The 57,671-nt window shown below is 55.2% G+C and carries 44 protein-coding genes and 1 riboswitch (2 of these 45 running past the window's edge); of the genes, 37 read left to right on the forward strand and 7 right to left on the reverse strand.

All coding sequences use genetic code 11. The features are described from left to right. The 7 genes from H7F31_RS13555 to H7F31_RS13585 form a co-directional block, all read left to right on the forward strand. A protein-coding gene (locus tag H7F31_RS13555; RefSeq protein WP_187104607.1) for a glycoside hydrolase family 127 protein crosses the window boundary here: on the forward strand, positions 1-664 show its 3' end. It extends 1,325 nt beyond the left edge of the window; 664 of the gene's 1,989 nt are visible here — the last part of the coding sequence; the start codon falls outside the window, past its left edge; it ends in the stop codon at positions 662-664. A 238-nt stretch (positions 665-902) separates the two neighbouring features. Continuing rightward, complete coding sequence (gene kduI / locus H7F31_RS13560; protein ID WP_087566854.1) at positions 903-1,733, forward strand: 5-dehydro-4-deoxy-D-glucuronate isomerase; 831 nt, start codon at positions 903-905, stop codon at positions 1,731-1,733. 88 nt (positions 1,734-1,821) lie between these two features. Further along, positions 1,822-2,616, forward strand: a complete 795-nt coding sequence (locus H7F31_RS13565) for a DeoR/GlpR family DNA-binding transcription regulator (protein ID WP_187104608.1) — start codon at positions 1,822-1,824, stop codon at positions 2,614-2,616. Between the two features lie 4 nt (positions 2,617-2,620). After that, complete coding sequence (gene kduD / locus H7F31_RS13570) at positions 2,621-3,376, forward strand: 2-dehydro-3-deoxy-D-gluconate 5-dehydrogenase KduD (protein WP_187104609.1); 756 nt, start codon at positions 2,621-2,623, stop codon at positions 3,374-3,376. A 468-nt stretch (positions 3,377-3,844) separates the two neighbouring features. After that, positions 3,845-4,837, forward strand: coding sequence for an ABC transporter ATP-binding protein (locus H7F31_RS13575; RefSeq protein ID WP_187104610.1), 993 nt, complete (start codon positions 3,845-3,847; stop codon positions 4,835-4,837). Beyond that, entirely contained in the window at positions 4,834-5,640 is an 807-nt protein-coding gene (locus H7F31_RS13580) for an ABC transporter permease (protein ID WP_108991985.1), read from the forward strand. The genes H7F31_RS13575 and H7F31_RS13580 overlap by 4 nt, the downstream gene beginning before the upstream one ends. A gap of 10 nt (positions 5,641-5,650) precedes the next feature. After that, entirely contained in the window at positions 5,651-6,433 is a 783-nt protein-coding gene (locus H7F31_RS13585) for an ABC transporter permease (RefSeq protein ID WP_187104611.1), read from the forward strand. A 117-nt stretch (positions 6,434-6,550) separates the two neighbouring features. On the opposite strand, the gene H7F31_RS13590 is transcribed toward H7F31_RS13585, so the two are convergent. Continuing rightward, a complete protein-coding gene (locus tag H7F31_RS13590) occupies positions 6,551-6,994 on the reverse strand; it encodes a hypothetical protein (protein ID WP_187104612.1) in 444 nt (147 codons plus the stop codon). Between the two features lie 3 nt (positions 6,995-6,997). Continuing rightward, a riboswitch (cyclic di-AMP (ydaO/yuaA leader) is annotated at positions 6,998-7,174 on the reverse strand. A 165-nt stretch (positions 7,175-7,339) separates the two neighbouring features. Between H7F31_RS13590 and H7F31_RS13595 the strand changes: the two genes are divergently transcribed. Further along, positions 7,340-8,296, forward strand: a complete 957-nt coding sequence (locus H7F31_RS13595) for an aldolase catalytic domain-containing protein (protein WP_187104613.1) — start codon at positions 7,340-7,342, stop codon at positions 8,294-8,296. A gap of 117 nt (positions 8,297-8,413) precedes the next feature. Here H7F31_RS13595 and H7F31_RS13600 read toward each other — a convergent pair whose 3' ends face one another. Next, a complete protein-coding gene (locus H7F31_RS13600) occupies positions 8,414-10,438 on the reverse strand; it encodes an eCIS core domain-containing protein (protein ID WP_187104614.1) in 2,025 nt (674 codons plus the stop codon). Positions 10,439-10,695: 257 nt separating this feature from the next. On the opposite strand from H7F31_RS13600, the gene H7F31_RS13605 reads away from it, so the two are divergent. The 3 genes from H7F31_RS13605 (at position 10,696) to H7F31_RS13615 (ending at position 14,433) form a co-directional block, all read left to right on the forward strand. Beyond that, entirely contained in the window at positions 10,696-12,888 is a 2,193-nt protein-coding gene (locus tag H7F31_RS13605) for an ATP-binding protein (protein ID WP_187104615.1), read from the forward strand. Positions 12,889-13,044: 156 nt separating this feature from the next. Then, entirely contained in the window at positions 13,045-13,623 is a 579-nt protein-coding gene (locus tag H7F31_RS13610) for a Pvc16 family protein (protein WP_087566844.1), read from the forward strand. A 3-nt stretch (positions 13,624-13,626) separates the two neighbouring features. Further along, positions 13,627-14,433 carry a hypothetical protein gene (locus H7F31_RS13615; protein ID WP_187104616.1) on the forward strand — a complete coding sequence of 269 codons (807 nt, stop codon included), beginning with the start codon at positions 13,627-13,629 and terminating at the stop codon, positions 14,431-14,433. Between the two features lie 1,008 nt (positions 14,434-15,441). Here the strand turns inward: H7F31_RS13615 and H7F31_RS13620 are convergent. From H7F31_RS13620 to H7F31_RS13630, 3 genes are all read right to left on the reverse strand, one after another. Further along, the gene (locus H7F31_RS13620) at positions 15,442-15,753 is read right to left on the reverse strand and encodes a hypothetical protein (RefSeq protein ID WP_261800414.1); all 312 of its coding nucleotides are present in this window, start codon (positions 15,751-15,753) and stop codon (positions 15,442-15,444) included. Between the two features lie 82 nt (positions 15,754-15,835). Beyond that, the gene (locus H7F31_RS13625) at positions 15,836-17,215 is read right to left on the reverse strand and encodes a Glu/Leu/Phe/Val family dehydrogenase (RefSeq protein WP_187104617.1); all 1,380 of its coding nucleotides are present in this window, start codon (positions 17,213-17,215) and stop codon (positions 15,836-15,838) included. Positions 17,216-17,337: 122 nt separating this feature from the next. Then, positions 17,338-17,517: a hypothetical protein gene (locus H7F31_RS13630; protein WP_187104618.1), complete on the reverse strand. Its 180-nt coding sequence runs from the start codon at positions 17,515-17,517 to the stop codon at positions 17,338-17,340. A gap of 152 nt (positions 17,518-17,669) precedes the next feature. On the opposite strand from H7F31_RS13630, the gene H7F31_RS13635 reads away from it, so the two are divergent. The 20 genes from H7F31_RS13635 (at position 17,670) to H7F31_RS13725 (ending at position 42,995) form a co-directional block, all read left to right on the forward strand. Further along, positions 17,670-19,019: a copper resistance D family protein gene (locus H7F31_RS13635; protein ID WP_187104619.1), complete on the forward strand. Its 1,350-nt coding sequence runs from the start codon at positions 17,670-17,672 to the stop codon at positions 19,017-19,019. A 32-nt stretch (positions 19,020-19,051) separates the two neighbouring features. Continuing rightward, the gene (locus H7F31_RS13640; RefSeq protein WP_187104620.1) at positions 19,052-19,909 is read left to right on the forward strand and encodes a sensor histidine kinase; all 858 of its coding nucleotides are present in this window, start codon (positions 19,052-19,054) and stop codon (positions 19,907-19,909) included. Next, positions 19,906-20,628: a response regulator gene (locus H7F31_RS13645; protein WP_187104621.1), complete on the forward strand. Its 723-nt coding sequence runs from the start codon at positions 19,906-19,908 to the stop codon at positions 20,626-20,628. The genes H7F31_RS13640 and H7F31_RS13645 overlap by 4 nt, the downstream gene beginning before the upstream one ends. 145 nt (positions 20,629-20,773) lie before the next feature. Beyond that, positions 20,774-21,220, forward strand: coding sequence for an ATP-binding protein (locus H7F31_RS13650; RefSeq protein WP_187104622.1), 447 nt, complete (start codon positions 20,774-20,776; stop codon positions 21,218-21,220). A gap of 18 nt (positions 21,221-21,238) precedes the next feature. Beyond that, positions 21,239-21,583 (forward strand): STAS domain-containing protein, encoded by a 345-nt coding sequence (locus H7F31_RS13655; protein ID WP_087566836.1) that lies wholly within the window; start codon positions 21,239-21,241, stop codon positions 21,581-21,583. Between the two features lie 42 nt (positions 21,584-21,625). Further along, positions 21,626-22,828 (forward strand): PP2C family protein-serine/threonine phosphatase, encoded by a 1,203-nt coding sequence (locus H7F31_RS13660; protein ID WP_187104623.1) that lies wholly within the window; start codon positions 21,626-21,628, stop codon positions 22,826-22,828. A 380-nt stretch (positions 22,829-23,208) separates the two neighbouring features. Next, positions 23,209-24,912 carry a phage tail sheath subtilisin-like domain-containing protein gene (locus H7F31_RS13665; protein ID WP_108991996.1) on the forward strand — a complete coding sequence of 568 codons (1,704 nt, stop codon included), beginning with the start codon at positions 23,209-23,211 and terminating at the stop codon, positions 24,910-24,912. Positions 24,913-24,952: 40 nt separating this feature from the next. Then, positions 24,953-25,387, forward strand: a complete 435-nt coding sequence (locus tag H7F31_RS13670) for a phage tail protein (protein ID WP_087566833.1) — start codon at positions 24,953-24,955, stop codon at positions 25,385-25,387. A 417-nt stretch (positions 25,388-25,804) separates the two neighbouring features. Next, on the forward strand, positions 25,805-26,185 hold the full coding sequence (locus tag H7F31_RS13675; protein WP_108991997.1) for a hypothetical protein: 381 nt from the start codon (positions 25,805-25,807) through the stop codon (positions 26,183-26,185). 17 nt (positions 26,186-26,202) lie between these two features. After that, a complete protein-coding gene (locus H7F31_RS34465) occupies positions 26,203-26,376 on the forward strand; it encodes a DUF6760 family protein (protein ID WP_087566831.1) in 174 nt (57 codons plus the stop codon). Positions 26,377-26,383: 7 nt separating this feature from the next. After that, positions 26,384-26,845 carry a phage tail protein gene (locus tag H7F31_RS13680; RefSeq protein ID WP_187104624.1) on the forward strand — a complete coding sequence of 154 codons (462 nt, stop codon included), beginning with the start codon at positions 26,384-26,386 and terminating at the stop codon, positions 26,843-26,845. 38 nt (positions 26,846-26,883) lie between these two features. Then, positions 26,884-30,618, forward strand: a complete 3,735-nt coding sequence (locus H7F31_RS13685; RefSeq protein WP_187104625.1) for a hypothetical protein — start codon at positions 26,884-26,886, stop codon at positions 30,616-30,618. A gap of 68 nt (positions 30,619-30,686) precedes the next feature. Next, positions 30,687-31,313, forward strand: a complete 627-nt coding sequence (locus tag H7F31_RS13690) for a CIS tube protein (RefSeq protein WP_087566828.1) — start codon at positions 30,687-30,689, stop codon at positions 31,311-31,313. A gap of 5 nt (positions 31,314-31,318) precedes the next feature. Continuing rightward, positions 31,319-32,398 carry a phage late control D family protein gene (locus H7F31_RS13695; RefSeq protein ID WP_187104626.1) on the forward strand — a complete coding sequence of 360 codons (1,080 nt, stop codon included), beginning with the start codon at positions 31,319-31,321 and terminating at the stop codon, positions 32,396-32,398. Further along, a complete protein-coding gene (locus tag H7F31_RS13700) occupies positions 32,395-33,120 on the forward strand; it encodes a phage baseplate assembly protein V (protein ID WP_214628608.1) in 726 nt (241 codons plus the stop codon). The genes H7F31_RS13695 and H7F31_RS13700 overlap by 4 nt, the downstream gene beginning before the upstream one ends. Before the next feature lie 263 nt (positions 33,121-33,383). Further along, on the forward strand, positions 33,384-33,785 hold the full coding sequence (locus H7F31_RS13705; protein ID WP_108992001.1) for a GPW/gp25 family protein: 402 nt from the start codon (positions 33,384-33,386) through the stop codon (positions 33,783-33,785). Positions 33,786-33,803: 18 nt separating this feature from the next. Next, positions 33,804-36,905 (forward strand): baseplate J/gp47 family protein, encoded by a 3,102-nt coding sequence (locus H7F31_RS13710; protein ID WP_187104627.1) that lies wholly within the window; start codon positions 33,804-33,806, stop codon positions 36,903-36,905. A gap of 19 nt (positions 36,906-36,924) precedes the next feature. Next, the gene (locus H7F31_RS13715; protein ID WP_187104628.1) at positions 36,925-39,156 is read left to right on the forward strand and encodes a putative baseplate assembly protein; all 2,232 of its coding nucleotides are present in this window, start codon (positions 36,925-36,927) and stop codon (positions 39,154-39,156) included. A 94-nt stretch (positions 39,157-39,250) separates the two neighbouring features. Beyond that, the gene (locus tag H7F31_RS13720) at positions 39,251-41,308 is read left to right on the forward strand and encodes a phage tail protein (RefSeq protein ID WP_187104629.1); all 2,058 of its coding nucleotides are present in this window, start codon (positions 39,251-39,253) and stop codon (positions 41,306-41,308) included. Between the two features lie 25 nt (positions 41,309-41,333). Beyond that, positions 41,334-42,995, forward strand: a complete 1,662-nt coding sequence (locus H7F31_RS13725; protein WP_187104630.1) for a hypothetical protein — start codon at positions 41,334-41,336, stop codon at positions 42,993-42,995. A gap of 1,178 nt (positions 42,996-44,173) precedes the next feature. Here the strand turns inward: H7F31_RS13725 and H7F31_RS13730 are convergent. Continuing rightward, positions 44,174-46,156 carry a hypothetical protein gene (locus H7F31_RS13730; RefSeq protein ID WP_187104631.1) on the reverse strand — a complete coding sequence of 661 codons (1,983 nt, stop codon included), beginning with the start codon at positions 46,154-46,156 and terminating at the stop codon, positions 44,174-44,176. Position 46,157: 1 nt separating this feature from the next. Beyond that, positions 46,158-46,544, reverse strand: a complete 387-nt coding sequence (locus H7F31_RS13735; protein ID WP_187104632.1) for a DUF4280 domain-containing protein — start codon at positions 46,542-46,544, stop codon at positions 46,158-46,160. Positions 46,545-46,800: 256 nt separating this feature from the next. Between H7F31_RS13735 and H7F31_RS13740 the strand changes: the two genes are divergently transcribed. The 6 genes from H7F31_RS13740 to pheT all read left to right on the forward strand — a co-directional run. Then, positions 46,801-49,545: a HAMP domain-containing protein gene (locus H7F31_RS13740; RefSeq protein WP_187104633.1), complete on the forward strand. Its 2,745-nt coding sequence runs from the start codon at positions 46,801-46,803 to the stop codon at positions 49,543-49,545. 40 nt (positions 49,546-49,585) lie between these two features. After that, on the forward strand, positions 49,586-50,083 hold the full coding sequence (locus H7F31_RS13745) for a GNAT family N-acetyltransferase (RefSeq protein WP_187104634.1): 498 nt from the start codon (positions 49,586-49,588) through the stop codon (positions 50,081-50,083). A gap of 21 nt (positions 50,084-50,104) precedes the next feature. Further along, a complete protein-coding gene (locus H7F31_RS13750) occupies positions 50,105-53,137 on the forward strand; it encodes a HEAT repeat domain-containing protein (protein ID WP_187104635.1) in 3,033 nt (1,010 codons plus the stop codon). Between the two features lie 47 nt (positions 53,138-53,184). Continuing rightward, on the forward strand, positions 53,185-53,763 hold the full coding sequence (locus tag H7F31_RS13755) for a stalk domain-containing protein (protein ID WP_187104636.1): 579 nt from the start codon (positions 53,185-53,187) through the stop codon (positions 53,761-53,763). 930 nt (positions 53,764-54,693) lie between these two features. After that, positions 54,694-55,728 carry a phenylalanine--tRNA ligase subunit alpha gene (gene pheS / locus H7F31_RS13760; RefSeq protein ID WP_187104637.1) on the forward strand — a complete coding sequence of 345 codons (1,035 nt, stop codon included), beginning with the start codon at positions 54,694-54,696 and terminating at the stop codon, positions 55,726-55,728. Positions 55,729-55,750: 22 nt separating this feature from the next. Then, positions 55,751-57,671: the 5' portion of a phenylalanine--tRNA ligase subunit beta gene (pheT, locus tag H7F31_RS13765; protein ID WP_187104638.1), read on the forward strand. 521 nt of this gene lie beyond the right edge of the window; only the first 1,921 of its 2,442 coding nucleotides appear in the window; the start codon lies at positions 55,751-55,753; the stop codon falls past the right edge of the window.

A 57,671-nucleotide genomic window follows, 5' to 3' on the forward strand; every position in this document is an offset into this window, starting at 1 on the left:
TTCCAATCTGTTTATCGGCGGGGAAGCTGCCTTTGATCTGAGCGGCGGCTCGCTTGGTCTCAAGCAGCGTTCGAGTTTGCCCTGGAGCGGCGAGACCGGCTATGAGATCAAGCTGGACGGATCGCTTGAATTCGAGCTGGCAATACGCATGCCAGGTTGGAGTCCGTCTGTATCCGTGAGGCTTAATGGCGAGACGTTATCGGGACTGCCGGTCGAGAACGGCTTTATCCGGCTTCGACGGCAATGGCAGGACGGCGATGTATTGGATATCGTCTTCGTGATGCCGGTACAGCGCGTTAGAAGTCATCCGCTTGTGCGTTACAATGTCGGCAAGATTGCGCTGCAGCGCGGCCCGCTCGTCTATTGTCTGGAGGAGGCGGACAACGGCTCTCAGCTTGGCGGCATCATGTTGGCAGCCGGTACTGCTCTAGAAGCCCAGTGGGGTGCTGATCTGCTAGGCGGCATCATGACGGTGCAAGGAGCTGCATGCCGACTGGCCGATGACGACAGCGGGCAACAGGGCTGGGGTTCGGCGTTGTACAGAGCGGACGAGTCAAGGACGACGGTGCCGGCTTCCGTCACGTTTATCCCCTATTATGCCTGGGCTAACCGGGGCAAAGGCGAGATGGCCGTATGGATCAAGGAGCTTGCAGCTCAAGCTTGATCATCAGTCTTTAACAAGATAGCGATGGGAGCGGGATAGGCCTCTTTGAAGGTCCTTCCGCTTCCATTTATTTTTGAAAATGGAATTTCCTTTTTACAAAAGGAGTTTACAAATGGGGTCTATTTAAGTTTGAAAATGTGTGATATGATTATAAATGAACAAAAACAAACGTTTTCGGTATGTTTAGCGCCAGATGGTGCGTAGATGCCGGACAAAATCCTAAGGAGGCTATTCATTCATGGATATTCGTCATACGACTAACCCAACCGATGTAAAACAATACGATACGGAGAGACTGCGCCAGGAGTTTCTGATCGAAAGCCTGTTCGAGCCGAACAAGCTCAACATGACATACACGCATTATGACCGCATGGTAGTCGGCGGCGCTCAGCCAGTGGGCGAAGAGATTGCTCTGGATGCGGGCGACGCGCTTCGCACGGAATATTTCCTGGAACGCCGCGAGATCGGCTTTCTCAGCATTGGCGGTCCTGCCATTATTACGGTGGACGGCGAAGCGTACGAGCTGGACAAGCTGGACGTGCTGTATGTTGGCAAAGGCAAACGCGATGTGAAGCTGGCTAGCAAGGATTCCGCGAATCCGGCCAAGCTGTACTTCTGTTCTGCGTTGGCTCATGCAGAGCTGCCTACCCGCAAGATGACGCGCGAAGAAGCGAACCCGCTTAATTTGGGCGCGCAAGAGACATCCAACGAACGCGTTCTGTACAAATACATTCATGCCGACGGCATTCAAAGCTGCCAGCTGATGCTGGGCGTAACAAGCTTGCAGACGGGCAGCGTATGGAACACGATGCCTTCCCACGTGCATGACCGCCGCATGGAAGCCTATCTCTACTTCGATATGGCCGAAGAGACTCGCGTATTCCACATGATGGGCGAGCCTTCGCAAACGCGTCATCTGGTCGTGGGCAACGAGCAGGCGATCATCTCGCCTCCGTGGTCGATCCACTCCGGCGTAGGCACGAGCAACTACACGTTCTGCTGGTCGATGGCCGGCGAGAACTACACATTTACGGACATGGATGTTGTCCCGGCAAGCGGCCTGAAGTAAAAAAAATCGATCGAAGTTCTTCCCAGGTCACTTATAAATTCCTATGTGGTAGAATAGCTCCATGAGGCTTTAATGGAGGAGGGGCGCCATGCTTGCTGCAGAACGCCATCGGAGAATCATCGAGAAGCTGGGCGAGAGCGGCGCGGTTAAAGTGTCGGAGCTGAGCGAGTTATTTTCGGTAACGGAGAAGACGGTCCGCGAGGATCTGGAGAAGCTCGAGGAGAAAGGCCTGCTCAAACGGACGCATGGCGGCGCGGTACTGGAGCAGGGAGGCGAGGACAGCTTCCTGCCGCTTCAGATTCCGAATGCCAAACATCAGGCGGAGAAGGCGGCAATCGCAACCCTGGCGCTTAGCTGCATCGAACCGAACGACATCATCGCGCTCGATGCGGGCAGCTCCACGCTGGAGCTGGCTAGGCAATTGCCCAATATGCCGCTTACGGTGCTGACCAACGATCTGCTCATTATTCGAGAGCTGACGCTGAAGGATGCGATACGGCTCGTCGTTCCCGGCGGGTATCGCCATAACAACTTGCTCATCGGCGGAGAATCGCAGGAGTGGATCAACCGGCTTAACGTACACAAGCTGTTTCTGTCGACGACGGGCATTCATCCGGAATATGGACTTACGATCTTTACCGAAGAGCTGGCCAAGCTCAAGCGGCTTTATATCGACAACGCCAGGCGAACGTATGTCATCGCGGACCATAGCAAATTCGACAGGGGCGCGCTTATTACGTATGCGGCGTTAAACGATGTCCATTGCATCATAACGGATGGCGGCATTTCGCCCGAAGTGGAGGAGCGTTACGAAGCGCTGGGACTGACGATTATGAAGGCGGAGGTTCCGGCAAGCGGAAAACGAACGAGAGGAAAGGTGTAGGCAAATGGCTTTATTTGATCTGACGGGCAAAAAAGCGATCGTGACCGGAGCGGGCCGAGGGCTCGGCGAGGCTATCGCATTAGGACTTGCCCAGGCGGGCGCCGATGTGGCGCTGGTCACAAACCGGACGCCGGCGGACAAGTCCGCTGCAAAAATCGCGGAGATGGGACGCAAAGCGATTACGATTCAGGCGGACGTCGGCGACCGCACCAAGCTTACGGGCATAGTTGAGCGTACGGTAGACGAGCTTGGCGGCGTAGACATCCTGGTCAACAACGCGGGCATTATTCGCCGTACCCCTGCCGTAGAGCACAGCTATGAGGACTGGCAGGACGTAATGGACGTCAACCTGAATTCGGTGTTCATCCTTTGCCAACTCGCGGGCAAACATATGATTGCCCAGGGCTCCGGCAAAATTATCAATATCGCGTCGATGCTCTCGTACCAAGGCGGCATTACGGTGCCGGGCTACGCGTCTAGCAAACACGCGGTCGCCGGCCTCACAAAGGCGCTGGCGAACGAGTGGGCGGCCAAGGGACTTCAAGTGAACGCGATCGCGCCGGGCTACATGAGCACGGACAACACGGAAGCGCTGCGCGAAGATCCTGTCCGCAGCACGCAGATCCTGCAGCGCATCCCGGCCGGCCGTTGGGGCACGTCCGAGGATCTGATCGGCCCGGCCGTCTTCCTCGCTTCGTCTGCATCCGACTACATGAACGGCCATATCCTTGCCGTTGATGGCGGATGGCTGGTTAGATAATAGATTTCAGGTAATATCTCCGAGCGGATAATGACTCCGCTTGGAGATTTTTTGTTTTTAGGAAATTATACGACATACCAAACTGTGGATAATGAGTTTCAGCAGTAAGATTAGCAACCATAGGCGTTAGCAACGCTTATGGCACCAAAAAGTAGGCGAACGAGCAGCTGTAGGCGTTAAAAACGTCGATGGTTCGCAAAGTAACTATGATTAGAGTCCATAAGCGTAAGAAACGCCTATGGCTTGCAACGAGCTGCGGGGTCGCCTTAGCGGGGCCGCTTTTGTTGCAAAGCCTAAAAATCGGGTTATCCGCCGGACGAAGCAAATATCGCGCAACGGCGCCGAAAATCGGTGAAATTGGATGAATTTCCATCGTTCACGAAACTTTTTGAAATTACCTCTTTACAACCTCCGTCGTATGAGATATATTCTTCTTCCGACTCTAACAGGAGGATAACGCTTACAACTATGGAAAAAGGTATTATTCAGTTAACTGGCATCGGCAAAAGTTTCAAAGTAGCAGAGCGCACCGCGGGGCTGCGTCAGGCGGTGAAGGCGCTGTTTGTTCGCAAGCATCGTATCGTGGAAGCATTAAAGGACATCTCCTTCACGGTCAACGAAGGAGAGATCGTCGGTTATATCGGGCCAAACGGCGCCGGGAAGTCGACGACGATCAAGGTGATGAGCGGCATTCTTGTGCCGGACGGCGGCACCTGCTCCATCATGGGATATACGCCGTGGAAGGAAAGAACGGATTATGTACGGCATATCGGCGTCGTATTCGGCCAGCGCTCGCAGCTCTGGTGGGATGTCCCGGTCATCGACTCCTTCGAACTGCTGCGCGACATCTATCGGATTCCGGATGAGATGTACAGGGAGAACCTGGCCGTGTTGACGGAAATGCTTGCGCTCGCAGATTTGCTCGGCGTTCCGGTCAGGCAGCTTAGTCTCGGACAGCGGATGCGCTGCGAGATTGCGGCATCGCTGCTCCACAGCCCCAAAATTCTGTTCCTCGACGAACCGACGATCGGGCTGGATGCCGTCAGCAAGCTTGCGGTCAGAAGTTTTATTCGCAGGATCAATCAGGAGAGGGGCGTCACCGTCATCCTGACGACGCATGACATGAGCGATATCGAGGCGCTCGCGGACCGGATTCTCATGATCGGCAAAGGAACGTTGCTTTATGATGGTTCGTTGGAAGAGCTGCGAAGCCGCTTCGGCACAGGACGTACGATTACGGCAGACTACCGCGAATACGGGGGAGAGCCGGTCGAAATTCCTGGCGCGACGAGACTGGAATGGTCGACAGAGCGTGCCGTATACAGCTTCGATACGGAATCCGTCGTACTGGCGGACGTCATTGCGCAGCTGTCGGGATCGGTCGAGCTGTTGGACATAAGCGTCGACTCCAAGGACATTGACGAGATGATCGTGCAGCTGTATGAGGAGCATCAAATATGAGAGCCTACGTTTCGATCTGGCGGCTGCGTTTTATCAACGGCATGCAATACCGCGCGGCGGCGCTGGCCGGCATGGCCACTCAGCTGTTTTTCGGATTTGTCTTCATTATGATCTTCGCGGCCTTCTACAGAAGCGGCGGCGGGGATTCCACTGCTTTTCCCCTTCAGGACTTAATTACTTACGTGTGGCTCCAACAAATTTTTCTTTCCTTAATTATGTTGTGGATCAGGGATAACGAAATATTCGCCATGGTTACGAGCGGCAATATCGCTTACGAGTTATGCAGGCCGATGGGGCTGTACCCGTTCTGGTTTTCCAAGCTGCTTGCCCAGCGGGTGGCGGGCGCCGTGCTTCGCTGCTTTCCCATTACGACGGTTGTGTTTCTGTTGCCGGAGCCTTATGGGCTAAGCGCTCCTCCAAGCTGGACGGCGCTGCTGCTGTTTGTCGTATCGCTGCTGCTTGGCTTGATTCTCGTCGTGGCGATTTCCATGCTGATTTACATCTCGGTATTCTGGACGATGTCGCCGACGGGATCCATGCTTATGATCTCGGTGGCGGGAGAGTTTCTGGCGGGCATGGTCATCCCAGTGCCGCTTATGCCGGAGTGGCTGCAGCGAATAACGTATGCGCTGCCGTTTCGCTGGACGACAGACTTCCCGTTCCGCGTCTATTCGGGACATATCCCGCAGCAGGAAGCGCTGATCGGCATCGGCGTACAGTTTGGTTGGATAGCGGCATTGGCTGCGTTCGGCATGTGGCTGATGCGCAAGGCGCTTCGCAACGTCGTTGTGCAAGGAGGGTGAGGAGAACGCGATGTCATTATATTTCCGTTATTTGAATATTCAACTCAAGTCGCAGCTGCAGTACAGAACCTCGTTCTTGCTGCTCAGCGTAGGCCAATTTTTTATCCCGTTTATGGTGTTCGGGGGGCTGTATTTCATGTTCGAGCGATTCGGGCAGTTGGAGGGCTGGAGTTTCTTCGAGGTGACGCTTTGCTTCGCGGTCATTCACTTGTCGTTTTCTCTTAGCGAATGCTTCGCAAGGGGATTCGACGCCTTCTCCAGCCTGGTCGCCAGCGGAGACTTCGACCGTTTGCTGGTAAGACCGCGCGGCACTGTCGTCCAGGTGCTGGGCTCGAAGTTCGAATTTACGCGTATCGGACGTTTGCTGCAGAGCACGATTGTGCTGATCTGGTCCATCGCGAATCTGCCTCAAGTATGGAGCTTTCCCAAAGCGATTACGCTGTTCTTTATGGTATTTAACGGCGTGATGATCTTCACGGGCATCTTTATCCTGGCGGCTACCTTCTGCTTCTGGACCATACAAGCGATTGAGATCGCGAACGTGTTCACCGACGGAGGCCGCGAGATGGCGCAATATCCGCTGACGATCTATGAGAAGTGGGTGACTCGGTTCTTTACGTTTATCGTCCCGTTCGGGTGCGTGACGTATTTGCCCCTTATGTATTTGCTGGACAAGGAGGAGGGGAACTGGGTAACAGGAATGCTGGTGCCTTTCGGAGGTCTGTTATTTCTGCTCCCATGCCTGCTGGTATGGAGGATCGGTGTCAGGCATTACCGCTCGACTGGTTCTTAACGGCAAGAAGTACAGACCAAGAGCCCGAACAACATCCGCCGTGGATGGTGCCCGGGCTCTTTTTCATTACGCGGCTCCATGAATTAAGGAGTCCGAAATTTCAACTTGCAGCGATCCCTAATCCAGCGACAGGTAGGCGACGGCGCGTTGTTGCAGCACGGATTCCTCGGCCTGGAAGGCAGTGACAGAACCGATGCCTGGCATCATGCCCATCTCCCGAATCTGCTCCATGCCTGTGATGAACATCTGACACACCCGCTTGTCGGATTCCCCTCTGCTCATAATAATCTCGGTCAAACGTTCGGTTACCGAACTAAGCGGGAAGCGGCCAATGAACGATTGAAGAAGCTCTCTCCAATGCTCCAGATCGAAGCTGGCGTCGTTCTCGCAGATGAATTGTTCGCTCCAGCCGATGCCAAGATCGCTGGTCAGCCTGAGACATACACGAAATCCGGTCGAGTCGACGGCGAGAGCGGGAATGACGAATAGTTCGATGCGGCTGATGTTGACATGCTGGGGCAGCTCGATGGGGAATGAAGAATTTTCCAGGAATAAAGACATGTTCATCTCTCCTTCTTCCGCTGACGAGGTTAGCTGTCGGATTCGGGTTAGAGAGAAAACCCTACCGGGGGCACAAATCCCCGGATTCACCCCCTGCGTGCGGTCCATGCAGCCATGCGACCGGTTCGCGTTGGTTCCCCCGTTTTCTCCCTGGAAGGAGAAATTAAGCGTTATTGTTTACATAATATTTTAGCGTTAAAATATCCATTTGTAAATGAGGAGTTATTCGGACAGGAGGAGCGGAAAAATCGCAAAAAGCGACATATTTTCTTTGCGTTCCCGCGGCTTATCAAGTATGATGGTAGATAAAAATGAACTCATGTTCAATTCAAAGGAGCAGTACGTATGCAATCGAAAACAAGTCACTGCAAAATCGTCGACTGTACTATTCGGGATGGCGGACTCGTCAACAACTGGGATTTCAGCATCGAGTTTGTCCAGCACCTTTATAATAGCCTTAACGAAGCCGGAGTCGATTATATGGAGATTGGCTACAAAAACTCTCCGAAGCTGCTCAAAGGCGCCGAGAACGCCGGTCCATGGCGTTTCCTTAACGACGACTTCCTGAAGAAGGTTATTCCAAACAAAGGCAATACGAAGCTGTCCGCGCTTGTTGACATCGGGCGCGTCGACGAAAACGATATCCTTCCCCGCAGCGAGAGCCTGCTGGACCTGATCCGCGTTGCCTGCTACATTCAAGACGTGGACAAGGCGCTTGAGCTGGTGAAGGTGTTCCACGACCGCGGCTACGAGACGACGCTTAACATTATGGCATTGTCCAACGTCATGGAGAACCAATTGATCGAAGCGTTCCAAGCGATTAACGAGAGCGTAGTTGATGTAGTCTACATCGTAGACTCTTACGGCAGCCTGAAGCCTGAAGACTTCACCTACCTGGTGGACAAATTCCAACAGTATCTTCCGAACAAACGTCTTGGCATTCACGCCCACAACAACTTGCAGCTGGCATTCGCCAATACGCTTCTTGCTGCTGGCAAAGGCGTAGAGCTTTTGGATGCTTCCGTATACGGCATGGGCCGCGCTGCGGGCAACTGCAACACGGAACTGCTCGTCTCCCAGCTTCAAAATACGCGCTACAACGTGCGTCCAGTGCTGGACATGATCGAGAAATACATGATTCCGCTTCGCGAGAAGGAAGAATGGGGTTACATTATTCCTTACATGATCACGGGCATTCTCGACGAGCATCCTCGTTCCGCGATGGCGCTTCGCGCTTCCGAGAACAAAGACAATGGCGTGGATTTCTACGATCAACTGACTACTCCGGAAATTTCCAAATAAGAGGAGTCAGACGCCACAACAAAAGCGCCGTTCTGGTATGCTGCTCAGCTTCCGGAACGGCGCTTTTTTGTTTTCAATATAGGAAACTCGTCATGGAATAGCATACAGAAGATGCGGTTATTCGTCTTCCGGCAAGGGGTCCTGCTGCGCCGTCTTAGACCGCGAATGCGACGCTGGCATGTCGAGGTCCGAACCATCACTCGTGTCGCCTTGGCTCAGCATTTCATTTACCGTACTCCACTCCTCTCTGCCCAGCAGTCTCGACGCTTCCTTGCGAAGATGATTCTGAAGCTTGACGAGCCTGTCGACTAGGGCGTTAATCTCGGCAGGAGTAAGTAGATCCTCCATCAGTGTTCGCAGATCGTCCGGCTTGAGAGCCAAGATGCGTTTCGCCAGCTCTCTGTCTACGAACTTGCTAAGGCCAGGGTATTCCTGGTGATTGGAATCCAGATCGCTCTGCGCGCCGAATGCCATATCGTTGTCGAGCCCCTTCACTCCAAGCACATTGCCGTCATCATCGCGTTCAATCATGAAGTTTCCGCCTTGGAGGTCAACTTGCATGGCGAGAGTATCGATTAACTGCAAGCGCGACATGGCCCGTTGGAAGACGGGGTCATCCACGTTAAACGATTCCTTGCGGCTCGCTTCGATATCATCGTTTAAAGGCTTCAGAAATTTATATCTTCCGCCGGATCCGCTAATTCCCGAGTTGTGTAATGCCATCTCCGCGCCGGCGATGACGCCTGCGTCTAGCAGTTTGTCCAATCGGGACATAGCTGCCAGGCGAGCGCCCGCCCGATCGATTTTGTTATCCATTGCCACGTTGCCGTTTTCATCGTCTGCCGAATCCTTTTTATTCTCGGACGCCATCTCGGACATCTCCTCATAGGATCGCAGCGCGAGTTTTGTTTCCTTGAACATCCCTTTTTTATCTGGCCCGATTTCGAAGAGCGCGATCGTATTGCTGCCGCCCGTGCCCGTAACTCCGTTTATATCTTCCGCAAGCCCCGGCAGGCCTTTGCTCGTGAGGAGTGCCCATAACGGGCGATCCTTCGCCGGATCCAGCTTGTATTCGGCCGCGGAAGAGCGAACGGCTCTTTTCTCTAGAGGCAAGGCTTTCTTAAATCTGCGGATATAGTCAGCCGTGGGGTCCTTGTCGTCTTTCTTATTGTGACTGCTGCAGGCATCGCTGACGTTCTCGACTTCGTTGTAGAGCGACATAATCACGTTGAGCTGATCGTCGATTTTCTCTGGCGTGTTCCCAACGACCTCTTGGTCTACGTAACGGTCGAAGAGCTCCAGCTTCTGCAGGAGAGCGCGATAATGCGTGTTGTTCTTCGAAAGCGTCTCGCCCATGCCAAACTTCTTGTCCGGCTGAATCGTGGCATGCTCCTTCGGTTCGCCAAGCTGCTTTTTCGCTTCGGAAGGGCGGGGCATGCGCTGGATGGGCGAATCGGCGTAAGTGGAGGAGCTTGAGCTCCGTTCGCCTGTATCCGCGGTTTGGCGCTGAACGAAATCCTGGAATTCTTCACTCTCGGACTCCGCTTGTTTTTGATGCTCCGGTTCTGGGGCATTCGCTGCCTTGGCTCCCATTCGATCGGCTTCTTGTTCGAGGGCAGGACTATCGTTAAGCGCGTGTCCGGTAGAGAGCTGGGCGGTAGGTGCGACGCGTCCTTCGCGCTGCTGGATAACGTGGGACAGCTCATGCCCGAGCAGCTGCTGACCGTCGCGGCTATCGGGTTTATACTGTCCCGGGGCGAAATGGATATCCGAACCTTGCGTATAAGCGAGCGCCCCGACTTGACTTGCTTGAGATCCGACATGGATGCGCACATTGGAGAAATCTGCTCCGAACGATTGTTCCATCTTGGCCTGCAAATCCTCGGGCATGCCTTTCCCCCCTCCGGAAGAGGAAGATGATGACGGCGATGCGGCATGCAGCTCCGTAGATTCGTCCTTCAGTCTCTGCAGAACCGCTTGATTGCCCGCAGATGCCTGGAGCCGAGCTAACTGGCCCGTCGGACTTCCATCCTTTCGGCGCTGAATGGCAGCCGAGTCCGGCTGGGACGAGCGCGGCAGCCTTGATGATAGTTTAGGCTCATGTCGCGTTAGAGCGCGTCGTCGTTCAGCAGATTCCTTCATGGATTCACCATCTTCCTGGAGAATAAGCGCAAGATTCGTTTTACTACGTTCATTTTAACTCTCGTAAACCGATTATATCCCATTGCCGCGGGAGCTGTCATACCCTTTTGCAAAATATGCCAAGCGCTCTGTCGATTCGGCCCTTGCATTCTCTCATTCCACTCCCACGTATTTGGCAATCCTGTGATATAATGCAGAAATATAGGTTATTATCGCACGGGTTGACGGACTGTGCCGAATGCGGGGGAACGCTGGAAATGAATGCTGCGGACGAGACGATTGGCGTCTATGGAGCGGTTGATCATATTAGGGACGAACTAATCTGGCTGGACGCTGGCCTGCGCGCGCTGCTTGATCTTGGAGGCAACGATCCGTTCGTGGATCCGCTTGCAGCCTTTAGAGGACTGGTCGTGAGCAGGGAAGAGCTGCTGGAAGAGGAATCTGCGGAGATGGCCGAGAGCAAAGCTCGGGCATGGCAGGATTATGCGGCATTTCGGAGGGAATCGGAGGAACAAACCTCCGAACGGGCACGGGACATACTCGGTCTGCCTTTATACGCTCTGGCATCGTCACTCCGGCTTACGGTATGGGAATATCGCTGCGTCGTGCTTTGCCTAGCCGTAGAGGTAGATCGCAACTATGAGAAGTGGTATGGCTACCTAAACGACGATGCAACTGCAAAAACGGCAACGGTTGATTTGGCCTTGAGGCTGTTGGGAGATTCGGAGGATGACAGGAAGCTGGGCAGAGTCCTGTTAGGAAGAGACGGCAAGCTCCGCCGCTGGCTGCTTCAGCCGCCAGGGGACGAATCCTCCGCTCAGGCGCTCAAGTCGCCGCTTCGGCTGGACGAACGTGTCGTAACCTTCCTGCTGGATACGGAGAAGCTCGACGGAAGGCTAGGCGAATGTGTGGAATCGCTCGATCCGGAGCAATACCCCGAGCTTGCCTGGGAGGGAGCCGGGGAAGTTGAAGACGTGCTTCGCCAGGTGATCGACAGCTGGCCGGCGGACAGTCTGCCCGTTGTCATGCTGTGGGGGGCGCGAGGCGGAGGCAAGCGGGCGCTGATGCACCGTCTTGCCGCCCGTCGGAGGCAGCGGCTGCTGGTCGTCTCGCTTGCTTCGCTGCCATCCGAACCTGAGAGACTTCGCACCGTCATGGATCACCTTATCCGCGAAGCGCTGATGACGGACTCCATTATCGCTTTCGAGGAAGAGAACGGCGGATGGAAGGAACGTTTGTCGCTGGGACAGCTGCGAGACTCACTGCGAGATTACGCAGATCATGCGGGCCGTCCGCTTGTCGCCTGGATCGCTCGCGATCGAAGCGCCGTCGGCGAATTGCCGTTGCCGGAAGGATCCGCCTTCTGGAGCTCGGAGCTGCCGCCGCCCGTTGCGCGGGTTCGCGCGGAGCTGTGGCAAAAGCAAGCGGCTGAGCTTGGAGAAGCTGCCAGCTCGCCGGGCGCTCCCGACTATGGGACTTTGGCCGTTGAGCTCGCGGATCGCTTTCATTTCACCCCGGGACAGATCGCGACGGCATGGCGGCAAGCGCTGGTACTTGCAGCCGGGCGGGGGGAAGCGCTGCCGAGCCGGGCCGATCTGGCCGCGGCGGCCAGAGGCCAGTTCCGACATCGGCTCGCGCAGCATGCCGTTGCCATCGAGCCGCGCCGAAGCTGGGAAGATCTCATCATTCCGGATGAATCGCTTGACCTCATTCGGGAGGCGTGCAAGCGTTATATGCTGAGAGAGCAGGTGCTTGGAGGATGGGGACTGGGCGGCAGATTGACTTACGGTACAGGAGTCCATCTCCTGTTCGCGGGGCCGCCGGGCACGGGCAAGACGATGGCGGCTGAAGTTGTGGCGGGAGAGCTCGGCCTGGAGCTGTACAGGGTCGACCTGTCGCGGATCGTAAGCAAGTATATCGGGGAGACGGAGCAGCGGCTGCGAGAGCTGTTCGAGGAAGCTCGGCAGAGCGGCGCCATCCTGTTCTTCGACGAAGGCGATGCGCTGTTCGGCAAACGGACAGAGGTGAAGGATGCACACGATCGTTACGCCAATATGGAAGCGGCTTATTTGCTTCAATTAATCGAGGCCTACGACGGGGTAACGATTCTGGCCACCAATCTTATGCAAAATTTGGACGAGGCGCTGCTGCGGCGCATGAGCGTCATCGTTAAGTTCCCATTCCCCAGCGCAGAAGATCGCGCGAGAATATTCGCGTCTCTCCTTCCCGTCGGCGTTCCCCGGGCCGAGGATCTGGATCTGCCGTTCCTGGCTCAACGCGTAGAGGTATCGGGCGGCCATATCAAAAATATTGTGCTCGCCGCCGCATTCCTTGCCGCATCCGGACATCAGCCTATCGGAATGACGCATATGGTGCGTTCGGCACGCGCCGAGCTTCAGAAACTTGGCAAAATTCCGATGCGGGGAGCTTTCGCGCCTTACAGCGAATGATAATGAAACGAAGGTGCAGGACGGAAAATAGCGTAGAGTAGTTCGGTTCGTAGTATTCGTAGTGTATGGTTGTATTCGCAAGGCCAATCATCATTATTTTTCCGGCCCGTACTTCGGCATGAAACCGATTGCCGGGCAGGTGGGGGAGAGAAGACAATGGGAAGCTACACGGTAATTGCCGACGCCGGCGCCAGCCTGCTCAAGCTGCTGCGCGAGGAAATGACGCCGGATCCGGTATCCCGTCCGGAGCTGATCGGGATGGCGAGTCCGGCGGACAAGGGAGACTTGAACATATCGGTATACATATGCGCGGTGAGGGAGAACAACGAATCGCGTCGAACGGAAATGCTGATCGAAGGCGATATGCTCCGTTATCCGCCGCGTTCCATTGATCTGGAATGTCTAATAACTGCACATTCCAGCGCGGATATTTTGACTCGCACGCTTGACGAGCACCGACTGCTGGGCAAGGTTGCGCAGATTCTTCATGACAATAGCGTATTGCGGGGGCCGATGCTGGAGGGAACGCTGGCCGATTCCGATGCCGGGCTCAAAATATCGCCATTGCCTTACGGAACGGAGGATCTGACGCGTCTGTGGCAATTCGGGGATGCGCCTTACAAGCTTTCGCTGGCGTATCGGATCGGTCCCGTGCATCTGGATTCCAATCGCGTCAAGCCGGCCGCCCGCGTTGTGGAGAGACGCATCACGCTACGCGAGAAGGAGCGGGGATAAGTCATGCACTCCTCTCAATCCACTACCGTATCCCGTTGCTCGCTTGTCATTCGGACGACTGATGTATGGACGGGCCGACCGGCCGCTGCCTCTGCGGTCAGGGTGAGACTCGAGGATGTCCGGGCGACTCCGCTTCGCACGTCGGAAGGCAGCTGGGCGTTTCTGGACATCCACGGTAATTATTGCACAATAATCGTGGAGTCCGACATGTATCTGCCATGTGCCAGACAAGTCGATCTGTCGACGTTGAAGCAAGGTCATCCCGTCGTCGAGCTCTTTTTAATGCCAAATAGAAGATACACTCCTCCGACATCCGCCTCCGGTATTATTCGCAGATTGACGGACGGTGCAGGGAAACCGTTGTCGGACGTGGACGTTTTCGCTTATGTGGAGGACGACAGCATGGCTAGAGGACGAATTCTGGACGAGGAGGTTGCCCCGGGCAGCACGAAGCTTCGTTGCTTGCCCGGCGCGACGAAGCTTAAAAACGGCGACGCGCTGGCCGTGCGCGGCAAAGACGGCAAGGGGGCCGAATGGTTCCGCGTGCTGCCGACCGAGGACGGGGAGGAGCTGCGGCTTGAGCTGGACAGGCCAACAGCAGGCCGGTGGAAGCGTCATACGCTGCTGCTTCCGGCAGCCGCTGCGGTGAGTGATCGGGACGGCTGGGTATTGCTGCCGTTCCGTGGACGCGTATCGCCTGCCGGTGGCGTCGCCGTCCGGCTAAGGCACGAAGATCGTACGCTGGAGGAACGGTGGCCGCTGGAGCAAGGAAAGACGAACGTGCTGCCTGACTTCGTCTGGGCGAAGTGAGTGGCTGGCGACTCTCGAAACGAAGCTCGCATTATTATAAAGGTACTAATGGTGCTTTTGAGTCGCGGCAGGTGTGGATGTGTATGAAATTTCGAGTACAATGGTGTCTTGGAGACGCGGCAGGTGCAGATGTGTATGAAATTTCGAGTACAATGGTGCCGGAGAGTCGCGGCAGGTGCGAATGTGTATGAAATTTCGAGTACAATGGTGCCGGAGAGTCGCGGCAGGTGTGAATGTGTATGAAATTTCGAGTACGATGGTGCCGTAAAGGCGCAACTGATGCGAATGTGTATGAAATTTCGAGTACAATGGTGCCACGGAGGAGCAACTGGTGAGAATGTGTATGAAATTTCGAGTACAATGGTGCCGCAGAGGCGTAACTGGTGCGAATGTGTATGAAATATCGAGTACAATGGTGCAGTAGAGGCGCAACTGATGCGAATATGTATGAAATTTCGAGTACAATGGTGCCGGAGAGTCGCGGCAGGTATGAATTTGTATGAAATTTCGAGTACAATGGTGCCGTAAAGGCGCAACTGATGCGAATGTGTATGAAATTTCGAGTACAATGGTGCCGTAAAGGCGCAACTGATGCGAATGTGTATGAAATTTCGAGTACAATGGTCCCGTAGAGGCGCAACTGATGCGAATGTGTATGAAATTTCGAGTACAATGGTGCCGCAGAGGCGTAACTGGTGCGAATGTGTATGAAATTTCGAATATGGTCAAGCGCCAGAGTGATTGTAAATCCTATCTGCGCAACAAAAAGGCCCGCGTCGTTCGAAAACGAACGATAACGGGCCTTTTCGAATTGGCGATAAAACCTGCTTTTATGCTACCGCAGCGAACGTCAACGCGTTTCTGCGAGCGAAGCTCGCCCTCGCCGCGGATAGCGAGTCCGCGATGAGCGGCTAGCAGCGAACCGTCAACGTGTCTCAGCAAGCGAAGCTCGCCTTCGCTGCGGATATCGAGTCCGCGATGAGCGGCCAGCAAAGCAACGTCAACGCGTTACGGCCGGCGAAGCTCGCCCTCGCCGCGGATGGCGAGTCCGCGATGAGCGGCGTTGGGATGCGCGTAGGCAGCGCCCTGCAGCCGCTCGCCGTTATCGGCGACGGCGTCGAATGTGACCCGAATGTTCTCATTTTGCGAAAGCCAGTCCAGCACTTCCGCATCGTCCAATTCTGCCACGTCGACGTACCAGAGCTTATCTCCGTATTGAGTGACCAGCATCAGCTTGGCATCTTTGAAGCGGAGCTCGCGGTTCTCCCACATGTTATTGCCGATCGTGATGCTGATTAAGTTGAATTCTTCTACTTCCATAGTTACCTTCCACCCCCAGCCGCCTGAAGCGATTGTTTCGCCGTTAAGTTACACCTGCCTCAGGCCGCAGCCGACTCAACTCTTAATACAGTTTGCCTTGCCTGAACAAGACCGAGGACAGCTTCATGACCGCATGCACGTAACAGCTCTGGCGAAGCGTCATCGAATCTCCGAAGTAGGCGGGAAGGATGCTGTTCATCGTCTTTTGCATCTTCGCGAACAGCAGTTTAAATATTTCGGTTTCTGTATAAAATTGCGTCTCCCGTCCCTGCAGCCATTCGAAGTAGGAGACGATAACGCCTCCGGCATTCGCCAAAATGTCGGGGATGATGATGGTTCCTTTCCCGGACAGGATAGCGTCCGCCTCGCCGGTAATCGGGGCGTTCGCTCCCTCCACGATAATGCGGGCTTGCACTTGCGATACGTTGTCCTCGCGGATCTGATCCTCCAAAGCGGCAAGGAAAAGCACGTCTACGTTTAAGGACAGCACATCCTCGCGTCCGAGCACCTGCGCTTTGAGCCCAATAGCATCCAGCGCTTCCGTCGTTCCGGGAAGATCGCCTTTGTTTGTGGAAGCATATTCGATCAAAGCGGGAATGTCCAACCCTTCTTCATTGTACAAGGTGACGTTGCGGTCGCTGACCGCTACGACGCGGTTTCGCAATGCGGAGCACTTGTACGCCTCCAGCGCCGCGACCGAACCGACGTTGCCGAAGCCTTGTACGGCGACGGACAGCGGTCTGCCCGCGTGTTCCCGCGCCGTTTTTGCGAACGGGTTATCGCTGCCCGACAGCCAGCCGCCATGTTCGTTCAAGTAATCATGCAGCATGTAGCGGAACGTAAAGTAGACGCCTTTGCCCGTTGCTTCGCGCCGTCCGAGAGATCCGCCGCTGACGATGCTTTTGCCTGTGAAGCTGCCAAGATAGGGATTGCCGGGATGAATGTTTTTGTATTCGGCCATCATCCAGTCCATCTCGCGTTCGCCCGTGCCCATATCGGGAGCGGGGATGTCCTTGTCGGGACCCAGTACGTCACTGAAGTATTGCACGTATTTTTTGCAGATGAGATACAAATCTTTATCCGAGAAGTTGCGGGGGTTGATGACCACGCCGCCCTTGCCGCCGCCGAACGGCACTTCGTGAAGCGCGTTCTTAAGCGTCATTAACGCCGCGAGATTGGTGACTTCCTCTTCGTTTACCGTCTCGTGAAACCGAATTCCGCCTTTGTAGGGTCCGAGCGCGTCATTGTGCTGAATCCGGAATGCGGGAATTCGGACGACGTTTCCATCCCCGAGCGCGATACGAAGGAATGCCTTATGTACTTTGTTCGGCGTGGACAGAATGGCGGCAAGCGACTGGAACGAACGTTCGCGGAGCTCGCCTTGCAGCTGTGATAGGAATTTGGGATCATCCATTAGTGCGGATAACGATTGTTGTACGATTGCGCCTGTCTGGCTAGCCATTAGTGATGTCCTCCTAGCAAGCGTATTGGTGTTAGCGACCCCATTGTACCATATGTTGCCTGCTACATTGAAATCGCTAATGTTTTGCCGAACAGGGCAATCGCGTTCACAATATTGTCCTGTCAATGCGATCCGTTATCCGGACCGTCGAACCCGGACTGCTCCTTTTTCTCTTCGGCCGAATAGGCGACCAGCGCGATTGGACCGCCGTTCTGCTTCGACAGCCTGTTTTCCAACTGGCGAATGGCGTCCAGCGCATCTTCTTGGTGACGAAGCTCCGCCACATGGTACTGATTGTCCACTACGATTCCTCCTTTCCGCCAATGGTCAACCCTCTACATGATGGGCGTTTTCCTTAGCCGTTATGCACGAGTAGCCCTTCCGGGCCAATTGTCCTTTTCTCCGCGGTCTAGTACACTAGATGCTGACTTGGCAGGAAGGACAGGTGGTTTCATTGCACAACAAACAGGACTATAGTTTTAAAATAATATCAGGTACGGTTTTCGCCGCGCTGCTAATAGCAGGCATGGCGCTGCTGCCGCAGACCGCAGGCGCCGGCAGCGGCATCGGTCCGGGGACGGCTCTACATGCTCACGGAGAAGGCGGCGGTACCGCCTACTGGTTGAAGGAAAGCGCGGTATACGGTCTTCGCGCGCTCTATTATGGCATGTTGCTCGTCACGACGGGCCAAATGTTGACATTCCTTGCCGTATCGCCCGGCGAGAGAGGAGCGCGGCAGCGGGAGTGGATGGGGAAGTGGGCCGGGCCGATGGCAAAGGCGTTGCTTCTGGTCGTTCTGCTTCATGTGTTCGTTCAGTCTAACCGGGTGGCTGCGGGGCTTCAAGGCGGCTTTGACGACTGGCTGCGGGTTTTCACGATGACATCGTCGGGACAAGTCTGGCTTGTCATGGTTGGACTTGCGGCTTTTGGTTTAATCGTAGCTCGCCTTCCGGATGCCATCAAGGCCGTTTGGGCATTGCTGCTGATTGCAACGGAGAGTTTGGTCGGGCATCCGGCGGCATCGGACGAGCTAACGGTCGCGGTTTTATCTGATTTCATTCACTTGGCGTGTTCGTCTATGTGGGTATCCGGCGTTGTGCTGCTGCTGCTGTTCTGGAGGTACGACAGGAAGGAAGCCGGACGTTTCGCCGAGACGTTCTCGGGTATCGCTTGGCTGATGATCGCCATCTTGGTTGTCACGGGCGCTATAATGGCATGGCTGTTGCTGCCGGACTTGTCGGCGCTGTGGCGCGGCGCTTGGGGGAGATGGCTCATGGGGAAAACGGCGGTCGTGCTGCTGGTTATCGGGATCGGCGCCGTGCTGCGAAGGAGCGCGCGACGCGGCGAGCTGCCGCGCGGCAGCCTGCTTAAGCTTGACGGGATCTTGATGGGGGCGCTGCTCATTATCGTGGCGGTGTTTACGACAATCAGCCCCTCTCCGGCCAGCCATCCCGTCAATTATCACAGAATGGGCAACGATCTGCATTATACCTTAAAGATCGAACCCAATGCGCCGGGACCGAACGACGTCGAACTCCAGATCTGGCTGCCGGAGGACAAAGGCGAGCCAGCGAGCATCGGCATGGCCATCATTCCGCAGAAGAAGCCGTCCGCTGCCGTTAACATCGAACTGGAATCCCGACCGCCGGGCATCGACATCCCGTTCCCGGGTTATACCGAATTCCGTTTCGTGGCGAAGAAAACGGAGCTGTCCGGCGCGGGGAACTGGAAGGCTCGGTTCACTTTGACGCTTGGCGACGGAACGGAACTGGAACGGGAATTCGATTTTAAGCTGGGTTACTAGAATTCGGATAGGGAAGGCAGGAGGACGCGATCATGACTTACAATTGGCTTCGAGGACTTATATTGTGGGTGCCTACGGCCGTTATCGGCATCTGGGAGTATGTCCGGCATGCGTTCCTGCTGCCTTACGTATCCATGGAGCTGGGCAACTGGCTGGCGCCCGTTATCGTGTTGCTGGTGACGCTTACGCTGCTCCGTCCCTTGTTCGGCAAGCTGGAGCATATGCAGCAGGCGCTGCAGCGTGAGCAGGTGGGCAAGGCGGCGCTCGAAGAACGCGAGCAGCTGGCGAAGGAGCTTCACGACGGAATTTCGCAGTCGTTATTCCTGTTGTCGGTGAAGCTGGACAGCCTGGACCGGTCTCGAAGCAAAGAAGAGTCGGGCCGGACCATGGAAGCGATTCGCGGAACGATCCGTCATGTACACGACAGCGTAAGACAATTCATCGCAAGTCTTCACGAGCCTCCGGTCGCCGCGGATACGGCTTGGCTGCAGAGCGCGCAAGCGCTCGCGGACGAGCTGGAGGACGCAAGCGGGACGGCGACTATTGTAGAGTGGGACATTCCCGACGGCTTGTTCGGACGCAAGGAGAAGGTGGAGCTGCTGGCGATTTTGCGGGAAGCGACAATGAATATTCGCAAGCATGCGGGTGCGGGAAGAGCTTCCATCCGGGCTGCGATTCTTAATCAAACAGGGCATGGGGAGACGTCATTCCGCTGTATCGTGGAAGATGACGGAATCGGCTTTAATCGGGAGGATTTGACCGGGAAGGGCAAGTACGGCGTTCGGATGATGTCCGAACGGGCGGTATCGATGGGCTGGAGCCTGCGGATCGACAAGGCGGAGCGAAGCGGAACGATCATTACCATTGAGGGCAGGTGCAATGAAACATGACGGAGAATGGACCGGTTGGTCAAGTGAGCGTGCTGATCGTAGACGATCATCCGCATGGCAGGGAGGGGATGCGGGATCTGCTCGGCGCCGATCCGTCCTTTCGCGTCGTCGGCGAGGCCGTGAGCGGCGAGGAAGCGATCGCGAAGGCAGCCGACCTGGTTCCCGACCTTGTGCTGATGGACATCCGCATGCCCGGCATGGGCGGGCTGGATGCGACCTTCAGGCTTAAGCAGCTGCTGCCCTCCGTCAAAATCGTCATGGTGACCGTATCCGACGATATTACGCATCTGTTCGAGGCGATTAAGCGAGGCGCGCAGGGATATCTGCTCAAAAATGTATCGCCCGCGTCTTGGCTGAGCTATTTGCGATCGGTAGCAATGGACGAAGCGCCGCTCTCCAAGGAGTTGGCGCTGCGCATGCTGCGGGAATTCGCGGCGAAGGCCGACGGAGGCGAAATCGTCGATTCTGCCGGCAAGGTTCCCGAAGCGGGGAGGGGCACGGGCGTCGGCGTTCCGTCTAACGGGCTTACTCCAAGGGAGAAGGAAGTGCTGGAGCATATATCGACTGGCGCTTCCAATCGCGAGATCGCCTCCACGTTGTGCCTGTCGGAACACACGGTCAAAAATCATTTAAAAAATATTCTTCAGAAGCTTCATCTGAACAATCGCGTGCAATTGGCCAGATATGCAATGGAGAACGGTTTGCAGCGCAGAGAGTAGCAACTATGACAAAAACTTCAAAAATACGACGGCATCCGGCAGGAAAGCGGACGCAAGTGGAGAACTACAATTAAGGTTAACAGAGCTTACGCCGGGACGAGTCTGCGTCATTGAGATGTCTCCCGGAGAAATCGGAGGTTCGTGAATGTCCAATGAACCGCATTATACGGTTGACCGCTCGCTCCAATTGCGCAACGATATGCAGGAGCTCATGCGATTAAACGAAGAACTTGAAGCAATCGGCGCAGAGCTCGACTGGTCCCCGCGTGCCGTGCTGGATCTGTCGCTTGCATGCGAGGAACTGGTGGTAAACATCGTCAACTATGGTTATCCCGTTGGCAGCGAAGGTTTTATCGAGGTTGGTCTCAGAGCCTCCCAGGATGAGGTGGAGATTACGCTGGCCGATCGAGGCAATCCGTTTGACCCGTTTAAGGATCCCGATCCGCTTGATCTGCTGGAGATGGATGTCGATGACAGGCCGATCGGCGGACTCGGCATTTTTTTTGTAAAGCGGTTGATGGATGAAGTGCATTACGAATTCGCGGACGGGATGAATCAGGTACGACTTCGCAAGAGATGGTCGAAGCAATAAATCGGGAGGTATGACATCATGAATATTCAAGTAGAAGAGATTGGCGGAGTAACGATTATTCCGCTCGAGGGAAGGCTGGACGGCAACAACGCTGGCGTGGCGGAGGGCGTGTTCCTGGGGCTGTTCGCGGAAGGAAAGGGAACATTCGTCTTTGACTTCTCGGAATTGCAGTACATCAGCAGCGCCGGGCTGCGGGTCGTTTTGGTAGCGGCCAAGAAGCTGCGGGCCTCCAAGGGGCGCATGATCTGCGCGAATCTGGCGGAGCAGGTGTACGACGTGTTCGAGATGTCGGGCTTTACGAGCATTCTGGAAATCGCGGGGACGAAGGAAGAAGCGCTGGCGAAGCTGCAGGCCGGTGCGTAACGGGACCGCGTCAATGCGACAGCACGAAAGGCGGAACTTATCTTGTCAGTAATTTATTTGGTCATCGGGGCGGCTGGAGTCGGCGCAGCCATCTATGCAGCCATTGCCAATCGCCGTCTTGCCGCGAGATTAAAGGCTGCCGAGAAGCTGTTCGAGCTTAGCTCGGGACTCCATTCGTCGCTGCGAAGATCCGAGCTGCTGCAAACGGCGGAAGCGGCTGCCCGCGAGCTGGCGGGAGCAGGAGAGTCGGCGGTTTCGGTCACGTATGGCGATACAACTGCCGATGCACATGCGAATGTACGCATGGAGGGCGGAGGCGCGATCCCGATCGAAGCGGACGGCAAACGTATCGGGTCGCTGCAATGGACTGGCGGAAGGGATGCCGGGGCAGGAGCAAGAGGTGAGTTGTTGTCCCGGTTCGCGAGGCCGCTTGCGCTGGCCATGGACAATGCCAATCGGTACGAGGCGCTGGAGGAATCCGTGGGCGAGCTCCAGACGGTATCCTCCTTAAGGGAACGACTGGAGAGCGAGCTGCAGATTGCGGGCAGCATACAACTCAGCTTCTTGCCGACTACAATGCCTTCTTCCAATGAACCGTTCGATGTATGCGCCTTGCTGAAGTCGGCCAAGGAAGTCGGAGGAGACTTCTATAACTTCTACAAAATCGACGACCGCCACCTGTTCTTCACGCTTGGCGACGTATCGGACAAAGGAATTCCCGCAGCCCTGTTTATGGCGATGACGTTGTCGCTGATCAAGGGAAGCATGCGGGCGGGTCTGACTCCGGGCGAATTGCTCGGGAAGGTAAATGACATGCTCTGCGCCGACGACGCCCAGTTGTTCGCTACGATCGTATGCGGCGTGCTCCAGATCGATACGGGAGAAATCGTATTATGCGACGGCGGGCATTGCACGCCTTATATCGTCAAAGCAGACGGCACCGTTATGCCGGTCAAGCTTAAGAAGGGGATTCCTCTCGGCTCATTTCCCGAGTTCGAATATACCAACGTATCGCTTCAGCTTGACAAGGGTGATCGTCTGGTCGTCTATACGGATGGGATAACGGAAGCGGAGAACGGCGCTCAGGAGCAATATTCGACGAACAGGCTGGAGCGATTCCTGTCTCTCACGAAGGATTATTCCAGCGCGGAAATCATAGACGCCTTGCTCATGGACGTCTTTATGTTTGCCGACGGCGCACCGCAATCGGACGATATCGCCGTGCTTTGCCTGTCGCGGAGATGACGAAAGTCCGAGACGGTTCGTCTATCATTCACAAAGAACTGACAGAACTCTCTACGATGTGACAACTTTAGTTGTTTTCTCACAAAATATGATCAAATTTACGTAGTCATATGGACGTATTACAAGTATAATATGAAATGGACTTGCTAGAAATGACGACATTCGTAATAGGATGCAAGACGCATGGGCGATGCCAGGCCTGGCAGACCTATGCTTGTTCGTCTGCTACTTTTCTACAAATGCCTGCACGCATCACGTTCAGTCAGACGCCTGTGGGACCAACGGTCCCTGCATTCAGGCCATCTTCGGTCTTGGGGTGGCAGAGGACCTAAAGTCCCCGCCGAATGCCAATACATATATCGTTTGAGAGGAGATCACACATGGCTGAGTATTTATCGCCAGGCGTTTACGTGGAAGAATTCGAAAGCGGCGCTAAACCGCTCGAAGGAGTAAGCACCAGTACGGCCGGCTTTATCGGACTAGCGGCACGGGGGCCGGTATCCGGACTTCCGCTGCTAATCACAAGTCCTGCCGACTTTGCAAGGGCGTTCGGCTCTTACCTGTCGGAGAGCGCTTTCGGCACTTACCGTTACCTGGCGTACGCTGTCAATCAGTTCTTCATGAATGGGGGTTCCCGTTGTTATGTGATGCGGGTTGCTCCAGAGGACGCGAAAGCCGCTTCGGGAGGCGGAGAGGTGTTGTCCGTAACGGCCAAAAATCCTGGCGCATGGGGCAATCAGATTCGCCTGTCGTTCGTTCCTGCCAGCAAAGCGAAGACTCAAATCTATGAAGAGCTGGACGGCAACCGCTACCGCGTGAAAAACGCATCCGCCTTCTATCCGGGCGACGTAGTCGTCTTTACGGACGGTGCATCCAAGCAAGGCAATACGGTCGTATCGGTTCACGACGGCGTGATTGAGCTGGCGTCCGCCCTCAGCGGAGACGTAACGGACACTTCGCTCGTCCCTTCCAAGGTCATCGCGACTTCGGAATTCACCCTTCAAGTAGCCTACGGCACGGAAAGCGAGACTTACGAAAAAGCGTCTCTTAACCCTGAAGCTCCCAACTACGTCGAAAAGCTTGTTGGACGTTCCAATCTGGTAGACCTCAGCGTTGTTGCGGCTTCCTCCGCAGATGCTCCTTATGCGCTGATCGCAGGCTCCGCAGGCGGCGAATCGTATTCGTTCGCGCTCGCGGGCGGCAGCGACGGCTCTGCATCCAGCTTGTCCCCGGCTGACTTCATCGGCGTGGACGAAGGTCCTGGCCGCAGAACGGGCATTCAATCGTTTATCGACAATGACGTAGTCAGCATCATGGCTATTCCCGGCGTTACGGATCCTAACGTGCAGCTGTCGCTCGTTGCGCACTGCGAATCGCTGGGCAGCCGCTTTGCCATTTTGGATCTTCCGCGCGAAGCGACGAAAGTTCAAGACGTGCTGGCTCACCGCGATCTGTTCGACTCCAGCTACTGCGCCTTGTACAACCCGTGGCTGCAAGTGTTCGATCCTCTCGACAAGCGCAACATCTTTATTCCTCCATCCGGCACGATCGCCGGTGTCTACTCCCGTTCCGATTCGACTAGAGGCGTGCAGAAGGCTCCTGCCAACGAGACGCTTCGCGGCGTAGTGGGATTGGATGTTCAATACAATAACGGCGAGCAGGATGTTCTGAATCCGGCCGGCGTTAACTTGATCCGCGCTTTTACGGGCCAAGGCATCCGCGTATGGGGAGCCCGTACTTGCTCTTCCAACCCGATCTGGAAATATATCAACGTTCGCCGTCTCTTTATCTTCCTGGAGAGCTCCATCAAAAACGGCTCGAACTGGGTCGTCTTCGAACCGAACACCGAGCAGCTGTGGGCTCGCGTTCAACGTACGATCGACGCGTTCCTGACCCGTGTATGGCGCGACGGCGCGCTGGCGGGCACCAGCCCATCGGAAGCGTTTTACATCAACATCGGACGCGACACGATGACGCAGGATGACATCGACAGCGGCAGACTGATTTGCGTAATCGGCGTAGCTCCCGTTAAGCCTGCGGAGTTTGTCGTGTTCCGCATGACTCAGAAGACGGGATCGGAATAATAGATTCATTTTTAATACCGAATAACGGAAGGGGATTCCCATGGCAGGAGATCGCACGGATCCATATCGCAATTTTAGATACCGGGTCGAGGTAGAAGGCCTGGAGCAAGCCGGCTTTAACGAGGTAACGGGATTCGACGCGTCGCTGGACGTCATCGAATACCGCGAAGGCAACGAATTGACGACGCCCCGCAAGCTGCCGGGTCTGACCAAGTATGGCAACATTACGTTGAAGTGGGGCACGACGGAATCCATGGAGCTGTACGAATGGATCCAGGAATGTATGGAAGGCACCATCGAACGCAAGACGATCACCATCATCGCGCTTGACGAAGAAGGCAACGACGTTGCGACTTGGCAAGTTATCGAAGCTTGGCCTATGCGTTACACCGCACCATCGTTCAACGGTCTTGGCGCCGAAGTCGCTATCGAGGCGCTGGAGTTCGCGCACGAGGGCTTGCTGAGAACGGCTTAGATCCTATAATGCGGCTCCCCCTGTCATTAAGATTTGAGGTGGGCGGAGCCTACACCGGACAAACAAGGGCCGGCCTCCGGCGTCACGACGTCTGGGCGCCCCTTGTTTTCCGCATTTATATCGTCGGTGCATTAGTATTAAAATTGGAATCAAATTCAAAAAGTTCGCTTTTCAGTACCGAGAGGATTGGATGAAACTAGAACCTGAGGAGCGGAGCATAGCAGCGCTATGTGAGCACCTGCAATGTACTTAGGTTCGGCAACCTCGGGCCCCGCGAAAGTAATCGGAATTGGCATCGAAGCTTCCCTTCACTTTCGTGGGTATCAGGAAATATTCGACGTCGAGTAAGCTTCTTGGATGACTTCGTAATGGAAAGCGGACTTTTTGAATTACCTTTAAAAATGGAGAGATGAAGAGATGGCGTTTCAGACGGAGTACGACTTTGAATTGCCGCGCGGTTACGTGGACGATCAAGGCAACCTGCACAGACGCGGTACGATGCGTCTCGCGACGGCTGCCGACGAAATCTTGCCGATGAAGGACCCAAGGGTTCAATCCAATCCCAGTTATTTGACCGTCATTCTTATGGCGCGGGTCGTAACAAGGCTTGGCGACGTGAAACACGTGGATACAAGGTTGATCGAGAAGTTGTTTACGGCCGATCTCGCGTACTTGCAAAACTTGTATCGCCAGATCAATGATCTGGAAAGCCCGAAGGTGCTTGCGGTATGTCCGAAGTGTGATCACGAGCACGAGGTCGCGATCGATTTTTTGTCCTTAACGGAAGCCCTCTCCTAGCCTATCCTGTTGATCGGCTGTATGAGGAGGTCGGCTTCATCGCCTACTATTTCCACTGGACGCATGACGACATTATGAATATGGAGCATGCGGAGCGGCGCAGATGGTGTGACGAGATATCCAGAATTAACCGCAAGATGAACGACGACGGCGATAAGAAGAACGTCTTCGACGTGTTCGGGAAGAGGTGAAAGCGTTATGGCAGCATTCAAGGTGCCCGGAGTGAACCGGATTCACCGGCTCGCGAGCTCGTTTCATTTTTGGGTGGAGCTGGATGGCATATATGTTGCCGGATTTTCGGAGGTGTCCGGTCTTGAGGCGGAGACGGAAGTCGAGGAATACCGGGAAGGCGGATTAAACGGTTACGTGCATAAGCTGCCCAAGGGCATTCGATATCCCAATCTCGTGCTTAAGCGAGGCATTACGAAGTCGCCCGTGCTCTGGAACTGGTATGAGAGTACCAAGAACGGTAAAGCAGTCCGCAAGTCGGGTTCGGTCGTTCTGCAGCAGCCGGACGGCAAGGAGTTCGGACGCTGGAATTTCTACGACGCCTATCCGGTTCGATGGAGCGGACCGCAGCTCAACGCGGCTTCAAGCGATGTGGCCGTGGAGTCGCTCGAGATTATTCATTCGGGGCTTCAGGGTGAATTCGGCAGATAACTATCATTAATATCCTGAATTGAAGGAGGATGCGCCACATGGATAGGAGCAAGGCGCCTAAGCAACGCAAGGCAGCCGATACCGCGGCTTCCGTCCAGGCATTCGCCGGGAGTATTCTTAACAAGCATCGTCCGGGTGGCGGCCGAAGCCAATTTACCAACATCCCGATGCTGCATGCCAAGCCCAAGGGCGAGCAAGCGGCGGTGCAACAGCGGATTCATATTCATGTGACGCCTCCTCGAGCAGAGGATCCGAGAACAAGACGCAAGCCGGAGGAAAGAAAGACCGACCGGATTATAGAACGCGAGAAAGTCAGAGTCGAGCATAAAACGATCATTGTTCGCGAAATCGTAAAAATCATAGATAATCAACGGACGGTTAGAGCGCAAGCCATGACCGCTCCGGTCCGATTGGAAGCATCCCCTCATGATCGACAATCCCCTGGCGCCGCAACATCGATGAAGCAGCAGGCTTCCGGCTCGCGGCGAGAGGATCCATATAGCGGCACCCTGCCCGCAGCAACAACGTTGGCAACAGGATTACATAAGGGAATAGGCAAGCTCGTACGGCAAAGCCCGTTCATAGAGAGGCTTCGGAGCATTATCGCTTCCGTTGAACCGAGTACCACTCCGACTTCCGGACGGCAAGCGAAGCGCGGGAAGACAGATGGCAGTATTGCGGCTGCATCCTATGTAGCCGCCAAAAAAGCCCCGTTGATGCATGCCAAGCGCGAAGAAACAACCAAGCGGGAAACTCGCGCCGAGCTGTCTCCGAAGCGCCGAATCTCTGATGCTGATCAGTCAGTACGTCAAGCAAATACAACAGCGCAAGCTGCTGTGAACAAGGCAAAACGAGCGAAACAAAAGGCTGAGCGAGCGGAAGAAAACTTGAAACGCCAAACGGTGGAAGCCGCCGATTCGGTACGCAATTCTTTACAATCCGCGAAGGCTGCCGAGGACAAGGTTAAGGAGACGGAGCAACGGGCTGGACGCAGAGAAGCTGCTGCGAAACGCCTGGCGACGGAAGCTGTGGAAGCCGCCAATCAAGCTGCCCGGTCGTCGCAAGTCGCAACGTTCAAGGCCAAGGAAGCGGAGCGGCGCGCTGACCATGCGGAGCAAGTGTTACAGACGAAAAAGACCGGCACGAAGCGCCGCAAAGCGGATTCTGCCGTTCCGGAATTGCAGCCCGTTCAAACCGAGGAGCTGACCGGGGACAAAAAGCAGACAGCGAAACGGCAACAGAAACGGTCGGATCGCAATCCGCAGAACAACGAGGCAGTCAGTGATCGTGGAGAGAAGCTTCCCTCCAGCGGCAACTCCTCAACCAAGACGAAGGGGCGTCGTCAAACGCCGAATTTGGTGCACAAACAATCAAACTCTGCCGCAGCACCCGACGAAGCGATAACGTCAAGCGTGCAACGGCAACCGGTACGCAACTCGAAGGCTGAACTTCAAAACCCTGCGAATAAAGGCGGCAAAGGATTGGGGCAGCAAGGAACTAACGCCTCGACTGCCCGCAGTTTCCATTCGAAGACAGTCGCCAACCCGAATCAAAACAAGTTTTTTGCGCAACGTGTTTTTCTTAAGGCGGGAATCAGCCCGATTCGGCTGTTGTCCATGAGTCCAAGCTGGGTGACGGCCTCCTCCATCAACAACAGAAACAACAAAAGCCATCGCAACAGTCGTCTAATCAGAGATTGGAATCCGACGAATCCAACGAATTCGCCGGATTCGTTACCGGAGCGGGCCCAATCAGCTGGTGGATCAGCTAAGCCGCCAATCCAGGCCAAGAAGCTCTTTCATCGCCAAATTGAAGGTGCAGATGTGGCAGGTACAGAGAGTTCGCCTCGCAAGAGGAACTCTCCAGCTTCCTCTCCTGTGGAAGAATCGTCAAGGACTCGTCTGAAAACCCGGACTGGAACGGAGTTGCAAATGGGCAATGCTGTTCCTATATTGCTAACGGCGCTAAAACATCACAGAACGTCTGCAGGCGTAAATGCCGGGCGACGCTTCCCCGAGTTGCTGAATGCGAGACGTCGGAATTCTGAGTCAGGAGCGCTTAATGTATCCGGGACCGGATCCCAGAAACGGCCGGGCTCTGTAAGCAGCCAGGGGCGGGAGGCTGCACCGGTGAATTCGCACGGGAGCGCATCCTATGAAGCAAGACGAGACAGGATCGGCGATCAGAAGCAAGCGAACTTATCCAGCCAGCTGGTAACCGGAAGGTCCAGAAATAACACGGCGCAGCCATCGGCGCCGCTGTTGGTAAGACGGGCGCTGAAGGCGGGGACCTCGGCGGAGCTCATGGAAGAAGGACTTAAGAGTCCGCTCACGACGGGGCGGATCCATCGCCTCTACAGGAACCGGAACTCGGCGGAACGTCGCATCCAGCGACTGCAGCCTTCAGCGTCGGAGAACAAGCCGCAAGCGCAAGCGGACTTGCCGCGGCGAAGCGGATCGCTTGTTCTGCGGCGCAACAAAGCAGATCGCGATATAGAAAAGAAATCTTCGGGTGTAAGCCGTCAGGCTGATGCCCCCAACAGGCAAGATGCAAATCGCAGCCACCGGACAACGGAGACTACGGTTGCACAGGCGAGTCGAAGCAAGGCCCATGAGGCTCCGCCCCTGCATGCTCCTGCAACTGCTGCTCCCTCATGGAAGGCGGGCATTCAGCAGCGGAGCGGAACCGACTCCCACCGTCATATGACGGGGCAAGCAGCGGCATATGGTTCCTTCGGCCTTGTCCTGCGCCAACTGCCGGAAACCTTTGGTGCCCGAATGATGCGTTTGGCTGAGCAAGGCCATACAGGACAGACGGCTTCAGCAACCAGCCGAATGGCGCGGGGGATGCTTATAGGCAGAAAACGACCGTCCTTTGCACCTTCGTTAGAAGAACGTTCTCCAATTGCATCTGCCGTACAGCAATCAACAGCAACGGCGAAGTACGCGGATTCTAATAAGCAGGAGGCTTCCCGTTCCCTGCCGAAGCAGGGAGCATTGGTTCAACGCAGTGCGGAAGGCTCACGGGAGAACGGTCGGCAGCATATGGCCAGAGTTATACGTCCCGGGAAAACGGCCCTTGCGGAAAGTACACGCGAGCAAGGGAGAACCATTGCCAATGCCGGGCCTGTAATTTCCCAGCCGCTAACCGTCGCGCAGCGAACAAGCCAGAAAGAGTCTGCGCGCCAATCGGCTCCCGCGACGTCCGGATTGACAATCAGGGAATCTGCGACGATATCTAATTCGGCATTGGGCTCGGCGGCAATCGTACAAAGGGCCGGGAGCACGGGACAGGATTCGGTTTCAGCATCGATGAGCGGCAGAGGCAGATTATCCTTGACCCCTGCAATAGCACGACGTACTGCCGAGAGTAAAGGTTCTCCGTTGATTGGCAGACAATTTACGGCGTCGGCAATACGCGGCGATCATGATCGAACGGTTCGGCAGATTTCCAGCACCAATCCGGGGACATTTTCTTCTTTGGCCTATAATCGGTCGGCACTCAACGATGCTGGTCTGGAATCCGAGCAGCCAGCCTTCGGAGCGAGCGCGCACAATGGTTCTCCGCTTGGACTGACGCATCGCTCAGCACCCCAGCAGCCCGCTGAGGCGTCCAGACAGATCAAGGTGGATGCCCCGCGCGAGCTGGAGCCGGAGAAGCTGCAACGGATGATTATGAAGCTGCCTCAATTAAATCCCGAAGCCATCGCAGACCGCGTATATAAGGCGCTCGAGAGAAAGATGAAGCTGGAGCAGCGTCGGAACGGATATTAAATAAGGAAACCGAACCGAGAGGATCGGGAACGGTTACGTATATAAATGGCGGTTGAGGAGGACGGACGATGGCTTTAACCAAAGCGCAGTTCATGATCTATAAGAGCAACGATACCGAAACCGTTGACGTGTTGTTCAACCCCACGGAATACGAGTTGACTGCAAGCAACAACTATCCTGATAATGATGTGCCCGGTTTGCAGTCTCCAACTACTCAATTCGTCGGAGGAAATGCGTCGACGCTGAGTTTAAACTTGTTTTTCGATACCTATGAGCTGGGGACGGATGTGCGTGAGCATACATCCAAGATTGTAAGCATTCTTGATGTTGATTCCGACCTGCATGCCCCTCCGGAATGCCGATTTGTTTGGGGCTCGCTTAATTTCAAGGGAGTAATCGTATCCATTACGCAGCGTTTCACCATGTTTTTGGAATCGGGAAAGCCGGTTCGGGCTACGCTTGACGTCGAGATGCGGAGCACCCAGACGATGAAGGAGCAATACAAAGAAATTCCGAGGCAATCGGCGGATCGAACGAAACGAAAGACGGTTAAGCAAGGCGATCAGCTGTGGAGCATCGCGGCCGAGGAATACGAGGATTCAGGCAAATGGCGGCATATCGCCGAGGCGAATGGAATTGATAATCCGAGATTGCTGGCGGCAGGCAGAAACTTGACGATTCCCAGACTGGAGTGAGTGGTATGCCTACGCATAAAATGAGCGATCTAGAAAGCAAATACGGGAACTTCAGATCGCCTGAGGCCGACCTGTTGATCGAAGGCCAGGCCGCGCGCCTCGATAATATGGCGATTGGTTGGGTAGAGGTCGACCTGTCTACGGATGCGAAGGCAGACATCGTCCGTTTTAGCATTACGAATGCCTACGAATGGAGCACAAGCCATCTCCAATGGGTAAATACCAAAATTGCTCCGGGCAAAACTTTGATCGTAAAGCTAGGGTATGCGGACAAGAAAGGCCAGGTATTCGACGGTATCATCACCGGCTACACGGTCGATTATCCGGCCAGCGGCAGCCCGATTGTGACGGTGACCGCGATGGACCGCTCGTTCCTCATGATGAAATCGTCCAAATCCAAGGTATGGAAAGAAATGAAGGACAGCGACGTCGTCAGAACAATAGCTTCAGAATATGGACTTACGGCCGATATTGATGCGCTTACCGTCAAAAAAACGACGATCGAACAGATTGGCATCAGCGACTACCATTTTGTCCAATCGCTCGCGCAGGATAACGACTATCTCTTCCATGTTACGGGGAGCAAGCTGCACTTCCGCAAACGAAAGACGAGCGGTACGCCGCTCATCGAGTTGAAGTATGGCCTCAGCTTGCGTGAATTCACCTTTACGGCTGATGTCAGCGGGCAGACCTCCGAGGTAAAGGTGAGAGGATTCGATACGAAGACGAAGCAGTCGGTGGAAGGGAAATCCACGCCGATAACGGTAATCAGCGGCACAAAGAGCGGTCCCAGTCTTGCCAAGACATTGTCTTCACAGAAGGCGGAGACGGTCTATACGGGCGTAACGACGCTCGATGAGGCGAATCACCTTGCAACGGCGTTGTTGAACAGGCTGTCGCGCGATTTGATCCGAGGGCAAGGCAGCTGCATCGGCTTTCCGGAGCTTATCCCCGGCGAATTGATTGCGATTTCGGGGATCGGCTCTGCTTTAAATCGCAATCTCCTATTGACCAGAGTCGTTCATCGGTTGGACTCATTGGACGGATATGCCATTCAATTCGAAGCGGAGGGGAACGCATTATGAGATCGATGTATCCCGGTTTTTTCGATCTTCAGCAGCGCTCCATGCCTTCCGAGCAATTATCCGGCGTATGGAATGCAATCGTGACGAACAACAAGGATCCGGATAAGCTCGGCCGCGTCAAGCTGAAATTCCCGCATCGAGAAGGCGAGTTGGAGACGGATTGGGTAAGGGTCGCTTCTATGTCAGGCGGGAATGGAAAGGGATCTTATTTCATCCCGGAAGTAGATGACGAGGTGCTTGTCGCTTTCTTGATGGGACGTCTCGACCAGCCCGTCGTGGTGGGTTCATTGTGGAACGGCAAGGACAAGCCGCCGCCAGGCGACGATAACAACGACATCAGCATGATCAAAACAAAAACCGGCCATGTGATCGAGTTTAACGACAAGTCGGGCGAGGGCACAATCACGATCAAAACCAAAAAGGGCCATACCGTTCTGCTGTCCGACAAGGACGGCAGCGTCAAGGCCGAAACGGCGGATAAGCAGAATTCGCTGGTGCTGGACGAAAAAGGGAAGAAGGTAACCGTAAAGTCGGGCACATCGAAGGTGGAAATAACATCGAGCGGAAACGTGACAATAAGCGGCACCTCAACACTGGAAGTCAAGGCGGCGCAGGTAAAGGTCGAAGCGTCGGCAACCTTGTCACTCAAAGCATCCGGCATGCTCGACATCAAGTCGGATGGGATGATCAACATCAAAGGCTCCATGGTCAAAATCAATTAAGTTCGCTTTCCATTACGAAGAATTTCAGGGAGCTTACTCGACTTCGAATATTTCCTGATACCCACGAAAGTGAAGGGAAGCTTCGATGCCAATTCCGATTACTTCCGCGGGGCCCGAGGTTGCCGAACCTAAGTACACTGCAGGTGCTCACATAGCGCTGCTATGCTCCGCTCCTCAGGTTCTAGTTTCATCCAATCTTCTCGGTACTGAAAAGCGAACCTTTTAAACGTTATTAAATGATTAAGTCGAAAGGGGAGTTCGTCATGTCTGCGCCATTTCTGGGGAAAGGCTGGAAGTTCCCCGTTCAGGTGGACAAAACGACGGGGCGGATCATGATGTCGGAAGGCGAAGAAGACATCAAGGAAGCCATCCGCATCATCATTCGCACTTCGAAGGGCGAGCGGCTTATGCGCCCCGACTTCGGCTGCGGGCTCAAGGACTTCGTGTTCGGCACGATGGACGATATGTCGATGCAGCTCATCGCAAGCGATGTAAAGGAAGCGATCCGCGATTGGGAGCCGCGCATAAAAGATATCGAAGTGAAGGCGCAGCCCGATCCATCCATGAACGGCCGCGTGCTGCTCGAGGTTAGCTATACAGTAAGATCGACGAACAATCTCTTTAACCAGGTCTATCCTTTTTATCTGGAGGAAGGCACGAAATAACGGGAGCGGGCATCGGACATGAAACATGCGGGAACGGGCGGCAATCGTCGTCCTCCGATAATCAATACAAATAACTTGTCCACCTATTTGGAGAAGTTCAAAGAGATGGCGCCGCACTATACGCCAGAATGGCGGTTTTCGCTTGATGGCAGCGATCCTGGAGCCGGCCTTGCCTATATCGTGGGCGAGATGCTGGAGGAGACGGTACAGAGGCTGAACAAGGCGCCGATGAACCATCTGCTCTCCTTCCTTGACCTGCTGGATGTAAAGCTGGAGCCGCCGCGGCCTGCCAGGGCCAGGGTAACGTTTCGGTTAAGCGAGGGTTCTACAGAGTCTGTTTATGTGCCTGCAGGGCTTAAGCTGACGGCGAATAACCCGCAAGGCGGAGAGCCGCTTGTTTTCGAGACGGAAGGGGCCCTGGCTGCAACGCCGGCTAAGCTGACCGAGATCGTGAACGTCAACCCTGCCAGGGATGAGATCGTGACGGTCGCTACCGGCTACGACGAGAAGCTGGAAGCCGGAACGGCGGAAGCCGTACCGCTGTTCGATACGCGCTCCGCTCCGAACGAACAGGGGCATGCCTTGTACATCCGGCATGACGAGCAGTTTCTGGTGGATCGCCCTTGCCGCATCTACATAAATGTTTTCCACGGAGAGAAGCGGTACGCCGAACCCGAATTGGCGGCTGCGCTTTCTTCCGATCTGGTGGAGTGGAGCTACCGCAGCGATGGCGAGTGGAAGCCGTTCCGGTCGGCGATAGCCGCCGGCAACCTTATCATTCTTCATAAGAGCGATCCAGGCAAGCTGGAGCTGATGGAGCATCAAGGCGTCGAAGGCAGGTGGATCAAGTGTGCGGTGAAGCCGCTGGAAGGAACGGCTTCCCCCATCCTGGATAAAAATCTGGAGATGGACAAGCTCAGGCTTCGCGTATCTCATGATGTTGCAGGCGATCCGGAGCGGATTGCGCCAGATTCTATCTACTTCAACGACATGGCTTTGGCCGATGACGGCTGTTATCCTTTCGGCGAACATTTTGTTCCCTACTCCGTCTTCTACATTTCCAGCGAGGAAGCGTTTAGCAAGCGGGGGAGCAAGCTGGAGTTGACTGGTTCGGCGATGGCGAAGCCCAATCGGCTGCGCATGGCGCCGGATCCCGAGGTCAAGTGGAAGATGGTCATGCGCACGTATGACTTCGAGGAAAAGGACCCGCCGCGCATCCGAATTCGCCAGGTTGTATGGGAATATTGGAACGGCAGCAATTGGAACGTCTTGCCCGGCAACGAACGGCATGCCGCTTTCTTCGAGGATTTGCCCGAGGGGGACGGCAAGCCGTTTACGCTAACCTTCGATTGCCCGGAGGATATGGACCGGACATTCGTAAACGGCGTATTCCAACACTGGATTCGTGCCAGGGTGCTGCAGACGGACCCCGTTATCGCGCCTATCATGCAATACATGTCGCCTTGGGTGGAAGCGCCGAGATTATCCTATTCCACCGGTTCCCAGACCGTATTTGCGCCTCACAACGTCTATACAAGGAACAACGCGGACGACCGGGACCGCAGTTTGTCGGCGGTACAAGGAACGGAAGCCTATAAGCCGTTCGAGCCGATCCCGTCTCCCGCTCCCTCTCTCTACCTGGCGTTTAACGAGCCTCCGCTCAAGGGACCGCTTCGACTGCATCTGGAGCTGTCCCGGCGATTTGCCGCAGGAAACGAAAGACCATGGCTGGATTGGGAAGCGCTCTGCAGAGAAAACGGCAGGCTGGCCTGGAAGCCGATCAAGGTTGAGGACGGCACGGACGGACTGGGCATAAGCGGCGAATGGTTATGGGCCGGCCCGCCTACGATGGTGGCTGCAAGGTTGTACGGTCATGATCGCTACTGGATCCGGTCCATTAACCGGGACAGCCGGATCAGCGATGCGTATCCGGATATTCCCGTTGCGGACAGCGTCCGGATTAACACGGTTGCGGTTACCCAACAGATCAGCCAGGAGCGCGAGATGAGTATTCCTGCCGACGGGCTGGTCCACTTAACCCCTACCGCGTTCGTTAACGAGCAGGTATGGCTGGATGAGCTTGATGAGCTTGCGCCTTCGGATCGGGCAGACATGCTTGAAGGCGAGCCGGATCGATGTTACGAACAGCTCGACGGCGAAGGACAACCCATCCGATTTTGGGTGAAATGGAAGCCCGTTGCCTCTCTGGCCGACTCCGGTCCCGATGATCGGCACTATTCGCCGGATCGTGCCGGAGGCTTGCTTCGTTTCGGCGACGGGATGAAAGGAAGATCGCCTTCCGCCGAACAAGATCGGCTAGCGCGAATCTCGTTCCGGACTACGGCCGGCGCCGCCGGAAGAGTAGAAGCCAATCAAATTACGGGCATGCAGGTACCCATCGCTTACATCGACAACGTCACCAATCCGTTGCCGGCTATTGGCGGCAGCCATACGGAGGCGATGGAGGAAGTGCTGCTTCGCGGTCCTCAGCGGCTTAAAAACCGCAACAGAGCCGTTACGGCGAGAGATGTGGAATGGCTTGCGCGGGAGGCCTACCCGGGAATTGCGAAGGTGAAATGCTTGAGCAATCGCAATGTCTTGCTGGAGCGGGCGCCTGGTTATGCGACCGTGGTCGCTTGCACGGACGGGGGCGTTGCGGATACGGCGCAATTCCCGGAGCTTCGCAGATCGGTCGAAAGCGAGCTGCTGCGCCGCGCGGCAGGCGTCCTGACTGTAGGAGGCGGTATTCGCGTCATCGAGCCGGCTTATCTGGAAGTATCCGTAAACGCGACGGTAGCGGCGGAATCGGTTGGAAGCCTGCTGCCGCTGGAGCGGGCATGCCATGACAAATTATCGACGTTCTTGAGCTTTATGAGCGGAAACACCGACGGACAGGGATGGAATATAGGAGAATCGCTCCACTTGTCGCTGCTGTATTCTCTGCTTCACTCGGTTAGAGGTTTGCTGTATATAGACAGGTTATACGTGCATGTAGTAAAGATCGAAGGGGGAGTCCGCACCGAATGGGATCCCGCGAGAATGAATGAAGTGATGCATGGCCTCGTCACGAACGGCACGCACCGAATAACGGCCGTGCCTGCCGAAGGGGCTTCGCGCTAAGTGGGAAGGAGGGACAATGATGCTGCCAAGGCTGCCGCTCGATGATCTTTCGTACGCGGAGATCGTCCAGCAATCCAGAAAGCTGATACCGAAGCGATTGCCGGAATGGACCGACGAAAATGCGCATGATCCAGGCATCACGATGATGGAGCTCTTTGCATGGTTGACGGAAATGCAGCGGTATTACATCGGCCGGGTACCTGACCGGAATAGGAGAAAGTTTCTTGACCTGCTCGGCGCGGAGGCTCGCGATACGTTATCCGCCGAGGCGCTTGTCGCCTTCTCGGATGTGCGCGAGCCGGTCCTGCTGCCGGCAGGAACAAAGCTTTTGGCGGAGGATCAAGTGTTCGAGACGGTGAGCGAGACCGAGCTGAGACCGCTTAAGCTGGAACGCATTCTGTGCCGGACGGAGAAGGAGAGCAGCGATGTGACGGCGTCCAACGACCATCACCATGTATCCTTCTATCCATTTGGAATAGACGCGAGGGCAGGGGCCAAGCTGTATGTATCCTTCGACAGGGAGCTGCATCCCGGAGTGCCTGTATCGCTGACATTTAAAATGCTAAAGTCTGACGCGGCGCTGAGAGACATTTACGATTCCGCGAGTGAAGAAGAGCTTGCCATGCTGATTCCTTCGGCCAGATTGTCTTGGAAAGCATACGGTTGGGATGAGGCCGCAGGCAAGGCTTCATGGCTGCCGCTTACGGTCATCGCGGATGAAACCGGGCATTTGACGGTCAGCGGCACAATTACCGTCACTCCGGCGTCTCCGATGAGAGCCGTTACGGTCCATCCGGCTGGAGATCGACCCAGGTATTGGTTTTGTTGCACGGTAGAGGAGGACGGGTACGAGATGCCGCCGAGAATCGGCAGCATCCTTCTTCATACGGCCCATGCCGCACAGCGCGATACGCTGAGCGAATATGTCGAGCTCGAGGCTAGCGGAGAAGAGAACGAATGCTTCTCCATGAATACTTATCTGGCTGCGTACGGCGATGTGCGCCTGCAAGTGGAAGCCGCTCCGGGCGGCGGCTGGATGGAATTGTCCGCAGAGTCGTACAAGGTGGAGCGACACGCGGGAGGGGCGACCGTCGCTTTGATCCGCAAGGATTCCGTAAACCAAGGCGGCATGCTCCATAAAGGCCGAAGAGTTCGGATCATCGCCAGTACGCCGGACTTTTATCGCTACCGCATGGTCGGCAGGAGCAACGGATTGCCCAATCAGCGGTTCGAGGTGTATGAGCTGCCTTGCAGGAAACGCGGCGCCATCGGCTTGCAGGCAGGGCGCTGGAATGTCGCGTCCGGAGCGATGATATGGGAGGATTGGAGCGTTGTCGACAGCTTCGATCGATCAGGACCAGAAGATCGCCATTACGTCTATTTTCCCGAAGAACGAATGATCGCGTTCGGCAACGGAGAACGAGGCGCGATACCCGATGCAAGTTCAGACGGAAACATTAGCTTGATTTCCTGCGAGCTTGGCGGGGGCGAGCGCGGCAATGTAAAGCCGGGGCTTATCCGGGAATGGGCGCACGAGGAGCAGCGAAGACTGGGGATCGAAGTGTCCAATCCATTTTATGCTTCCGGCGGGGGCGAAGCCGAGACTCTGCATGATGCGCTGTCAAGAGCCGCTTCGGAGCTGAAGCGTGCCTTCCGCGCCGTTACGGACGAGGATTACGAGGACATCGCGAGGTCGACGCCAGGCGTCGAGGTAGCCAGAGCCAAGGCGATTCCGCTCTACAAGCCCGGCCTTCCCGACTACCCAAGAGAGAAGGCGCATGGTCAGCTGTCACTGGTCGTCGTTCCGCAGGGTTTGTCAGCGACTCCTATGCCAAGTCCAGGATTCTTGCAGACTGTAAGCCGACATCTGGATTCACGGAGACTCATTACGACGGAGCTGCATGTCATTCCTCCCGTGTACGTCCAGGTGACGGTTCATGCGGTTATCGTCGTGGAGGCGCCGTTTGCGGACGAGAGGGAACGTTATGCGGATCTGCTAAAGGGATTGCTCAGGCCGCTTGACGGAAATCAAGGGGAGCGCGGCTGGAATTTCGGCAGAACGGTATACAAGGGCGACATTTATGGATCCCTTACCAAAGGAAGCGGAGTCGTATTCGTCCAGGATCTGTGGCTGGACGCGGACGGGCCGCATGTGACCAAGACGGCGGGCGGCGACATTGTCCTGCCGCCGCACGGCTTGATCTATTCCGGAGAGCACGAGATCGAACTCATCAGCAGAACACGCTTGTAGGCTGCAGCACAGCCACTGGGCGATCGGCGGGAAGGGAGGAATTTCACTGAAGGAGCATAATCAATATTTCTCCGTCAACCGTCAGCAGGATTGGTTGAAGGGAACCGCCTACAATCTGGAGAATGGAATGGCGGGGCTTGGCATTCGACGCGACAAGCGATATGGCATTGCAGGCACGCTGCGGCTGGATGCGCTTGAAGGTTTGTCGGCTGTCAAGGATATGGCGGTCGGCGAGCATGAGCGCATCTATCTGCTGGATGATCGGGCCGATCTCTGGAGCTACGATTGGCGGATTGGCGATCATAAGCGCTTATTCCCGCAAGGACATGGGTTATTCGGCGAAGATGCCAGATTAGCGGCTTCGGGTCCGTTCCTGTTCGCCGCTGACCCCGGTGGAGATTGTTCATTGTCGGCATTCCACACCGGTAACGGCCAGACGATGTGGTCGCGGCAAGGCGAGCGGATCGAGGACGCCGTCTTCCATCCGTTAGCCATTGCTGCGGACTCGAATCATGTCTATGTATTGTCCCCTCTGGATACGGACACCGGGGGAGACGAACCGGCGGTTCCCGAAGGCGGCAAGCTGTCCATTCTTGTGTTTACCCATGGCGGGATGCTGGTCGATGTAATCGCTAATCCTTTATTGCGACAACCCGTTAGGGCGAAGCTTAAACATCTGCGCGGCGCCTATTATCTTGCTATCAAGCCTGATGGAGGCCTGGCCGTATTAGATACGATTTTCGCAACGGTCACGATTGTGGAACAAGGCGGAGCTGTTAGCGTCGAGTCGCTTCCAACACGGACCTATGCGGGGTTGGCCTGCGACAGCAGCGGCATGATGTACGTCGGTGACGCGAGAGGTCTTGCCGGCGACGATGAGGATGACCGCTTTATTGTGACTCTCGGAGCCCGCGGGGAGGTTAACGGAGCTGTTACGAGCTACCGCGGACGCGCAGCGGTGCTTCTCGCGGATGCATCCGATCGACTATACGTGCTCGGCAACAGCGACGATACAACGATTACGATGCTTCATCTGCAGCCGCAGACTCTCGCCATGCCTGAGACTGGCGTGCCCGAGGGCGTATGGCTTTCCAACGGGTTCGACAGTACGGAGAGCGGCACGGTTTGGCATAAGCTGACAGCCGATGCATTCGTTCCCGGAGGGACGCAGCTGCATCTATCCTACTTCTGTCTGGATGATGAACGGGCCGTTATCGCGGGCGCATATCGTTCTGTGGACGATTGGATTAATGATCCGTTCATTCCGTACAAGGAGAAGCTGGAGGGGCTCGCGCCGTTTTGGTCGCCGCCGATACCGAATCCGAAGGACGCTCTCTTCATGGGGGCGCAAGGCCGCTATATGTGGCTTAAGCTGGAGTGGATCGGCAACGAGCGGCATACCCCGATGGTGGAGAAGCTAAGGCTTTATTTTCCCCGGGAGACGTACCTGGAGTACTTGCCTGCAGTCTATCAGGAGGACGAGGAGAGCCGGGACTTTCTGGAGAGGTATTTGTCCATCTTCGGCACGGCTTTTATCGAGCTGGAAGAAGAGATCGGCGATCTGTCCCGTTATATCGATCCCTATCGGGCGAAAGGCGAGCATCTGCGCTGGCTGGCTACGTGGATCGGACTGGAGACCGACGATTATTGGACAGATGAGCAGGTACGGTCGTTTATCCTGGCGGCGCCCGAGCTGTATCGCTATCGAGGGACGAAGCGGGGGATCAGCGCCGTCATCGAGATGTATACGGGCGTGGAGCCGATCATCGTGGAGCAATTCCAGACCAAGATTATGCGTGACCACGCCGAGCTTCGCAGCTTGACGGATGCGCTGTATGACGACAATCCGTATTCCTTCACCGTGCTGCTCAGGCCGGAGCAGGCGCTGGGCGAGAAGCAGCTTGTCGTTATCGAGGGGCTGTTGGAGGAACAGAAGCCGGCTTATACGGAAGCAAAGCTGGTCCAGCTTCAGCCGTGGATGTACTTGGACCTGCATACGTACTTGGGCATTAATACCGTATTGACGGAGCCGTCGCTGCTCATGCTGGGACCGGAGCGCAGCATGCCGAACGATACGCTTATCGTCGAGATGGGCATGGAGAAACGAATGGACGTTCATACAAGGTTGGAGCTGGATTCCGAGCTTGAATAAACCGGACTAACGAGGAGTGGTTGGTGTGAAGAAGTCGAGGTTGTACCCGTTCGAGAGAAACCGTTATTTCTACGGCAAGCTGCTGACCGTAAGGGATTTCGAGTCGGAGCAAAAATATTTTAATGACAAAAGAAGGCTGCTCAACCGGCTAATGTTCGGCAGCGGCGTCCTGTCCGGCATGTCCGTCGTCGCCGTGGACGACAAAACGGTGTCCGTCGAAATGGGCGTAGCGATCGACTACATCGGTCGCGAAATCGTCATTCCGGCGCCTGTCACGATGAAGCTGTCCATGATCGAGGGCTTTACGAACAACGAATACAAAAAAAACGTCTACCTCTGCGTCGCTTATGACGAAAAGGGCAAGGAGCCGGTGCATTCCGTAGGCAATGCCTCCGTCCGCTCCGGCGAGGTCAGTGAATATAACCGCGTACTGGAATCGTATCGTCTCTTCATCAATGAGACGGCGCCGGCGCCGTCATCCTTCGAGTTCGTCCAGCTGATGGAGAACATCGTTACGCTCTATGAGCGGGATAACGTACGCATTACGCAGCGCATGCCGAAATACGTGACGCCGGGCGAAGTGATAGAGGTGCGCCTCGTCGTCGAGAAGACGCTGCAGACGCCGCGCATCGCGTTCTCGTACGAGTACGAGCTGACAGGTTTTCAGAACGTTGGCGATTCCGATGGAGTCGTGTCCTTCCAAGAGCCGGGCGATGCGCAGGATACGGAGTACACGATTACTTATCAGCTAAAGGCGCCGCATGAAGGCGGAGTGTACGCAGAACTCGCGGTTCCAGCCCGAAATGCCAAGCTGACGATCGGCGACGAACCTGTTTCCGTCGACTCCAGCGTAAAACAGAAGATCGAAGTCGTTGACGTCCCCGTCGCGGAGCGGATTCTGGAGGACTGGCATAGCCGTAGTCTGGAGCACGCGGTAGAGGGATCGGCGGACAAGAGCATCTGCCTGGCGAAGATCAGCTTGTTGCAGATGGGGCCCACATACATGATCGAGAAGGTCGACCGCATGCCGTTCGACGAATATATCGAAAGCACAACGCTGACCCAACGCCTGTCGAGGAGCGGAGGCGGGTCGTCGCTTCATAAGTTTTTCGCCAGTGCGGAAACGCAGGATCTGGAATATGGGGCGAAGCCATCGCTCGACGTCAAGTATCATCCTGACCGGAACGAATTCGACTTCAAGCTCGGCATCCCGCGTCCGCAGCATCTCTATGATGAGATCGCGACAGGCACGATGGAGGTAGCGCTGGAGTCGATCGGCAAGACGGGAGGTTTCTTCTTCTCCAGGGGCAAAAAGAACTACGTCTCCGACGAATTGATTCACGGTCTGGGCGAGGGACCGGTAACCGTCGTCGTGGGCCTGGAGGAGATCGACGAATCCGGCCATGCCAGCGGCTCCGCAGCGAAGAAACAAGTCTATTACGGCCAAAGCGATGTGTTTAAAGGAACGGAATTCGAGCCTTCCCTCCCAAATGTCTCGCTGGGCACGATTGTTTATCCCGATAAGGGGACATTCCGCATCGGCATGAAGCTGCAAGGCGATAACGAGTCATCCGCCTCCGTAATCGCCGTACGCTGGTGGGCATTCAAGAGCCTGGGCACTTCCGCGAAGGCGGCTGCGGCCGAGATGACATCCGCGTTGATGGAAGCGGCAGCGGACAAAGAATAATCCATTTGGACATCAAGTCGTGGCCTCTCGATTCTCCTTATACGGGAATCGGGAGGCCTTTTTGTTGCGCCGATGGACCGTAAAGTAACTTTGATTAGCGTCCATAGGCGTTAGTAACGCTTATGGCTCCAAAAAGTAGGCGAACGAGCAACTGTAGGCGTTAAAAACGCCGATGGACTGTAAAGTAACTCTGATTAGCGTCCATAGGCGTTAGTAACGCCTATGGCTCCTAAAAGTAGGCGAACGAGCAACTGTAGGCGTTAGTAACGCTTATGGCACCAAAAAGTAGGCGAACGAGCAGCTGTAGGCGTTAGTAACGCTTATGGCACCAAAAAGTACGCGAACGAGCCGCTGTAGGCGTTAAAAACGCCGATGGACCGTAAAGTAACTCTGATTTGCATATATAGGCGTTAGTAACGCCTATGGCTCCAAAAAGTAGGTCAACGAGCCGTTGTACATAAACGTCGAGCTACAAGATCGATGATGTTTACATGCTAATTGAAATGGGCGTTGGGGCGCCCATTTAGCCGAGATGGAGCGAAAAAGTCGCGCGAAACGGCGTAGAAAGCAGCGAGTACGTATGCCGGTGGGATTGACTTACAGGTTCACAGATACGCACATCGCGAGTAATAAGTCGGCGAGGCCGACCTATTGGCTAGTAGGAGCGCACATTGCGAGGAATAAGTCGGCGAGGCCGACCTATTGGCTAGTATAAGAGCAAATTGCGAGTAATAAGTCGGCGAGGCCGACCTATTGGCTAGTAGAAGCGCACATCGCGAGTAATAAGTCGGCGTGGCCGACCTATTGGCTAGTAGTAGCGCACATTGCGATGAATAAGCCGGCGAGAGCGACTTACAGGCTCACAGATGCGAAATGCGAGGATAATAAGTCGGCGAGGCCGACCTATTGGATAATAGTAATGCATATCGCGTGGAATAAGTCGGCGAGACCGACTTATAGGCTCACAGATGCGAAATTTGAGCGTAATAAGCCGGCGAGAACGACTTACCAGGCGTAAAGATAGTTACTTTCGAGCCCCATACTTTAACGTGTCTATAAGCAACCTTTGGGCGATGAGATGCCACTTCGTATGACTGAGAAAGAGCTGCCCGGAGTCGAATATTCGACTTCGGGCAGCTCTTTCGTTGATGTGTATTGGCTTGGCGAACAATGGTCAATCATGCTTCAGGCACCAGTTGGTTGAGTTCCATACGGACAATCGTATCCTTGTTGAAAGTAAAGGTATACAGAATCCCTCCCGATACGAAACGCACGCTAGTCCTGCCATTTGGCAGCGTCTCTTTGACAGAAACGACCTTGGCATCAACAAGCCGCTTGTAAGCAGGATCCATGACAGCTTTATTCCAGGTCGACAATTTGGTTACTGTAAACAGCTCCGGATTGTCTTCATCAGCCGTCAGTACGAACGACATGCCCATGGAAGCATAAGTCAGCGTCTGTGTCGCAGGCAAATCCGGTAAAAGGTTGTCTATCGCAGGATCGGATGCGCCGGAAGCAGTGCTTGCTGCTGAATTGCCAGTTTCGGTTGCGCTGCCGTTGGCACCTGTGTTACTGCCGGATTGCGCAGCGTTGCCATCGCTCGATGCCGCATTACCGCTCCCGGCAGTTGAACCATTGCTCGATGCAGCATTACCGTTCACGGCAGTCGAACCGCTGCTCGAGTCCGTGGTATTGCTGCCCGACAACGTGCTTACATTTCCGCTGGTGCCAGAGGGGGCGTCGTTTGCGTCAGCAGGATCGGCAACCGGGCCAACGCCGTTGCTCTCGCTTGCAGCCTCGCCGCCTTCTCCTGCGGAGTTCCCGCCGTTGCCACTTGAATTCGCATCGGCACTGCCGCCTTTCGTTGCATCTTCAGCGCCTTCCCCAGTCGAAGCTCCTTCGGCGGAAGCTTCTCCCAATCCGGCAGAGTCATCTCCAAGAGGAAGCTCTGGAAGAAGAGGCGTCTCCGAAGCAGGAGGAGGATCGGCTGCGCCGAGCGTCTCCTGGAGTTTCGCCAGCGTTATGCCGTGGAAGCCATCTGCCCAAGGGCTGCCGGCGCGGAAGAAACCTTTGTACAGGACGGCTCCGTCCGCATCGTACAAACTGCCTATGCCTTGATAGACACCTTCGGCGAATTGTCCTCCATATCGAAGTATGCCTGCATCGTCATAAGCTTCGCCGTTGCCGCTCTTTGCGCCTCCGAGAAATGTGCCGACATACAGCGGTTTGCCCGATTCGCTGTACAGCGTGCCAGCCCCATGGTAAGACCCTAGCAGGAACTCGCCTTCGTACTTGACGAAGCCGGAAGAATATAATTCTTTGCCCGTCCCGGAAGCCTTGCCGCCGGCGAAGCTGCCTTCGTAGCTGATATTGCCAGCAGCATCGTACTGCTTGCCTGCTCCTTCATAGACGCCGGCGACGAAAGCTCCTTCGTAGACAGGCTTGCCTTCAGAATTCGAGAGCTTGCCCTCGCCTTCGTACATTCCTTGCAAGTAGCTGCCGGCATATAGAATGCTGCCGTCTGCGTTGTAAGCGACCCCGGCCCCCTCGAACTTGCCGGAGAGGAAGGAGCCTTCGTAGCTCGGAGAACCATCAGCGTTGTAGAGTGTTCCCGTGCCGCTGTATACGTCATTAAGGAATTGGCCGCGGTACAGGAGCAATCCATCCTCGGTGTACAACTCTCCGTCTCCCGTCATCAATCCTTTGTCGAAGGCGCCTCTGTAGCGCAGGACGCCGCTCGGATAATAAAGCTTGCCTTCGCCGGAATACAGTCCGTCGACCAGAGCGCCCTCATAAAGCAGATTTCCGTCTCCGTCCCGCACGGCCGCCGTTCCGTTGAAGCCGCTCCCCGCAAGCGCGGTTGCCTCCAATTGTGGGGTCTTGCCCATCCACTTGTTTAGGAAGGCGGGAGGATTAATAAAGCCGAAGTATACAATTACGAGAGAGATGATCACAATCAAAGCGATCATCTTTTTGGCAATGTAATAACTCCCAAGCCGCAAGTAATTGTCCAGCGAGCGAAGAGGCCCGAACAAGGCAGTGACAAGAAATCTGCGAAGCATGGCGAACAGCCGCTTGGGAAGCGTCTTGGCTCGTTTGATGGGACGAATGATGATCCGTTGAATAGGCTTGAATATGGGCTTGAGTATCGCTTCTATCATGTCAAGGCACCTGTATCGTCATTTGGCCCGGATTCGTTATCGAAATAACGCCGCCCCAATTACACATGCACTTGGATGAGTTGTTTAATGCGGGCATGTTGCCAATCAGCACAGTCGGAGAGCCGGGCGCCCATGGAGCGGCGGTGACTGGTATGCATGGCATAGGAGTCAACGCGCCCAGTGCGGCTGCCGTGGCAGAAGCAACGGTTGGATTGGCAAGAGATTGGCACATGCCGAAAGGCAATATGTTGACCATTGGTTTGTTGTCCATAATATTGGCTGCGGGCATAACATTAAGAACTCCGTTGGCTGGCAGCGTGACCAAGCTGCTTGGCGCTACTCCGAAGCTGCATTGAAGCATGGCGCCGCCGCATACTAATTGACCCATGACGATCCTTTCCGTGAGCAGGAGGACCTTGAGGTCTTCCTCTCTCTTTTTTCATTATTCGATGTCGAGTAGGAAAGTAGGCTTATTGAACAATCTCTGTTAATAATAGTACTATAAGCCTCTTTCTTTCATCAACATAAACCTGCACAATCGGCTCTCATTCGTCACAAAAAATGAAAGGAAAGGGATGTCAATCTATCAAACATATAGTACTATAGAAATAGAAAATTCAAGCAATCGGAAAGCGATGGTGTTCATGCGAAAGTCCCCGGTCATTATTTTGCTGCTCCTGATCGCAATTGGTCTCTCCTGGCTCGTATACGCGAATCGGTCACAGATGGCAAATCTGCCGTTCGAAGGAGAACGTTCGCTTTCGTATCTATCCAAAACTTCGATAGGTCAGGACGGTCTTGTTCACGTCATCGCGGATTCCCGCAAAGAGCTTATCCAGCTGGACGGAGAACGTGTCATTCTTCAAGATGTGAAGCTAGGAGACGAGGACGGCAAAAGCCACGGCTTCACGGAAGTTGAGTCGGCGGCTGACGGGAGCATGATTGCCCTCGACACGGTGCTGGACGAATACGGACTGTACGTGCACGAAGAAAGACTCATGCGTTATGAGCCAGGCTCCAAGGAAGGTACGATACTCTATTCCTACGATGGCGCGGTCGGCAATAAACGTCTCGGCAAGATCAAAGGCGTTCAGACGCAAGGCGATCATGTTTACTTCTATATCGACGAAGCCGAAGCCGGAATCGGGTTAATGCGCCTTCCGTTAACGGGGGGAGCACCCGAAGAGATATACAGATTCACGCTGCCTGGCGAACGTTATTTGTCAGAGGTGGCAGGCACCCAGCAAGGCGAGATTTATTACTCCACGCGGAGAGGCGCCATCTACCATGTGACGGCAGGAGGCGAAAGCGCCAAAATTTATCCGTTGCCGGAGACGGAGCGGACAAGCCGCAACTTCCCGGAATCTCTACAGCTGCATGACGGGCGCTTGTACTTTATCGACAGGCTTGTAAATGCTGTCTCAAGCATCAGCTTGTCGAATCCGGGCGAAATTCGCACGGAGCTGTCCGAAGAAGAGCTTGCGGTGCGTTCAGGCGGAGCCGAATTTCTGGAAATCATGGATGTTGAGGTCGATGACCAAGGCGGCTTGCAGCTGGCGATGGACGATCGCATCGTCTATATTGCCGCAAACAAGCAGGACTCGAGCGTCATAACGTCGCTGGCACAAGGCAAGCCGGAGGTTCGCCAAACATGGATCTTCTGGACCGCAGCAGCTTTGCTCGCTCTGGCAGTCGTTGCACTGCTCCGAATGGTCTATATTCATTGGCTGAATCGCCGGGTATCGTTATTTTTTAAACAAGTATTCGCCATTGTTCCGATTTTGGTCGTTTCGATGTTCATGCTCTCCAACTTTATCTATGACAGCTTCTCGACTCGAATGGAGGATGAGATGCAGCGCCAGCTGTCGCTGCTGGCACGCAACGGGCAAACGCTCATCGACGGCGACCAGCTAAGCCGCCTCGCTTCTCCGAGCGATTACGGAAATGCCGATTATGTGGCGCTCCGCGACAAGATGGGTTTCCTGTATGAGAACGAAGACCCATCCATTCGTCAAGGCTTGTACAGCACGTTGTACAAATACGAGAACGGCCAATTTTTTGTCATCATGGACGATGACGACGGCGTGAACATGTTTAAGCCGTTTGCGGTGACAGAGACAAACAAGCCGGTCGTCGAGAGCGGTGCCATCGTCTCCGAACGCTGGGAGGACGCAACGGGCAAGTTTATGTATGCCATTGGTCCCGTCTACGACTCGTCGGGCAATATCGTCGGCGTCTATGAGACGGGCAGCGACCTGAACGTGCTCTATCAATCCAACACTACCATCTACCAGAGCATTCTGCGCAACATCGGCTTAAGCAGTCTCGTTCTTATCGCGATGGTGCTTGGCGTTACATATTGGCTGCTTCGTTCTCTCCGCAAGCTTCGCAAGAGCGTGATGGAGATGGCGAGCGGCAACTGGGACGTTCATGTGAATATCCGCTCGCAAGACGAAGTTGGCGATCTCGGCGAGCAATTCAACCGGATGGCCCAGCATATTCGAACTTATATTAAGGACATTACGACCTTCAGCGAAGCTTCGCATCGATTCGTTCCTCAGCAGATCTTCAAATATTTGGGCAAGAAGGGAATTACGGAGGTCCACCTCGGCGATCAGGTACAAGGCAACATGTCGGTGATGGTAGCCAATATACGCTCCTTCAATCAGTTGTCCAAGCAGCTGTCCCCGAAGCAGAACTTCGACTTCATGAATGGTTTCCTCAAGCGCTTCAGCCCGTTCGTTCGGCAGGAGGAAGGACTAATCAGCAAATATCTCGGAGCCGGCTTTATGGCACTGTTCCCTGGAAGGTCGGAGGATGCGATTCGCGCAGCGATTGCAATTCGACGGGAGCTTGCGGCGTATAACGATAGCCTGATCGCATCCGGTTACCGTCCTGTCGACATGGGGATCGCCATCCATAAGGGACCGCTGATGCTCGGCATTGTCGGCGAGGAGCAGCGTATGGAGGGCAATGTCATCTCCGATGACGTTAACGTGACGACGGCGCTGGAACGGTTGTCCGATACGATGGGCTCATCCTTGCTAGTGACGAAGACGTTCTTCGATCAGCTGCGCGCACCGGAACGTATCCGCTGCCGTTATCTGGGGCGAATCGGCATGGAAGGCAAGGACGAATCCGTGGAGCTGTTCGATGTTTACGAAGGCGACTCCGACAAGGAGCGTCAGCTCAAGGATCGGACCAAAACGACATTCGAAAAGGGCATTCGCCTCTGCCAAGAGGGACGTTTCTACGACGCGCGGGAGACGTTCGTTGAGGTCATTAAGTTGAACCGGTTCGACAAGGCGGCCAAACTTTATTTCTACCTGTGCGACGAATATTACCAGAAGGGCTCGTCCGAAGGCTGGAACGGCACGTTAGCCGTATAAACCACTGAGAATATGATAGAGACTTATGGGGGCGGGAATCATGCTGGTTCAATCTAGTCGGATTGAAAGGGTTGGCGACAAGCAGACGGCGGATGATATCAGTTCATTCCTGCTGTCCGACAGTTCGTTCGACGACACCAATTATACGCCGGGCGAACTAAAACATTTTCGCGAGCTGCCCTATCGGGCGTTGCTAGGAGACAGCATTTTTTGGTACGCTCGCAGCGAGGACGGAAGCATAGCAGGCATTAATTGCATGGCGCCGAATGAACAGGGAACTGGCGGATACAACTGGGATTATCTCGTCGTACACAGGGATTATCGTAGAAGCGGACTGGCCGCGGGCTTTATCGAAGAAATGTTTCGTTACCTGCGTGAACAGAACGCCCGATATCTATTGGCCTATACCTGTGATTTGCCGCAATATGACGCGATCAAGCTGATGTTCGCAAAGCTGAATTTTAATCTGATCGGACGTTGCCCCGATTATTATTACGAGGGCGAGGATCGCCTCGTCTATCATATCAAGATAGATTAGAGACAGTAGGAGTAGTGGAATATGAACGGAATATTGCGAGCCGTCGGCGCCCGTCCGGAGGATCAGCGCAAGCTGCTTCTGATGGCGCCTGTTTTTTTTATTTGCGGCATCGCGGAGATGCTGAACTACAATAGTTTCATGACGCTTTTTAACCAGCGATTCGGCAGCGAGTTTTTGCCGTACGTCTACGCAGCGGAAGCCTTCATATTGCCTCTCGAAGCCTGGCTGCTCTCCTGGCTGGCATCCAGACTACCGAAGCCGAAGCTGATGCGGGTCATGTATGCCATGATGGTTGGCATCGTTGGCGTAAATGCCGCAATCTTGATCACGTTAGAGGGGCTCGGCATGGATGCCCGTTGGTTCTATCCGGTGCTCTTTATCGCGTCGAGCTTCGTCGTGCGCCAGCAAACGCTGCTTCTTTGGAGTCTGGCGATCGATCTCTGTTCGACTCAGCAAGCGAAGCGGCTTATGCCGGTTTTCGTAGGCTCCGCTACGCTTGGCGGCGCGACGGCCGGCTTGCTGGCGCAGCTTATTAGTCTCGCATTTGGACCCGTTGTTATCTATACGGTCGGGGGTCTGTTGCTTCTGCTTGTTTGGAGAAGATACCGTAAAGTGATCTCGGACTTCCTGGTGCCGATATCCCTCCGGATGGAAGCCGCCTCGGTTGAAGAAGAGACGATCGGAGCAGGTGCGGTATTCAAGCACGCACTCCGGTCGCCGTTTTTGCTGATGGTTATCTTATTGATGACGATGATGCCGGCTCTGTATTTCCTAATGGAATATGAGTTCCTAAGCATTGCTCGACTGTCCTATGTCAATGAACAAGCATTTAGCCAGTTTTTTGGCATGATTACGATGATTTTGTTCGTTCTTGCTTTCTTGCTTCAGCTTGTCTCTGGCAGGTTGATGGAGAAGCTTGGCGCGAGTCAAATGTTGACAATAATCGCGGGAGTGTACGTGCTCTCGTTCGCCGGAGCTGTAATCTTTGGAGGCGGAGCAGCGGCGATGCCCGTTATTTCTTTAGGCTACATGCTGCTTTATCTGCTGCTCTACTATTCGGCGGAGCCGTCTTATCAGCTGTTTTTCAAGACGCTTCCGCTGGCGCAGCGCGACAGCTATCGATTCGCCGCACAAGGAATAGCAGCCTCTGCCGGCATCCTGCTGGGCGCTGGCATGCAATTCCTTCATGCTGGTTTAGGTCTTTCGTGGCAGCTGCTGTCCGTGATCGGTCTGGCAGGTTCGGCGCTGCTGCTTGTGTTAGCCTGGTATGGACGAAAACTGTACATGCACGAGCTTGTCCGGAGCGTTAGCTCCATGAGCGCCGCCGATATCGCGGATTCTTTTGACGAGATCAGCATGAACCCTGCGGCAATGGAGGAAGCAAGGCGGCTCTTGGATCATCCGTCGGATACGGCTCGCGAGATCGGCATTCAACTCATCGGCAGGCTGCATGACCCTAAGGATCTGCCGCTGCTGTTACGACTGCTGGAGGATGGGAACGACCGGATTCGCATTGCGGCAATCAGGGCGATGTCGCTCGCGGGCGCCGATCTGCCGGCCATGGCGCAAATCGCCAAGCTGCTGGAGGATCCGGACGACGCTCTTAGGACGGAGGGGGTACGCGCGATTGCCCGCATGAAGCAACTGAAGGAGCAAGCGTTTTTCTTCCTGCGGCAAAAGCTGCTGGATCGCCATCCTTCCGTCGTGGCGGAGGCCGTCAAGGCGATGTATTCGCTTGGCAAGGAACAGAGTTACGAGGCTTGCCGAGAGGTTATCGACCGCATACTGGAAGAGGGCGGCGAAGCTTCCGTATATATGTGCGGCGCGATCGCGGACTTGGAGCTTACCGCATTTATTCCCGCGATCATCAAGTTGACGGAGGATCCGCATCCCGCTGCCAGAGTGTCCGCTATTCGGGCGTTAGGAAAGCTTCGCAGCGAGGATCTTATCCCCCTGCTCTTGCCCAAGCTGTCGCGGATGGATGAAGAGATGTTGTCCGCGTCCACTATAGCATTCGTCGACATTGGCCAGCCTTCGGTGAAGCCGCTGCTGGCAAGCTTGCCGGATGCGCCTGCCAAACACTGGAGCTCGGCCGTAATGGCCTTGTCGGAGCTGCTAGGCGAAGAAGATATGCGCGGCGGATTGACGCAAGAGGCGTTAGGCCGGCTCTCGGAGCTTGGCAAAGCGGCGGACTACGGTGCCGCGCTGAGAGTATGCGGCAAGGAAAAGCTGGCCAGTCTCGCGGATATGCGTTGGCATGAGGTGCGGTTACTCGTGTTCAAAGGAATATGGGCCATGCTTGCCAAGCTGACGGATGAACGCGCCGTTGAAGTTATCCGTACAGGCGTCACGCATGCCGAGGAGGAGTACCGCAGCAACGCGCTGGAGGTGCTGTCGGAAGGCTTCGGCGATCGAAGAATTTCGCAAGCCATGGTCATCTCATTGGAACTGGAAACGATGGCTCGTCCCAAGATGGAGCGGGATGAGGCGATGACACTGCTGGAAGCGGCACTGCACGGATCTGACGATTGGTGGAGGGAAATGGCGAACGAGGCGCTGGCCGAACGGAAAGGGGATATGGCTGTGACAAACGAAGGTCAAATAATGAACCGCTTGAACAAAGTCGTATTCCTCAAGCAGGTTCCTTATTTCTCCGACCTGTCGCTCGAGGAATTGGGACTTATCGCGGGCGTAGCCGAAGAGGAGACGATCTCCGACGAAGACATCCTGCTTAAGAGGGGGGAACCTCAGTCGGCTATGTATGTCATCGTCGAAGGCAATATCGAATTAACAAGCGTGTCCGCGGCGGGCTGGGAAGGCACCATCGGCGTGCTTGGACCGGGTGACGTGTGCGGCGTTACGTCGGCGCTTGACGGATCGCCCTCCACCGTGACGGCCCAGTCACTGTTGGGCGATGCGCGCGTCCTTAAGCTCTCCGGCGACGATGTCTCGCGTCTGGTACGATTGTATCCCGAGATCGGAATCGGTTTGCTGCGAGCTTCGTTCGCCCGGATCAGGCTGCTGGAAGAGATGATGATGAGGATTGATTCGTAACGTTAGATTTTTAGGATACTTTTAATGATGGAAGGGGAGGGATCGTGTTGAAGAGAGTAAGAGATCTTGTTGTTGGAGCTATTGCAGGAGCCCTATTGATGGTTGGAGCGTCGGCGGGGTATGCGGCTGTCAAGCAATACATGCTGACCGAAGCGTCTTATCCAATCTATGTGAACGGGGCGAAGTATGAGGATGCCGAACGGCCGATTCTGAATTATGAGGGAAGCACTTATGTCCCATTAGCCAAGCTCGGCGATATTACCGGCGTTGACTATAAGTGGAACGAAGCGCAAAAACGCGTGGAGATCGAGGTTTCTGGCGTTACCGTTAAACAAAAGGTGTACAGCGACTACACCAAAGACGTCCCTAATTTTGCCTACGTAGTCGGGATTCCTGACGGCAAGCGAATCGAGAATACAAGCAGCAAATCCGTTTCCTACAAATACGATGTAACCGACGCGCTGGATTCCAACTTGGATAAATACATCGCGGCTCTTGAAGCCGCAGGATTCGTTTACGAAGATTATACGTCGTCGGAAGAAATATTATATTATGTTAAAGGGAAAACAGTGGTAGGCTTGTATTTTGGAGGCTATGACTTTTATGTTCTCCTGACAACCGACTGACTCCGCTGCCGAGGAGCGGCCGACGGGGAAACCCGGAACCGAATAGATTATGGAACTTGAGGTTGCAACCCGGCGTATCCTTGCATATAATATAGATTAATGTTTGGAAATGTTGGATATGAAGCTGCTTTGATGGAGAAGAGTACGCAGTGCCTCCGCACAGGGAGAGGACGCCATGGATTGAGAGCGTCCTTATGGAACAGGCTGCCGAAGTTCGCTCCGGAGCATGCGCTTGAACGGCCGGATATTGTTCCGAGTCAGTAGGGCTGCACGGTTCCCGCCGTTAACGGGACTAGAGCAATCACGATTAGCGGGTAATGTCCGCGTCGCGATTGGAATTAGGGTGGTACCACGGTTCTTCCGTCCCTTCGGGGAGGAGGGACCTTTTTTTGTTGGAAAGGAACAGAGTTACACACCAACCTTGATGCAGTAGTTGAGTGCTTTTGGAGTTACAATGCTGACTGGCTGGTTCGCTCATGGGTAACGATGTTGGCGGTAATCGGATTCATGGGTTCCATAAAAGCTGCTTGGTTGAAAGCTGCAGCTGGAGCGCATGTATTGTACGATTTTCCAGCATGGGACGCTTTAAGCTAACGGACATCAGGAACCTTATTTCCATGAAAACGATGTGTTTTCAAACGTAACGGACATAGGAAGCGCTATTAGGTGCGACAGGTGGCTGAAAGGCTCTCCTGAGGACGAATAAGGTTTCTTGTGTCCGTTAGATTCTCGAAAGCCGCTGTATGGGCGAAATAACGTCGCTGGTGTCCGTTACGTTAGCGAAAACGGAGAAGCAAACAAACGACGACGCTCGCTGCGAAATCCGGTCCATAATTCCAGTGTAGCTTTGGGACGCAGCAGCAAGCAGTTGATGTTGCCCGCCAAGACGGGCGAAGGCAGAGGGTTACAAACTTTTGGAGGCGATGAAGGATGAAGGCAAGGCTGGAGGAGCTGCGCGCCGAGGCGCTCGGCGAGCTGCAGGCCGTGGCGTCGCAGGGCGCCCTGAACGATCTGCGGGTAAAATATTTGGGCAAAAAAGGCGCTTTGACGGAAATATTGCGCGGCATGGGCGCGCTTAGCGCGGAAGAACGTCCCATCATCGGCGGCGTAGCCAATGAGGTGCGCGGCGCGATCGAAGCCGTCATCGAAGAGAAGCAGATTGCATTCCAACGCGAGGAGACGGAGGGACGTCTGCGCGAGGAAACAATCGATGTGACGCTGCCGGGCCGGCAGCTGCCGACGGGCTCCGTACATCCGCTGAACAAAGTGGCGCAGGAGATCGAGGACGTGTTTATCGGTCTCGGCTATACGATCGCGGAAGGTCCTGAAGTGGAGATGGACTACTACAACTTCGAGGCGCTAAATCTGCCGAAAAATCACCCCGCGCGGGATATGCAGGATTCGTTTTATGTGACGGACGAGATCCTGATGCGTACGCACACTTCGCCGGTTCAGGTGCGCACCATGAAAGCGAGCGCCGGCATGACGCCGGTAAAAGTCATCTGCCCGGGCAAGGTATACCGCCGCGATGATGACGATGCTACGCATTCGTTCCAGTTCAATCAAATCGAAGGGCTTGTTATTGGCAAAGGCATTCGGATGAGCGATCTCAAAGGAACGCTGCTGCAATTCGTTCAGCAAATGTTCGGTTCGCAAGCGCAGATTCGCCTCCGCCCAAGCTTCTTCCCGTTCACGGAGCCAAGCGCCGAGGTAGACGTGACTTGCGTGCAATGCGCCGGAGACGGTTGCCGGATGTGCAAACAGACGGGCTGGCTCGAAATTTTGGGCTGCGGCATGGTTCATCCGCGCGTTCTGGAGATGGGCGGTTACGATCCCGAGGAAGTGACCGGTTTCGCCTTCGGTATGGGCGTGGAGCGGATTGCGTTGCTGAAATACGGCATCGACGACATTCGCCATTTCTACAGCAACGATCTGCGGTTCTTGGGCCAATTCGCCCGCATGTGACGAGAGAAGGGACGGTATCTAAATGAAAGTATCCTATCAATGGTTAAATGAATATATCGATCTTTCCGGCCTAAGCGCCGAAGAGCTGGCTGAGCGCATGACGCGCGGAGGCATTGAGATCGACGGCGTGGAATCCCGCAACAAAGGCGTCACTGGCGTCGTTGTCGGCCATGTCGTGTCCAAGGAGAAACACCCCGACGCCGATAAGCTGAACGTGTGCAAGGTAGACGTGGGCACGGGCGAGGAGCTGCAGATTGTATGCGGCGCCAAAAACGTTGACTCGGGACAGCTTGTACCCGTCGCCGTAATCGGCGCGGTATTGCCGGGCGACTTCAAAATCAAACGCGCGAAGCTGCGCGGCGTAGAATCGCAAGGCATGATCTGCTCCGCGAAGGAGCTGGGTCTGAATGACAAGCTGCTGCCGAAGGAGCAGCAGGAAGGCATTCTGGTGCTGCCGGAATCGACTCGCATCGGCGCGTCAATCGCAAGCGTGCTTGGCATCGACGACGAGGTGCTGGAGCTCGATCTGACGCCGAACCGCTCCGACTGCCTCAGCATGCTGGGCGTTGCTTACGAGGTCGGCGCATTGACCGGACGGGAGGTAAAGCTTCCGGACAACGCCGTGCATGATGCCGCCGCGAAGACGGAAGGGCTCGTATCGGTAGCTGTCGAAGCCGAGGAGCAATGTCCTCACTATACCGCGAGGTACATTCAAGGCGTAACGATCGGGTCGTCGCCGTCCTGGCTTCAGAACCGTCTAATGGCTGCCGGCATACGTCCTATCAACAATGTCGTGGACGTAACGAACTTCGTCATGCTGGAATACGGCCAGCCGCTTCATGCTTTCGACGCCGACAAAGTGCCAGGGGGCCGAATCGTAGTGCGGATGGCTCGCGAAGGCGAGACGCTGGTCACGCTTGACGATCAAGAGCGCCGTCTGGAGCCGCATATGCTGGTCATTACCGACGGCAATGAGCCGATCGCGCTTGCGGGCGTTATGGGCGGCGCAAGCACGGAGGTTACGGCGGGCACGACGAATATTTTGCTGGAATCGGCCAGATTCGACGGGGGCATTGTTCGCAAGACGTCGCGCCAGCTCGGTCTTCGCTCGGAATCCAGCATCCGCTTCGAGAAGGAAGTGGATCCGGCCAGCGTCATTCCGGCATTGGATCGCGCCGCATCGCTGATCGCGCAGCTGGCATCCGGTCTCGTAACGGACGGCATCGTGCAAGCTGCTGCCAAGGCACCGGAGAAAGCCGTAGTCGAAGTAACTCTCGCGCGGATCAACGGTTATCTGGGCACGGAGCTGTCGAGCCTCGAAGTCCGCTCCATTTTGGGCCGCTTGCGGTTCGACTATGATTTCGGCGCGGATGACGCGTTCCGGATTCAGGTACCAGCACGCCGCGGCGATGTTACGAGAGCGGTCGACATCATTGAGGAAGTCGCCCGTCTGCACGGGTACGATAATATCCCGACTACGCCGATTCACGGCGACGTGATTCCGGGCTCGTTGACGAAGCCGCAGGCCATTCGGCGCGAACTGCGCAAACGTCTGGCGGATTCCGGTCTAAACGAGGTCATCAGCTATTCGTTCACGAGCCCGGCCCGCACGGAGATGTTACCGGCATTGTCGGAAGGGGCGCGTCCGGTGCGTCTGTCGATGCCAATGAGCGAGGAGCGCAGCGTGCTGCGTACAACGCTGTTGGCACAGTTGGTAGAGACAGCCGTCTACAACCGCAATCGCAAGAACGAATCCGCCGCATTGTTCGAGATCGGCAGCGTGTTCCATACGGACGAGGAGACGTTGACCCGTCTGCCTCGCGAAAAACATCGGTTCGCCGCGCTTCTGACAGGCAATCGTGTCCAAAGCAGCTGGAACGGCAAAGCGGCGGCTTACGACTTCTATGATGCCAAAGGCATTGTGGAGACCATTGCTTCCGTGC

The organism is Paenibacillus sp. PAMC21692 (genome assembly GCF_014303795.1).
In the GTDB taxonomy this organism is placed as follows: Bacteria; Bacillota; Bacilli; order Paenibacillales; family Paenibacillaceae; genus Pristimantibacillus; species Pristimantibacillus agaridevorans.

Excerpts from the sequence above, each read along its gene's own strand:
- H7F31_RS13695 (WP_187104626.1), top strand. The coding sequence starts at position 31,319 with ATGCCTACGCATAAAATGAGCGATCTAGAAAGCAAATACGGGAACTTC.
- kduI (WP_087566854.1), top strand. The coding sequence starts at position 903 with ATGGATATTCGTCATACGACTAACCCAACCGATGTAAAACAATACGAT.
- H7F31_RS13685 (WP_187104625.1), top strand. The coding sequence starts at position 26,884 with ATGGATAGGAGCAAGGCGCCTAAGCAACGCAAGGCAGCCGATACCGCG.
- H7F31_RS13670 (WP_087566833.1), top strand. The coding sequence starts at position 24,953 with ATGGCAGGAGATCGCACGGATCCATATCGCAATTTTAGATACCGGGTC.
- H7F31_RS13680 (WP_187104624.1), top strand. The coding sequence starts at position 26,384 with ATGGCAGCATTCAAGGTGCCCGGAGTGAACCGGATTCACCGGCTCGCG.
- H7F31_RS13735 (WP_187104632.1), bottom strand. The coding sequence starts at position 46,544 with ATGGGTCAATTAGTATGCGGCGGCGCCATGCTTCAATGCAGCTTCGGA.
- H7F31_RS13675 (WP_108991997.1), top strand. The coding sequence starts at position 25,805 with ATGGCGTTTCAGACGGAGTACGACTTTGAATTGCCGCGCGGTTACGTG.
- H7F31_RS13710 (WP_187104627.1), top strand. The coding sequence starts at position 33,804 with ATGAAACATGCGGGAACGGGCGGCAATCGTCGTCCTCCGATAATCAAT.
- H7F31_RS13740 (WP_187104633.1), top strand. The coding sequence starts at position 46,801 with ATGCGAAAGTCCCCGGTCATTATTTTGCTGCTCCTGATCGCAATTGGT.
- H7F31_RS13730 (WP_187104631.1), bottom strand. The coding sequence starts at position 46,156 with ATGATAGAAGCGATACTCAAGCCCATATTCAAGCCTATTCAACGGATC.
- H7F31_RS13585 (WP_187104611.1), top strand. The coding sequence starts at position 5,651 with ATGTCATTATATTTCCGTTATTTGAATATTCAACTCAAGTCGCAGCTG.
- H7F31_RS13640 (WP_187104620.1), top strand. The coding sequence starts at position 19,052 with ATGACTTACAATTGGCTTCGAGGACTTATATTGTGGGTGCCTACGGCC.
- H7F31_RS13625 (WP_187104617.1), bottom strand. The coding sequence starts at position 17,215 with ATGGCTAGCCAGACAGGCGCAATCGTACAACAATCGTTATCCGCACTA.
- H7F31_RS13705 (WP_108992001.1), top strand. The coding sequence starts at position 33,384 with ATGTCTGCGCCATTTCTGGGGAAAGGCTGGAAGTTCCCCGTTCAGGTG.
- H7F31_RS13615 (WP_187104616.1), top strand. The coding sequence starts at position 13,627 with ATGCACTCCTCTCAATCCACTACCGTATCCCGTTGCTCGCTTGTCATT.
- H7F31_RS13690 (WP_087566828.1), top strand. The coding sequence starts at position 30,687 with ATGGCTTTAACCAAAGCGCAGTTCATGATCTATAAGAGCAACGATACC.
- H7F31_RS13645 (WP_187104621.1), top strand. The coding sequence starts at position 19,906 with ATGACGGAGAATGGACCGGTTGGTCAAGTGAGCGTGCTGATCGTAGAC.
- H7F31_RS13575 (WP_187104610.1), top strand. The coding sequence starts at position 3,845 with ATGGAAAAAGGTATTATTCAGTTAACTGGCATCGGCAAAAGTTTCAAA.
- H7F31_RS13610 (WP_087566844.1), top strand. The coding sequence starts at position 13,045 with ATGGGAAGCTACACGGTAATTGCCGACGCCGGCGCCAGCCTGCTCAAG.
- H7F31_RS13600 (WP_187104614.1), bottom strand. The coding sequence starts at position 10,438 with ATGAAGGAATCTGCTGAACGACGACGCGCTCTAACGCGACATGAGCCT.
- H7F31_RS13715 (WP_187104628.1), top strand. The coding sequence starts at position 36,925 with ATGCTGCCAAGGCTGCCGCTCGATGATCTTTCGTACGCGGAGATCGTC.
- H7F31_RS13655 (WP_087566836.1), top strand. The coding sequence starts at position 21,239 with ATGAATATTCAAGTAGAAGAGATTGGCGGAGTAACGATTATTCCGCTC.
- H7F31_RS13665 (WP_108991996.1), top strand. The coding sequence starts at position 23,209 with ATGGCTGAGTATTTATCGCCAGGCGTTTACGTGGAAGAATTCGAAAGC.
- H7F31_RS13595 (WP_187104613.1), top strand. The coding sequence starts at position 7,340 with ATGCAATCGAAAACAAGTCACTGCAAAATCGTCGACTGTACTATTCGG.
- H7F31_RS13580 (WP_108991985.1), top strand. The coding sequence starts at position 4,834 with ATGAGAGCCTACGTTTCGATCTGGCGGCTGCGTTTTATCAACGGCATG.
- H7F31_RS13620 (WP_261800414.1), bottom strand. The coding sequence starts at position 15,753 with ATGGAAGTAGAAGAATTCAACTTAATCAGCATCACGATCGGCAATAAC.
- H7F31_RS13750 (WP_187104635.1), top strand. The coding sequence starts at position 50,105 with ATGAACGGAATATTGCGAGCCGTCGGCGCCCGTCCGGAGGATCAGCGC.
- H7F31_RS13605 (WP_187104615.1), top strand. The coding sequence starts at position 10,696 with ATGAATGCTGCGGACGAGACGATTGGCGTCTATGGAGCGGTTGATCAT.
- H7F31_RS13700 (WP_214628608.1), top strand. The coding sequence starts at position 32,395 with ATGAGATCGATGTATCCCGGTTTTTTCGATCTTCAGCAGCGCTCCATG.
- kduD (WP_187104609.1), top strand. The coding sequence starts at position 2,621 with ATGGCTTTATTTGATCTGACGGGCAAAAAAGCGATCGTGACCGGAGCG.
- H7F31_RS13745 (WP_187104634.1), top strand. The coding sequence starts at position 49,586 with ATGCTGGTTCAATCTAGTCGGATTGAAAGGGTTGGCGACAAGCAGACG.
- H7F31_RS13650 (WP_187104622.1), top strand. The coding sequence starts at position 20,774 with ATGTCCAATGAACCGCATTATACGGTTGACCGCTCGCTCCAATTGCGC.
- pheS (WP_187104637.1), top strand. The coding sequence starts at position 54,694 with ATGAAGGCAAGGCTGGAGGAGCTGCGCGCCGAGGCGCTCGGCGAGCTG.
- H7F31_RS13565 (WP_187104608.1), top strand. The coding sequence starts at position 1,822 with ATGCTTGCTGCAGAACGCCATCGGAGAATCATCGAGAAGCTGGGCGAG.
- H7F31_RS13590 (WP_187104612.1), bottom strand. The coding sequence starts at position 6,994 with ATGTCTTTATTCCTGGAAAATTCTTCATTCCCCATCGAGCTGCCCCAG.